Origin of the sequence: Bdellovibrio bacteriovorus (assembly GCF_025558485.1) — a bacterium.
Taxonomy (GTDB): Bacteria; Bdellovibrionota; Bdellovibrionia; order Bdellovibrionales; family Bdellovibrionaceae; genus Bdellovibrio; species Bdellovibrio bacteriovorus_G.
In genome coordinates this window covers 3,267,464-3,323,974 of the sequence record NZ_CP102930.1, presented here as the reverse complement: position 1 = coordinate 3,323,974, position 56,511 = coordinate 3,267,464, and the positions used below count along the sequence as shown (strand labels likewise).

Genomic DNA, 56,511 nt, shown 5'->3' with positions numbered 1-56,511 from the left:
GTTGAATGACCTCACCACCGCACAAATCACATTTGCCCTCTACTTTGGAGGGCTTACTGACTACATGATAGACAGCGCCGCAATTTTTACATACGCGTCTTCCAGTCAGCCTATCCATAAGGATTTTCATGGGAACTTCCAGGAAAATCGCCTTATCAATGGATAGATTCATTTTTACAAGTAATTCATCTAGAGCCTGAGCCTGGGCTACAGTTCTAGGGAAACCATCTAAAATAAAGTTCGTTACGCCTTTTTGGAGAACTTCTTCAACCATGCCGATGACAATGCTATCTGGCACAAGCTGCCCTTTATCCATGAACTCTTGAGCTTTTTTGCCCAGATCAGTCTGCCCTTTGATGGCAGCTCTGAATAAGTCGCCAGTGCTGATCTGTGTCATACCCTGACGCTTAATCAAAAGTTCGGATTGAGTACCTTTACCGGCCCCTGGGGCTCCAAAGAGGATCAAGTTCATTAGAACTGAACCCTTCTGCTGCGAATCTTAGCCCCCTTAAGGAAGCCCTCATACTTCTGAGTGATCATATGAGACTGGATCTGCTGAGCAGTATCCAAAGCAACACCCACCAAGATCAACAAGCTCGTACCACCGAAGTGGAATGGAACGTTGAATTGGTTAACCATGATGCCTGGAAGAATACAAATTGTGCACAGGTAGATACAGCCAAGAACGTTTACACGCTCCAGAACTCTCTGGATATAGTCAGCAGTGGATTTACCCGCGCGAACGCCCGGAACGAAACCACCGTACTTTTTCAGATTGTCAGCCACGTCGTTCGGATTGAAAACGATCTCTGTATAGAAGAAAGAGAAGAAGACAATCAAAGCCACGAACATGATGTTGAAGATAGTGCCTGAAGGATTCAGAGAATCCTGCAAAGCTTTCAACCAAGGCGTATTAACAAACTGAGCCATCGTCGCCGGGAACATCAACAAGGAGCTGGCGAAGATCGGTGGGATAACCCCGGAGATATTGATTTTAATAGGAAGATGAGATGTTGGAGTTTGCATAGACTGCATACCGCCACCACCTTGTCTTTGAGAATACTGAACTGTGATTCTACGCTGAGCAACTTCCACATAGATAACAGCTGCGATAATCGCAACCATGAAAGCCACCAACAATAAAGCCAATGCAAAACGCATTTCGCCTGTGCGAACAAGCTCCCAAAGCTGTTGAGCACCACCAGGGATCGCAGCAGCGATACCAGTGAAGATGATCAGGGATGTACCGTTACCGATACCACGTTCTGTGATCTGTTCACCCAACCACATGATAAAGCACGTACCTGCTGTCAATGTGATGATAGTCATGATCTGGAACGGAAGGAACGCCACAGTTGGAGCAATCACCAAAGGATGTCCATCCGGGCTTGTGGAATTCATCAACCATGTGCTGATACCATAACCTTGGATAACGGCCAAAGCGACAGTCGCATAACGAGTGTATTGGTTGATTTTACGACGGCCTTGCTCCCCTTCTTTCTTAAGAGCTTCAAGGTATGGAACCGCAGAAGTCAAAAGTTGGAAGATGATGGAAGAGGAGATGTAAGGCATGATACCCAGTGCAAAGATGCTGAACTGAGACAGGGCACCACCCGTGAAGGTATTAAAGAGCCCAAAAATCCCACGACTTTGCGCCTGGAAAAATGAGAGCACCGCAGATCCGTCCACTCCTGGAGTCGGAACGTGTACACCAATTCTGTAAATGGCCAAAAGAGCCAATGTGAACAAGATGCGTTTACGAAGATCAGAATTCTTTGCGATGCTCTCAATTGCAGACACTACTTAATTACCTCGACTTTGCCGCCAGCAGCTTCAATAGCTTTCTTAGCGCTTTCTGAGAATTTATGAGCTTTTACAGTCAAAGCTGTCTTAAGCTCGCCATTTCCCAAAATCTTAACAGCGCCTTTGGAAATAAGTCCAGCAGCGTGTAGAGATTCAGGAGTGACTTCTCCAGAAAATTTAGCAAGTTGGCCAACGTTTACAATCTCAAAGTTATTTGCGAATGCTACGTTACTGAAACCAAACTTAGGAAGACGACGGTGCATAGGTGTTTGACCACCTTCGAAACCACGACGCACTGTTCCGCCAGTACGTGCAAGTTGTCCCTTATGACCTTTAGTAGAAGTACCGCCCATACCAGAACCGATACCGCGACCGATTCTTTTTGGAGCGTGCTTGGATCCTGCTTTAGGTGCCAATGTTTTAAGCAAGCTCATGGTTGCTCCTTACTTAACTACAACATCAATAAGATGTTGTACTTTCATGATATTACCGCGTGCAGCAGCAGAATCTTTCACCTCAACAGTTTGGTGAAGCTTCTTAAGACCAAGAACGCGAACCGCGTCCTTTTGATCTTGAGTGCACTTGATAGTTGATTTTTTCAAAGTTACTACGAATGTTTTAGCCATTTTTGCCACCAGTCCGCGAATTAAAGCTGTTGTTTCAACTGCTTCAAGCCGTCGATTGTTGCTCTTACAGCGTTGTGAGGGTTACGAGTACCAACACACTTAGTAAGAATGTCTTTTACACCTACAGATTCAAGAACGGCACGAACCGCACCACCCGCGATAACACCAGTACCAGGAGCAGCTGGCTTCATGATCACCTTTGCTGCGCCAAATTTACCGATAACTTCGTGAGGGATTGTACGACCTTCCTTCAAAGCTACAGATTTAGCAGATTTCTTTGCAGATCTGCTTGCCTTCCCGATTGCTTCTGGAACTTCACCAGCTTTGCCGGAACCGAATCCAACATCACCAGCTTTGTTACCAACAACTACTAGAGCTGCGAAAGAGAAGCGACGACCACCCTTAACAACTTTCGTTACACGGTTGATCGCTACTACACGCTCTTCTAATTCAGCTGCTTGAGCTTGAACTTTCTCCACACATCACTCCTTAGAAATTGAGGCCGCCCTCACGAGCGCCATCTGCAAGAGATTTAACACGACCATGATAGAGGTAACCGTTTCTGTCGAAAACTACGTCTTTGATGTTTTTCGCAGTAGCTGCTTTAGCTGCTTCGATACCAACAAGTTTCGCCATTTCGATACCAGATTTATCCTCTTTACCCAAAGAAGACACAGCTACCAAAGTGTTACCATCAACGTCGTTGATGATCTGAGCGTAGACGTGCTTACCGCTTCTGAATACGCAAAGACGTGGTCTTTCCGCAGTTCCTTGTACAGTTTTGCGGATTCTGATCTTCTTCTTGAGGCGATTTACTTTTCTATCGCTTGTATGTTTGCTAATTTTAAGTTTCATACGTTACCTCAATTATTTACCAGCTGACTTACCGGCTTTACGTCTGATTTGCTCACCAGTGTAGCGAACACCTTTACCCAGGTAAGGCTCTGGTGGACGGAAGGAACGGATTTTCGCCGCAACTTGTCCAACAAGCTCTTTACTTGGACCAGTGATGCTCAAGCTGGTCTGCTTATCGACTTTAATTTCAATACCTTCTGGAATGTCGAAGATAACTGGGTGAGAGAAGCCCAAAGAAAGCTCCAACTTTTTACCAGCTACGTTCGCACGATATCCAACCCCTTGAAGCTCCAAACCTTTAGTGAAGCCCTTAGTAACGCCAGTTACTGCGTTCTGGATAAGAGCTCTGTAAAGACCATGCATTGCACGGCTTTCTTTAGAGTCATCATTCGGAGTCAAAACCACTTTGTTGCCGTCGATTTTCGCGGAAACATTTGGTTTCATACCGATTTTAAGTGAGCTTTTCGCACCTTTAACGACAACTTCGTTAGCAGGTGTTAAGCTTACTTGTACTGTGTTATCAAAAACAACGGGTGCTTTTCCAATACGAGACATAATTCACCTACCAAAGTGTCGCAAGCAGTTCGCCACCAAGCTTTTGCTCTGTAGCTTGCTTACCGCTCATGATTCCTTTGCTTGTGCTGATGATGGACATGCCCATACCAGAACGAACAGTTGGAATCTTGTCAGATTTAACATAAACGCGACGGCCTGGACGGCTTACACGGTCAATATTATTGATCGCGTGACCACCAGCTTCGTCATACTTCAAATAAACACGCATGATGCCTTGTTTGCTGTCTTTAGCAACTTTAAAGCTTCTGATGAAACCTTCGTTTACCAAGATCTGAGCAATACCAGCTCTCACTTTGGAAGCAGGCATATCCACTTTTTCGTGTTTTGCCGCTCCAGCGTTTCTGATCATTGTAAGGAACTGAGAAATTGTATCCATTCTGAACCTCTTACCAGCTGGCTTTCGTTACGCCAGGCAATTTACCGTCAAGGGCCAATTGTCTGAACGCAATACGAGACAAACCGAATTTTCTGTAGTTACCACGAGGGCGACCAGAAATTTCACAACGTGTGATTGTGCGGTTTGGGTTTGTGTCACGAGGAAGAGCTTGCAACTTTTTACGTGCAGTTGCTCTTTCTTCGTCAGAAAGCTTCATATCAACAGCTTTAGCTCTCAGTTCTGCTCTGTATTGACCATACTTAGCAGCAAGAGCTTTTCTTTTATTGTTTTTTTCAATGCTTGCTTTACGAGCCAAGTGACACCTCTTATTTTCTGAAAGGCATACCAAGCGCTTCAAGCAACGCTCTGCCTTCAGTATCGTTCTTCGCAGTTGTACAGATAGTGATATTCATACCACGAGTCTTATCTACTTTATCGTAGTTGATCTCAGGGAACACGATCTGCTCTTTCAAGCCCATATTGTAGTTACCACGACCGTCGAAGCCTTTATTAGGCAAGCCACGGAAGTCACGTACGCGAGGTAGTGCCAACGTGTTCAGACGATCCATGAATGACCACATTTTCTCTCTTCTCAAAGTCACACGAACACCCAATGGGATGCCAGCGCGCAATTTGAAGTTAGAAATTGCTTTCTTTGCTTTAGTGATAACAGCTTTTTGTCCAGTGATCGCTGTGATCTCATCAACCACAGTGTTCAAGATTTTTGGATTCTGAACAGCTTCGCTCAAGCACACGCTAAGAGTGATTTTCTCCAAGCGAGGAACTTGCATCACGTTTTTAACTCCCAATTGGTTCTTCAGAGCGGGAGCAATCTCTTTTTTATATCTTGTATGTAAGCGATTCATCTCGTCACCCCTTATAGAACTTCCGGAGCCAAAGAAACAATCTTAACGAAAGACTTTGCTCTCAATTCTCTGGCTACTGGGCCAAAGATACGTGTTCCGATTGGTTCTTTAGAAGCGTTGATCAAAACTGCAGAGTTGTCATCGAAACGGATATAAGATCCGTCTGGACGACGAAGTTTAGCTACAGTTCTAACAACAACAGCTTTAGCTACGTCACCTTTTTTTACTTTTGCATTTGGCAGAGCTTCTTTGATGGAAACAACGATAACATCACCAATGGATGCTACACGACGCTTAGAACCACCAAGAACCTTAACGCACATAACTTCTTTTGCGCCAGAGTTGTCTGCTACATTCAGTCTAGTTTGCATTTGAATCATAACAGTCTCCTATGCCTTCGCCGTTTCTACGACTTCAGACAAAGCCCAACGTTTAGTTTTGCTCAGAGGACGAGTTTCACGGATCTTAACGATGTCACCAACTTTTGCCTGGTTCTTTTCGTCATGAGCCTTGAATACAGATGTCTTCTTAACATACTTTCCGTATTTAGCGTGCTTAACCATGCGGTAGATCAGAACAGAAATGGTTTTATCCATCTTGTCGCTGATAACTTCACCTACGACTTCAATTTTACGGCCTCTAGAATTAGTTTCAGTCATTTCCTACCCCTATCTCGCCACTTTTTTTACAATCGCTGTATTGATTTTAGCGATGTCGCGGCGAAGACCACGGATTTGCACTGGGTTAGAAAGCTGCCCAATGGAATTCTTGATACGTGCCTGGAACAGCTCTTCGGAAAGAGCCGCTCTTTTCTTTTTCAATTCAGCAACAGAAAGATCTTTAATCTCTACGAACTTCATACAACTACTCCCTTACCAAGAAACGAGTTTTGAAAGGAAGTTTGTGAGCTGCACGTTCGAAAGCTTCTTTAGCTTGCTCACGTGTCACACCGTTCATTTCGAAAAGAACTTTTCCAGGAAGAACACGAGCAACCCATAGTTCAGGGTTACCTTTACCGCTACCCATACGAGTTTCAGCAGGCTTTTTAGTTACCGGAGTGTTTGGGAACACACGGCACCAGATTTTACCACCACGCTTAACAGAACGGGAGATAGCGATACGACCAGCTTCCAACTGACGAGCAGTCAGACGACCTTCCTCGATTGCCTGAAGACCGTAGTCTCCGAAATCAAGGTTAGCGCCTCTTACTGCAAAACCAGTAGCGCGGCCTACAAATTGTTTACGCCATTTTACTCTTTTAGGACTTAACACGACCTGCCTCCTCAACTTCGCGAGCAGATAAGATATCGCCTTTATAGATCCATACTTTCAGGCCGATGATACCGTATGCTGTTAGAGCTTCTGCTGTACCGTAGTCGATATCAGCGCGCAATGTATGAAGAGGAACGCTCTTCTCATTGTACCACTCAGAACGGGCAATCTCTGCACCATCAAGACGACCGGAAACACGGATCTTGATACCTCTCACGCCGCCTTTGATCGCAGCTGCAATAGATTTTTTAAGAGCTCTTCTCCAAGAGATACGTTTCTCAAGTTGTTGAGCAATGCTCTCAGCAACGAGCTGAGCATCGAGGTCTGGTTTGCGCACTTCTTGGATGCTCAGGAAAACTTCGTTGGGTGTAAGTTTTTGAACTTCCGCTTTCAGAGCGTCAATGCCAGTACCTTTTTTACCAATAACAACACCTGGGCGAGCTGTGGAGATGATGATTTTAATCTTCTTCGCAGCACGTTCCATTTCAATTTTCGCAACACCCGCGTGTTTAAGCTTGTCCTTAAGGAACTTTCTCAAACGGATGTCTTCGTGGAGATTTTCATAATATTGTTGACCCTTCGCATACCAGCGAGAATCCCAAGTTCTGATAACACCAACTCTTAGACCAATTGGATTAACCTTTTGTCCCACGACTATTTCTCCTCGAGTACTACGTTAATGTGGCTGGTCTTCTTACGAACACCGAACGCGCGACCTTGTGCACGAGGACGGAATCTTTTAAGAACGGGACCTTGATCAACCCAGATAGCTTTAACATAAAGGCTATCTACATCCATAACCTTTTTGTATTCAGCATTGGCAACAGCTGATTCGATTAGCTTTTTTACCATACCTGCAGTTTTTTTGTTCAGGAAAGTAAGGGTTTTAACCGCTTCGTTCACGTCTTTACCGCGAACAAGGTCAACAACCAATCTTGCTTTCTGAGCACCAACTCTTGCATATTTCAAGCTTGCTTTAACTTCCATTATCAACCTCTATTACTTCTTCGCGCCAGGAGCTGCGGCCTTCTTCTCGGCATGACCATGGAAAGTTCTGGTTGGAGCAAACTCACCGAGTTTGTGACCAATCATGTTCTCTGTGATGTACACAGGAACGAACTTTCTTCCATTGTGAACTGCGAAAGTAAGTCCGATAGTCTCAGGAAGAATTGTTGAGCGGCGAGACCAAGTTTTAATAACTTTTTTATCATTTTTCTCAAGTGCATTGTCGATTTTCTTCTGAACATGAGTATCGACGAATGGACCTTTTTTAATTGAGCGTGCCACCTTTTACTCCTACTTACGTCTCTTGATGATTGAAGAGTTGGTTCTCTTATTGTTTCTAGTTTTGTAACCCTTACATGGTTGACCCCATGGAGTTACTGGGTGATGACCCTTACCAACGCCCTCACCACCACCGAGTGGGTGATCCACTGGATTCATGTGCATACCGCGAACGGATGGACGAATACCTCTCCAACGAGAGCGACCAGCTTTACCTAGGTTGATGTTTTCGTTGTCAGTGTTACCAACTTGACCGATAGAAGCACGGCAAACTGTCAATACCTGCTTCAACTCACCGGATGGCATACGTACTTGGCAGTACTTTTCGCCTTTACCAGCAAGAGTCGCACTTGCACCAGCACCACGGCAGATTTGACCGCCTTTGCCTGGACGCAATTCGATGTTGTGAATAACAGTACCAACTGGGATAGCACCCAAAGTCAGGGAATTACCTGGCTTGATGTCGGCTTTATCAGAAGAAATAACAGTATCACCAACATTCAAACCAACTGGAGCAAGGATATAAGCCTTAGCACCGTCGATGTAAGAAATAAGAGCAATACGGCAAGTTCTGTTTGGATCGTACTCGATCGCAACAACTTTTGCTGCTACGTCAAGTTTAGTGCGCTTGAAATCAACCAAACGGTATTTTCTCTTATGACCGCCACCTTGGTGACGAATCGTGATTTGACCGTGATTGTTACGAGCAGCTTGTTTTTTCAGAGGAGCAAGCAAAGACTTCTCTGGAGTTGTCTTTGTGATTTCTTTGAAATCGAAACCAGTCATTCCTCTGCGACCATGAGAGCGTGGGGCAAATGTTTTAATACCCATCTTTATACTCCCTCAAATAGAGCGATCTTCTCACCTTCAACAAGCTTAACGTAAGCTTTTTTCCAGTAAGGGATCTTGGTTAGACCAAATTTAGTTTGCTTAGAGTGACCGCGGCAGACGCTTGTTCTTACGCTGTCAACTTTAACTTTAAAGTTCTTTTCAACAGAAGCTTTGATTTCTGTTTTCGTGGATTTCATATCCACTTCGAAAACATAAACGCCAGCTGCGTTGTGGTATGTATTTTTCTCTGTAACCAGAGGGGCTTTAATTACTTGTTTCATTACGCCTTCTCCAATGAACAACGATCAACGATTTTTGCTACAGATTCTTTAGTGATGATTGCAGCATCGTATTTCAACAAGTCGAATACGTTCAAACCTTCAACTGGGAAGTATTTGAATGTCGGCAAGTTTTTAGATGCGCGGCTGAATTTTTCATCAACAGCAGAATCAACCAATACGGCTTTCTTCAAACCGAAAGCTTTCAAACGCTTGTTAAGCTCAGCAGTTTTACCTTCGGAAGCCATGCTGTCCACTACGAACAACTTGCCTTCTTTTTGAAGGTGAGAAAGAGCCATGCTCAGACCCAAACGACGAACTTTTTTAGGCAACATGAAAGCGTAGCTGCGAGGTTGAGGACCGAAAGCGGTACCACCACCAGGCATCAAGATAGAACGGCTAGAACCTTGACGAGCTCCGCCAGTACCTTTTTGTTTGAACGGCTTTTTACCACCACCAGACACAAGACCTTTAGTCTTAGTCATGTGAGTGCCTTGACGACGAGCCGCCAATTGCCATTGAACAACAGTGTGAAGAACTTCCTTTTTAACAGGAGTTTCGAACACGTCAGCTGCCAACTCAACGGAACCAACTTTTTCTTTTTTCCAGTTTAATACATTTACTGTAGCCATACTATTCTCTCACCAACTTCACCAAAGTGTTTCTAGCACCTGGAACTGGCCCTTTTACCATCAGAACGTTTTCTTCAGCGATGATCTGAACAACTTCTACGTTCTTAACAGTGACAGTTTCAGCACCCAAATGACCTGGGAATTTCTTACCCGGCATTACACGACCTGGCCATGTTCTGTTACCAGAAGAACCCGGACGACGGTGGAATTTAGAACCGTGGGATGCAGGACCACCTGCAAAGCCCCAACGCTTCACGGAACCCGCAAAACCTTTACCTTTAGACTTGGAAGTGATTTTTACGAAATCACCTTTAACCAAACTGTCAATAGAGATTTGTGCACCAACAGCAGCACCCTCAGGAAGAGCTTGACGAAGTTCTTTTACGAACTGAGCGCCATTCTCGAAGCCAGCTTTTTCAAGGTGACCTTTTTCAGCTTTGTTGGAGTTTTTAGCTTTTTTAGGATGACAAGCTACTTGAAGAGCTTCGTAACCATCTGTTTCGTTAGTTTTGATTTGAGAAACAAACCAAGGCTCATAACGAAGAACTGTAACAGGAACAGCTTCGCCGTTCTCGTTATAGATAGTAGCCATACCTTCTTTGAACGCGAACAGGCCGTTCAATTTAAGACCTGCAGTATTTTGAGTTTCTGTAGTTTCGCTCACGTCTTACCTCTAAACCGCAGAAAGTTTGATTTCGACATCAACGCCAGCAGAAAGATCCAACTTCATAAGTTGATCTACTGTTTGTTGAGTGGGTTCTAAAATATCGAGCATACGCTTATGAGTTCTCACTTCGAACTGTTCACGAGATTTTTTATCTACGTGCGGAGAACGCAATACAGTGTAGCGATTGATGCGAGTAGGCAAGGGAATTGGACCCGCAACTTTAGCGCCTGTACGACGAGCAGTCTCAACGATTTCTTTCGTCGACTGATCAAGCAATTTATGATCGAATGCCTTCAATCTGATTCTAATCTTCTGACTTTGCATATGGACACTCTTCTCTTTTATAAAGTATCGTTTTTACTAGCAAATTGTTAACAACTCACGTCCCTATCCCATCGAAAACTTGCCCCGAATTAGCCCTTGCGGCCTGAATCGCCTTCAACGCGGGGGGTTTTTTGTAGATTTAGACGCTATGAGTGCGCGAGTATGCGCACTCTGAAATCTAATGTCAAAGGGAAATATTACTTTTTTTAGTATCTTCCCATTTTGTGTAGAATTTCCGTTCGTACCTTCGTAGGCACCACGGCGTACTCTAAGAATTCCATGCTAAAACTAGCACGACCCTGACTCAAGCTGCGGACATCCGTAGCATAGCCAAACAGACTCGCCAGAGGGGCTTCTGCAGAAACAATCTGCCCACCACCCTGCTTGACGTTCATCGCGAGGATTTTTCCGCGACGAGCATTAAGGTCACCCACAATGTTACCCACGAATTCATCCGGGCAGGTTACCTCAAGCTTAAAGATAGGCTCCATAAGCTCCACTGATGCCGCCTTAACAGCATCACGGAATGCCAGGGAAGCGGCCGCTTTAAATGCCATTTCACTGGAAGCCTCAGGACGCACCTCAACAGAATTCAAAGTGCCTTTAATACCCAACATTGAACAGCTCGCCAAAGGACCGACCTCAGCTGCTTCACGGAAGCCCGCCTCAACCGCCTTCAACATAGGGGCTGTAAATTCTTTAGACACCACCACTTTGCTGACGAACTGAACACCTTCAGCCTGAGCTATTGGCTCCAAAGACAAAGAAACCTTCGCAAAATGCGCTTCGCCGGCAATTTCACGTTCATACACATGTTCGGCCTTAGCCGCTGCCGTGATCGTCTCACGATAGGAAACCTGCGGCTTACCCACGTTTGCCTGGATTTTGTGTTCACGAAGCAAGCGATCCACCAGGATTTCCAGGTGAAGCTCACCCATGCCCGACAACAGGATTTGCCCCGTTTCCGGATCGGTACGCAAACGACAAGAAGGATCTTCTTTTTCAAGTTTTGCCAGACCCGCCAGCATCTTTTCCTGGTCCGCAGAAGACTTCGCCTCCACAGCCACAGAAATGACCGGCTCTGGGAATGTGATCGCTTCAAGCACCACAGGATGAGAACTCTCACAAAGAGTGTCCCCTGTACCGGTAAACTTTAGACCGATCACAGCACCAATATCCCCTGCTTTCAGACCAGTGATCTCTTCGCGGGAATTGGCGTGCATTTTAACAAGCTTTTGGATGCGCTCTTTCTTTTGAGTGCGAGGATTCAAAAGCTGTTCACCGACTTTTACTTCTCCGGAATAGACACGGATATAAGTCAAAGTGCCGGCAAAGGGATCATTGGCGATCTTAAACGCCAAAGCAGCCGTATTGCCTTCGAAGTCAGTTTTACAGATAATTTCTTTTTCAGGACGATCAGGGTCATGACCCACAATCGCAGGAACTTCCAAAGGTGACGGAAGATAATCAATCACGCCATCAAGAAGTGGCTGAACACCTTTGTTTTTGAAAGCAGCCCCACAGAACACCGGGAAGGCTTTCAAATCAAGAGTCCCTTTGCGCAAAGCACGTTTAAGCTCTGGCACAGTGATCTCTTCCCCATTGAGATACTTCTCAAGGAGTTCGTCTTCAAATTCAACGATCTTCTCAATGACCTCAGTACGGAAGCGGTTCACTTCTTCCTTCATATCATTGGGAACATCGATAACTTCGAAATGGTCACCCATTCCGGACTGATCCCATACGTAAGCGCGGTTTTCCAAAAGATCTACGACACCACGGAAAGTGTCTTCCATTCCAATGGGAACCTGTACGGGGATTGGGTTCGCATTGAGCTTTTCCCTGATCGTCCCATAGGACATCACAAAGTCAGCACCAACACGGTCCATCTTATTTACGAAACAAATGCGGGGAACTTTATATTTATCAGCTTGCTTCCAGACGGTTTCGGACTGAGGTTCAACCCCATTCACGCCGTCGAAAACTGCGATCGCGCCATCCAATACGCGCAGCGAACGTTCAACTTCAATAGTGAAGTCCACGTGGCCCGGAGTATCGATGATGTTGATTCTGTGATCTTTCCAGAACGCCATGGTCGCAGCAGAGGAAATGGTGATACCACGCTCTTGCTCTTGAACCATCCAGTCCATGGTAGCATCGCCATCATGGACCTCGCCGATTTTATGACTTTTACCTGTATAGTAAAGAATGCGTTCGGTGGTGGTCGTCTTACCGGCATCGATGTGAGCCATGATGCCGATATTACGAGTGTACTTGAGATCAGCTACAACTTTAGGATCTTTAGCTGACATCTGAACAGATTACCAATTGTAGTGAGAGAATGCCTTGTTAGACTCAGCCATTCTGTGAACGTCGTCTTTCTTCTTAATAGAGTTACCTCTATTATTGTACGCGTCCAAGAATTCACCAGCCAAACGCTTCGCCATGTCTTTTTCACCACGCTCGCGAGAGTATTCTACCAACCAACGCATAGCCAAAGCCAAACGACGAGATGGACGAACATCTACTGGAACTTGGTAAGTCGCACCACCAACACGGCGGGAACGAACTTCGATAGACGGCTTAACGTTTTCAAGAGCTTTCTTGAAGATTGCCAATGGCTCTTCACCTTGAACTTTACCTTCAAGCTCTTTCAAAGCACCGTAGAACAACTTTTGAGAAGTTGCTTTTCTACCTTGAATCATCATTTTATTGACGAACTTAGCGATAACTAGATCCTTGAAAACCGGATCTGGAATGATTTCTCTTTTAAAGGTCTTTTTACGACGTGACATCTCTCAATCCTTATTTCTTAGGTCTCTTAGTACCGTATTTAGAACGGGCGCGAAGACGACCGTTTACACCTTGAAGGTCCAATACCCCACGAACGATGTGGTAACGAACACCCGGCAAATCCTTCACACGACCACCGCGGATTAGAACGACGGAGTGCTCTTGAAGGTTATGGCCGATACCAGGGATGTAGGAGATAACTTCGAAGCCATTGGACAGACGAACTTTTGCTACTTTACGAAGAGCGGAGTTCGGCTTCTTTGGAGTCGTTGTATAAACACGTGTACAAACACCGCGACGCTGAGGACAAGAATCCAAAGCTGGTGATTTTGTTTGGTTTTTTTGAACTGTACGCTCACTTTTGATGAGCTGATTAATTGTTGGCACTTTATATACCCCTTAAAAACAATTATGCGGTTCTGGACGCTGGAACTTACATTTCTGTGACGCCCAGGTCAAGACTTTGTTGTTAAAATTACATTTATCCACAGAAATAGGCGTGAGGTCCTTATTCTATGGGCTTTTTACCCTATTGCCGGCCTGTGAAGCCGGCAAATCAGGCTTTTCTTACTGCTTAGCCTTGAGGCTGAACAGAAGACGTCATACCCGGCAATGCAACAAAGCCGATATCGTCGTCTTCATGTACAGACACTTTCCAGCGTTTGTAAGAAGTCAAACCAGTTCCTGCAGGGATCAGACGACCCATGATGATATTCTCTTTCAGGCCACGCAAATGGTCTGTACGAGAATTGATCGCTGCTTCCGTAAGAACTTTTGTAGTTTCTTGGAAGGACGCCGCTGAAATCCAGCTGTCAGTGCTCAAAGAAACCTTAGTGATACCAAGAAGAAGTGGGCTGCAAGTCGCAGGTTGACCACCCTCTTTATTGATACGTTCGTTTTCTTCCATGTAAGCGTATCTTTCAACTTGCTCACCAGCCAAGAAGCGGCTGTCGCCGGCATCACGGATTTCTACTTTACGTAGCATCTGACGAACAATGACTTCGATATGCTTGTCATTGATACCAACCCCTTGAAGTCTGTAAACTTCTTGGATTTCATCTACAAGGTATGCAGACAAGGCTTTAGCACCCAGAACCGCCAGAATGTCATGAGGATTTGTTGGACCATCCATCAAAGCCTCACCGGCTCTTACGTACTCACCTTCTCTTACAGCAACGTGCTTACCTTTAGGGATGAGGTATTCTTTTTGCTCACCCACTTCAGGAGTTACGATCACACGTTGTTTACCTTTAACGTCTTTACCGAATGTCACATAACCATCGATCTCAGAGATGATAGCTGCTTCTTTCGGTTTACGAGCTTCAAACAACTCGGCAACGCGCGGAAGACCCCCGGTGATATCCTTCGTTTTCGAAGCTTCACGGTGCATCTTCGCGATTACGTCACCCGCATGAACTTCCTGTTGATCCGCAACAAGCAACTGAGCCCCAACCGGGATCAGGTAACGTGCTGGGATGTCACGACCAGGAAGATTCAATGTCTTACCAGCACCGTCCACTAGGAACACTGTTGGCTTAACATCAGAAGACTTGGATTCCATGATAACTTTGGTCGCGAAACCAGTTACCGCATCCACTTGTTCCTGCATTGTGGAACCTTCTTCGATATCCTGATATTGGATCTTCGCAGAAACCTCTGCGATGATTGGATTCGAATATGGATCCCATTCCGCTACTGTCTGACCTTTGGCAACTTTGTCGCCTTCTTTGAAGTTCAAAACAGCACCGTAAACAAGCTTGAAGTCTTCTCTTTCACGGCCTGCTTCGTCGATAACTTTTGCAGAACCGTTACGATTCATCACAGTCAACTTACCGTTACGGTTTGTTACTGCATGAACGTTTTCAAGTTTAATTGTACCGTCGTAACGAGATGTGTGAACAGATTGTTCAACCGCACGAGATGCCGCACCACCCAAGTGGAACGTTCTCATCGTCAACTGTGTACCCGGCTCACCGATAGATTGAGCAGCAATGATACCCACTGTTTCACCCAAGTTTACAGTCGCACCACGGGACAAATCACGTCCGTAGCACTTCACGCAAACACCGCGCTTAGACTGACAGATCAAAGCAGAACGGATGTCGACTCTGTCGATACCACGGCCTTCGATAACCTTAACGTCAGTTTCAGTGATCTCTTGATTTGCACGAACAACAACTTCGTTCGTTGCAGTATCAACAACATCTTTCAATGCTGTACGACCCAAGATACGGTCACCGATGTTTTGAACGATTTCACCCGCTTCGTAAATCGGAGTGATTTCCAAACCATCTTCAACACCGCAATCCACTTCAGAAACGACCACGTCCTGAGCAACGTCAACCAAACGACGAGTCAAGTAACCGGAGTTCGCTGTTTTCAATGCGGTATCGGCCAAACCTTTACGCGCACCGTGCGTGGAGATGAAGTACTGGATAACTGTCAAACCTTCACGGAAGTTCGCAGTGATCGGCGTTTCGATGATCTCACCAGAAGGTTTCGCCATCAAACCACGCATACCACCCAACTGACGGATCTGAGCTGCGGAACCACGGGCTCCGGAGTCAGCCATGATGTAAATAGGGTTGAAGGATGGACCAACAACTTCTTTACCACCAACGTTGAACGTTTGTTTTTCAATCGCGTTCATACCTTCTTTAGCGATCTTATCCGCAGTCTGAGCCCAGATATCCACCACTTTATTGTAGCGCTCACCATCTGTGATCAAACCTTCGTCGTACTGCTGCTGGATCTCAGTCACTTGCTTCTCGGCATCCGCGATCATCGGAGCTTTCGCTGCCGGGATCACCATGTCATCGATACCGATGGACATACCTGCTGCTGTTGAATACTTGAAGCCGAACTCCATGATTTTATCAGCAAGGATGCAAGTCGCTTTAGCGCCCGCAAGACGGAACGTCTTGTCGATCAACGCAGCGATTTGTTTCTTATTCATAGTCACGTTCACTTCGTTGAACGGAACTTCTTTAGGAACGATGTCAGAAAGGATTGCACGACCTACAGTCGTTTCCTGCAATGTGCCTTTGATACGAACCTTACAAGACGCCTGAAGGTCCACAAGACCTGTCTCAAACGCGTATTGAGCTTCCTGAACGCTGGAGAAGGCTTTGCCTGAACCCTTGGCGCCCGGACGCATACGAGTCAACCAGTAAAGACCCAACACGATATCCTGAGAAGGATTGATGATTGGCTTACCGGAAGCTGGAGAAAGGATGTTGTTTGTGGACATCATCAAAACGCGCGCTTCAACCTGGGATTCCACGGAAAGTGGAACGTGAACTGCCATCTGGTCACCGTCGAAGTCGGCATTGAACGCCGTACATACTAGCGGGTGCAACTGGATAGCTTTACCTTCGTGAAGAACAGGTTCGAATGCCTGGATACCCAATCTGTGAAGAGTTGGCGCACGATTCAGAAGCACTGGGTGCTCTTTCACCACGTCAGCCAGGATATCCCAAACTTCCACTGTTTCTTGATCAACAAGGCGTTTTGCTTGCTTGATCGTTGCTGCCAAACCTTTTTCTTCAAGTTTGTTGTAAACGAATGGCTTGAACAGCTCCAAAGCCATCTTCTTAGGAAGACCGCACTGGTGAAGCTTCAAAGTTGGACCTACTGTGATGACGGAACGACCAGAGTAGTCAACACGTTTACCCAAAAGGTTTTGACGGAAACGACCCTGCTTACCTTTCAACATGTCAGAAAGGGAGCGAAGAGGACGTTTATTCGGACCAGTGAAGGTCTTACCGCGACGACCGTTGTCCAACAACGCATCAACCGCTTCCTGCAACATACGTTTTTCGTTGCGGATGATGATGTCTGGAGCGTTCAGCTCCTGAAGGCGTTTCAAACGGTTGTTACGATTGATCACACGGCGGTACAGGTCATTCAGGTCAGACGTCGCGAAACGGCCGCCATCCAGAGGTACCAATGGACGAAGATCAGGAGGAAGAACCGGAAGTGCTTCCAACATCATCCACTCTGGCTTGTTGATGGAACCTTTGAAGGCTTCAACAACGCGCAGGCGTTTAGTCAATTTTTTGATACCAGCTTCAGACTTGGTATCTTTCACTTCCAAACGAAGTTTACGGGACAGGTATTCAGGGTCGATCTTTTTCAAAAGATCACGAACCGCTTCACCACCCATGCCGTATTTGAAGGAAGGACCGAATTCGTTAAGCGCTGCTTGCAACGCCTCTTCAGTCAGAACCTGACCTTCTTCCAATGTTGTTTCCATTGGATCGATAACAACGTGTGCTTCACAGTAAAGAACCTTTTCAACGTCTTTCAAAGAAAGATTCAAAAGGTTACCAATACGAGAAGGCAAAGAACGCAGGAACCAGATATGGGCTACTGGAGTTGCCAATTCGATGTGACCAAGGCGCTCACGGCGAACCTTGGTCTGAGTCACTTCAACGCCGCACTTTTCACAGACGACGCCACGGTACTTCATACGTTTGTACTTACCGCACAAGCACTCGTAGTCCTTGATAGGACCGAAGATTTTCGCACAGAACAAGCCGTCACGTTCAGGCTTGAAAGTACGATAGTTGATAGTTTCTGGCTTCTTAACTTCACCAAATGACCATTCACGAATCATTTCAGGTGACGCCAACGATACTCGTACGGCGTCAAACGAAAGTGGATCTTTTGGTTTATCGAAAAAATTCAACAAGTCTCTCAAAGAACACCCCTGTTGTTAAATTATTAAACTTAGTGCTGCTCTGGTTCGTCTTTAGACGCAACCGGCGCAACTGGTTCTACCTCGATCACTTCTTCGTCACCAAAATCTTCATCCTGGTCACGTAGAATGTCAGACTCCATCAGCTCCACGTTCAGTGCCAGAGATTGAAGCTCTTTCACCAATACGTTGAAGGATTCAGGCAAGCCTGGCTCAAGGATGTTTTCACCCTTCACGATGCTTTCGTACATACGAGTTCTACCCGCAACGTCATCTGACTTAACAGTCAGGAACTCTTGCAGAGAATAAGCCGCACCGTACGCCTCGATCGCCCAAACTTCCATCTCCCCTAGACGCTGACCACCGAATTGAGCTTTACCGCCCAAAGGCTGCTGAGAAACTAGAGAATAAGGTCCGATAGAACGAGCGTGGATCTTCTCTTCAACCAAGTGGTGAAGCTTAAGCATGTACATGATACCCACAGTAACTGGGTTCGTGAACGGCTCCCCTGTACGACCGTCGAATAGAACGGACTTACCGGATGTTGGAACCTGTGCTTTTTCAAGAAGACCTTTCACATCAGCCTCACGAGCACCGTCGAAGACCGGAGTACCCACGTGGATACCGTTCTTCATGCGGTTGACCATGGACTTCAATGAAGCATCATCAGCTTTATCAAGTTTTGTAGAGATATCGCTGTCGTTGAAGATATCTTTCATCTCGGAACGTGCGTTTTCCGCATTCCATTTCTCAAGATGAGCACCCAGTTGTTTACCCAAGTTGTGCGCTGCCCAACCCAAGTGAACCTCAAGGATCTGACCGATATTCATACGAGAAGGAACCCCTAGTGGATTCAGAACCATGTCCACTGGTGTACCGTCAGCTAGATAAGGCATGTCTTCCGCAGGCAATACTTTGGAGACAACACCCTTATTTCCGTGACGACCGGCGAATTTATCCCCGACTTGCATTTTACGTTTGATAGCAACGTAAACTTTAACCATTTTGATCACGCCCGGAGGCAATTCGTCACCTTTACGAAGACGATCGATCTTTTCATTGAACACAAGTTTAACTGCATCCAACTGGTTACGAGCATTGTCGATGATTTTGTTCACCTGGAACTCAAGGTCTTGCTCAAGAGGGATGTAGTTCAACAATTCGAATGGAACTGTCTCTAGATCCGCTTCAGTGATGTCCTGACCTTTGTTCAACAACTTCTGAGAACCGTCTTCATTCAGAAGAACGCCTGTAGTTGTTTTACCAACCAGGATGTCACGAAGTTTGGAGATAGCGTTATTTTTGATAACGTTCTGCTCAACCGCCAAGTCTTTTTCAAGCTTGCGTTTTTTCTCTTCGATGATCAGGGACAAACGCTCATCGCGGTCTGCACCTTCACGAGAGTAAACTTGAGCATCGATAACAGTTCCGTACACGCCGGATGGCGCACGCAGAGATGTATCACGAACGTCGCCGGCTTTTTCACCGAAGATCGCTCTCAAAAGTTTTTCCTCTGGGGAAAGCTGAGTTTCACCTTTTGGAGTCACTTTACCAACCAGGATGAAGCCAGGGCGAACTTCCGCACCGATGCGGATGATACCAGAGCTATCCAGGTCTTTCAGAGCTTCTTCACCAACGTTAGCGATATCGCGAGTGATCTCTTCCTTACCAAGTTTTGTGTCACGAGCCACGCACTCGAATTCTTCGATGTGGATGGAAGTGTAAACGTCGTCTTTCAACAGACGCTCAGAAATAAGGATGGAGTCCTCGAAGTTGTAACCCTGCCAAGGAGTGAACGCCACAAGGATGTTCTGACCCAATGCCAGCTCGCCCAGTTCAGTGGAAGGACCGTCAGCGATGATGTCGCCTTTGGAAATCTTGTCACCAACAGTAACGATTGGTTTTTGATTGAAGCACGTATTTTGATTCGTACGCTGATACTTCGTCAGGTTGTAGATGTCCACGTTCGCACCCAGCTCGCCACCTTTGGCGAAACGACGGATAACGATACGGGAAGCATCAACTTCCTCAACGATACCATCGTTTTGAGCAACGATGGAAGTACCGGAGTCACGAGCAACCAAACGCTCTACGCCCGTACCAACAAGTGGAGCGCGAGAACGCAGCAGTGGAACCGCTTGACGTTGCATGTTCGATCCCATCAAGGCACGGTTGGCGTCATCGTGCTCAAGGAATGGAATCAGGGAAGCTGCGATGGAAACCAACTGAGATGGGGAAACGTCCATCAAAGCAACTTTATCTTTATCAACAATCTCGTACTCACCGTCACGACGAGTGATGGTGGTTGCAGTCTGGATGGCTTTGTTGCCAGCTTCGTCACGTGCCGCCGGAGCGATGTGGTGACCAGCTTCTTCCAGTGCAGAAAGATAGTTGATGTCCTTGGAAACCTGACCCGCTTCAACTTTACGGTATGGAGTCTCGATGAAACCATAGTTGTTGATACGAGCGTAAGTCGCCAAAGAGGCGATCAAACCGATGTTTGGACCCTCTGGAGTTTCGATAGGACAGATACGTCCGTAGTGCGTAGGATGTACGTCACGTACTTCGAAACCAGCGCGGTCACGAGTCAAACCACCAGGTCCAAGAGCGGACAAACGACGTTTGTGCGTGATCTCGGAAAGTGGGTTCGTCTGATCCATGAACTGAGACAACTGGGAAGAACCGAAGAATTCTTTTACTACGGCATTCACAGGTTTCGCGTTCACAAGATCGTGAGGCATCATAGTTTCAACGTCCTGAAGGGACATACGCTCACGGATAGCGCGTTCCATACGAACCAAACCAATGCGGTATTGGTTTTCCAGAAGCTCACCCACGGAACGAACACGACGGTTACCCAAGTGATCGATATCGTCGATAACACCACGACCATTTTTCAGATCGATCAAAGTTTTGATGGTGCTCAGGATATCCTTGTGAGTCAGTGTTCTGTGAGACGGTGGACATTCGTCCATAGAGATACCGAATCTGTGATTGATCTTGATACGACCAACTTCAGAAAGGTCATAAGTCTCTGGATCGAAGAACAAACGGCCGAAGAATGTCGTAGCAGCTTCCAAAGTTGGAGGCTCACCAGGACGAAGGCGTTTGTAGATCTCAACCAAAGATTCTTCTTTGTTGGAGACTTTATCAACCAACAGGGTGTTGCGCAGGTAAGGCCCCACAGTCAAACCGTCGAAGAAGATCATGAAGAAGCTGTCGATACCAGCTTCGATGGAACGCTTGATGATTGCAGAGTTCAATTCCGCATTGGCATCAGCGATGATTTCACCAGTGGATTCATCAATCAGCGGTTTCGCCAAAACTTTACCATCAAGATCTTCCGGCTGAACTTCAAGCTCTGTGATATCAAGATCTTTGATCTTTTTAACGATAGCACGAGTGATACGACGACCCGCTTTTACCAGCGCTTCGCCGGATTTTGGATCAACGATATCAGTCAAGGCTCTTTGACCGGACATACGCTCGATGTCCAACTTACGGAAGAGCTTGCCGCCCTTAACGTAAACTTCATCAAGATCGTAGAAGTATTCCAGAAGCTGTTCGGAGTTGTAACCCAAAGCTTTCAACAGGATTGTAACTGGGAACTTACGACGACGGTCGATACGTACGTGGATAAGATCTTTCTGGTCAAACTCAGCATCCAACCATGAACCACGATAAGGGATCACACGTGCAGAGTAGATCAATTTACCAGAAGCATTGTTTTTACCACCGTCGTGATCGAAGAACACGCCCGGAGATCTGTGCAACTGGGAAACAACAACGCGCTCAGTACCGTTGATGATGAAGGAACCGTTGGCAGTCATCAGAGGGATTTCACCCAGATAAACTTCCTGTTCTTTCACGTCACGGATGCTGCGTGCTTCAGTTTCTTCATCAACATCGAAAACGATCAGACGAAGAGTCACCTTGATCGGAGCAGCGAAAGTCATACCACGCTGACGGCACTCGTCCACGTCGTACTTAGCTGGCTCTAGAGTGTATGATACGAACTCAAGGCTTGCTGTATTGTTGAAATCTGTGATTGGGAAAACAGATTTGAAAACGCCATTGAGACCAGCTTCGCCACGGCGATCTGGATCCATATCTTTTTGAATGAAAGCTTCGTAAGAAGATTTCTGCAGTTCAATCAGATTTGGGATATCAATGACTTGCTTATTTTTCGCGAATGACTTTCTAACTCGAATGTTAGAAGCCGTAACTGGAGTTTTTTCCAATGTACTCTCCGTGATAAGAAAATCGGATGTTCGCTTCGGGGGGAACATTCCAAGGCCCACATTAAATAAAAACGCAAGTATCTCAAACTACCCTAAGTTTTCAATAAATCAAGTGATTATAGGAACTTTTGATGCCTTTCCAAAAACTTCAGACGCCCCCAAAACAGCCCAATATTGCAGTGTATCAATTCGAGGGTTGCAGCTATTCAGTAGCCCACATCGAGGCCGCATCATAGGCTTAAAAAAAGAAAGAAAAAGGAACCTTATGTTTAGAGCGTTGTTCGCCTTAAGTTTGCTCAGTTTGTCAGCATGCTCTCACTCTATCAGCCTGCGAGCCTCCCATTTCAACATGCCGGTCGTGGTCAACGAACAATGGCAGGGACACGCCGCCATCGTGATGGCTTCAGAAACCCGCGTAACGCTGGTAAACGATATTAACGCCAACCCACCCCTGCGCGACAAAGTCCTGATCAACAACGACGTGGACGCAAGTGACTTCGTAGCTGGCGCGAATAATGTGGGTTTTGATGCAAGCTTAAGTGTTTTCAAAGGCTTAGAGCTATACGTGGAAAACTTCCTGTGGGGAGCAAGATTCCAGTTCCTGAACCACGGAACCCAAAACCGAGTGTGGGTAGGATCTATCATGGGCGCATACGGAACAAAAAGCGAAACCACCACCGACGAATTTTCCGTGGGCAGCAACACCACAGACGCTAAAGCCAAGTCCGACATCACAACTTCCCAAGCCGGAATCAGCTTAGGGTACAAATACGAATATGTGGTCCCCTACTTTTCTTACATATACGAGGCCCATAACGTAAAAACCAACATCACCAGTACAAATGGCACCTTCGGCCCCTACAAAGACGACGGAATCCACGGCTATTATTCCCTGGGCCTAAGCACCCACCAAAAAGGATTCCGAGCCGCCATCGAATACAGCCACATCGACATCAAATGGGATAGATCCGACCGAGAAACCCAAGAAGCCTTCGGCCTAAAACTAGGCTACGCCTGGTAACTCACACGCCAAAATGAGGGACTTTTTGCATTTTGGCCCACAGCGAGCCCCCAGCCCAACCCCAACGAAGGGTAAAAGCGAAGGCCCAAAATGCAAAAAGCCCCGAGTTTCCTCGAGGCTTTCGGCATTAGCATAAACTAAGTGGCAGAAATTACTTAACAGTAACTTTCGCGCCCGCAGCTTCAAGAGCTTTCTTGATTTTTTCTGCGTCTTCTTTAGAAGCGCCTTCTTTAACAGCTTTGTTACCAGCTTCAACAAGGGCTTTAGCTTCAGCAAGACCCAAACCAGTCAAGCCACGAACTTCTTTAATAACGTTGATTTTGTTGGCGCCAGCGTCAACAAGGATAACGTCGAAAGCAGTTTTTTCTTCAACAGCAGCAGCAGCAGGACCTGCAGCAGCTACTGGAGCAGCAGCAGTAACGCCCCATTTTTCTTCCAAAGTTTTTACAAGTTCCGCAATTTCAAGAACTGTCTTTGCAGACAATGCTTCAACGATTTGATCGTTAGTTAGAGACATTTTAATCCTCCAGGGATAAAAAAATTATTTAAAAATTCAAATATTCCGCACCATTAACCCCGAATCGTCGGGGTACAAGCATTATGCTTGTGGAGCTTCTTCAGTACTAGCAGCAGCGCCGCCACCAAGTTTCTCAGCGTAAGCATTCAAGCATCTTGCAAGTGCAGAGCCAGAAGCCAATAGCGTACTAAGGAACATAGCGCGTAGCTGGTCTTTGCCTGGAAGTGTCGCCAAGAATTTAATCTTAGCATCATCCAAAGCTGCACCATCCATAACACCGGACTTAATTTGCAGAACTTCTACGTCCTTAGCAAAATCAGCCAATGTTTTTGCAGTCGCGTTCACCTCACCGTAAGAGAATACGATGGCGTTAGTACCTTTCATTGAATTAGCAAATGCTGTTTCAATAGCTGGGTGATCTTTGAACGCTCTTTTTGCAAGAGTGTTGCGGACAACTTTCATCTCAGAATCAGCAGCATTCAATTTTTTACGCAAGTTAGTTACTTGCTCAACCTTGATGCCTTTGAAGTCGACGATGAAAGCTCCTTTAGCTTTACCGAACTTTTCAGTGATAAGCTTAATCTCTTGCTCTTTATCTGCGCGAGTGATCATAAGTGAGCCTCCTTTCATTAGACTTTTTGCCCTTCTTGCGAAGGGGCCTGTGCGAATCAGGTCGGTTTGGAGGTCGCATTGGTGAATCCAGAAAATCTGAATCCATTTTAGAAAACCTTTTTGCCTTATCTCGGTAGGCCCCTCGCAAATGAGGGATTAAATCCACTAAAAGAAACCTACTGTCTCTGATCGCAATAAAACTTAAAAACTAATACAGAATAACCAACAAAAAAACAAGGCCCTGATCGAAATCAGAGCCTAATTATTTACTAGTTAGCACCAGTTGCAGCTGCCGCCGCATTTGGTTCGATCTTAATGCCAGGACCCATAGTGGATGCCACAGCGATAGATCTTAGGTAGATCCCTTTGGAAGATGCTGGTTTTGCCTTAACGATAGCTCCCAACAAAGTCATGAAGTTATCTTTAAGTTTAGCATCGCCCATGGATTTCTTACCGATACCAGCATGTACGATACCTGCTTTATCAACGCGGAAATCCAACTTACCTTTTTTCTCGGCAGTAACGGCTTCACCAACGTTCATAGTTACAGTACCGATTTTTGGATTCGGCATCAAACCACGAGGCCCCAGGATCTTAGCAACTTTAGAAACAGTCGCCATCATGTCTGGAGTCGCGATACATTTATCAAAGTCCAACCAACCTTCTTGGATTTTAGCCACAAGGTCGTCTGCACCAACGAAGTCAGCGCCAGCCGCTTTCGCTTCAGCTTCTTTCGGGCCTTTTGCGAAAACAACAACTTTAACTTCTTTGCCCAGACCGTGAGGAAGAGCAATCGCTCCGCGCACTTGTTGGTCAGATTGCTTAGGGTCGATACCCAAGCGCAAAGCTACGTCGATAGATTCATCAAATTTCGCTGGAGCTGCCTCAACAACGAGTTTGAATGCTTCATCAACAGTGTATTTTTTTGCAGAATCAACTTTTTTAGCGACTGCTGCGAATTTCTTACCTGCCATTTTTACCACCCTTACGCGATGTCGATGCCCATGCTCTTAGCTGTACCAGCAACTTGTGACATTGCAGATTCAACTTTCAAGCAGTTCAAGTCAGGCAATTTCGTTGTAGCGATTTGCTTGATTTGATCGTTATTGATTTTGCCAACTTTGTCTTTCTGAGGCTGTTTGGAACCGGATTCCAGTTTCAACGCCTTTTTGATCAAAGAAGACACCGGTGGTGTTTTTGTGATGAAAGTAAACGATCTGTCTTGGTAAACAGTGATGATGATAGGGATGATGCTATCACCCAACGCTTGTGTACGAGCGTTGAACTGCTTACAGAATTCCATGATGTTTACCCCGTGCTGTCCAAGTGCCGGTCCAACGGGAGGAGCTGGATTAGCTTTCCCTGCCGGTATTTGCAGCTTGATCATTCCTGTAACTTTTTTTGCCATGACCCACTCCTGCAAGAGGTTGTGTTAATTTAATTCCAAAGACCGCCCCATGCGGCTTCGGATTATGGTTTTTCTACTTGAATGTAGTCCAACTCTACTGGAGTCGGACGACCGAAGATGCTCACAAGAACTTTAAGCTTCGCTTTGTCCTCGTTGATCTCTTCTACAGTTCCCTGGAAGTTAGAGAATGGACCGTCAATAACAGTCACGTTCTCACCAACAGCGAACTTCACTTTCGGTCTTGGTTTTTCAGCAACGCCAGCCATCTGCTGGGTCACGCGAAGAACCTCTGCCTCCGGAACTTCCGGAGGACGAGTTTTAGTACCGCCCACGAAGCCAGTGACTTTAGACGAATTACGTACCAAATGCCAAGTCTCATCATTCAAAAACATCTGAACGAAGATATAACCCGGGAAAAATTTACGTGATTTGGTCTGTTTTTGACCTTTTACCAGCTCCACTACGCTTTCCGCAGGGATCAGGATGTCACCAAAGAACTCTTCCATTTTGGAAGACTTGATTTTCTCTTCAATGGCTTTTTTTGCTGTATTTTCACAGCTCGTCTGAACGTTAACAATGTACCATTTTTTTTCCATGGTTCCGTCCTTACTTCATGAGGTAGTTAATAAAGAAGCCAGAGATCAAGTCGAAAGAACTGATGATAACACTGGAAATAACAACCATCACCACGCACGCAATAGTCATTGCAGTTGTGTCTTTACGGGTTGGCCATACAATCTTACGAATCTCAGAAACCACTTCTTCGCCCCAAGCGTGAACGCGTGGGTTGAATTGCAAGGCAGCGAAGAGAGCAAAGCCCGTCAACACTGGCAAACCATGGCGAACCATATCAGAATCAGCAGCACGAGCCACAATACCGAATGCGCCAGCGAATGCTTTAATAAGAAGAGACACAGTCAAACCGACCAAGATACCTGCAAGTGCAAAGCTGATAGTCAAAATCTTAGAGTTCGCCTTTTCCATTGTTCCTCATCCTAAAGTTATGGAGTCAAAATTGGCAGGGGCGGAGGGATTCGAACCCACGACCTAACGATTTGGAGTCGTTCGCTCTACCGCTGGAGCTACACCCCTGCACTTTTTCCTAATGACAATCGACCCGACCACCGGATCGCTTCTCATTAGGAAAAACCTTGTCCAGAATTGCAAAAAATAAACTTCTTTTAGAAGCTCTATTTGCATTGCCAAGAAACACCGAGGGGGACTCTTTTGTCAAGAAGTCCCCCGGGTGATTAATACTTAGCTTACGCCGCGTTATTACTCAAGGATTTCAGTAACAACACCAGCTCCAACTGTACGACCGCCTTCACGGATCGCGAAGCGAAGCTCTTTTTCCATAGCGATAGGAGCGATAAGTTCAACAGAAACTTCGATCTTATCACCAGGCATAACCATCTCAGTACCAGCTTTCAAAGTACAAACGCCAGTAACGTCTGTAGTACGGAAGTAGAACTGTGGACGGTAACCGTTGAAGAATGGAGTGTGACGTCCGCCTTCTTCTTTAGTCAGGATGTACGCTTCAGCTTTGAACTTTTTGTGTGGTTTAACTGTACCTGGCTTAACAAGTACTTGGCCACGTTCAACGTCTTCTTTTTTAGTACCACGAAGAAGAACACCGCAGTTGTCCCCTGCTTGACCTTCATCAAGAAGTTTACGGAACATTTCGATACCAGTAACAGTAGTTTTTTGAGTTGGACGGATACCAACGATTTCTACCTCGTCACCAACTTTAACGATACCACGCTCTACACGGCCAGTAACAACTGTACCACGACCAGAGATAGAGAATACGTCCTCTACTGGCATCAAGAAAGTTTTATCAACGGCGCGAACTGGTTCTGGGATGTAAGCATCACAAGCAGCCATAAGAGCCATGATAGCTGGACGACCGATTTCAGAAGTATCGCCTTCCAAAGCTTTCAAAGCAGAACCTTTTACTACTGGGATATCATCGCCAGGGAATTCGTACTTGGAAAGAAGCTCACGAACTTCAAGCTCAACAAGCTCAAGAAGTTCTTTATCGTCAACCATGTCAACTTTATTCATGAACACAACTAGAGCAGGAACACCTACTTGACGTGCAAGAAGGATGTGCTCACGAGTTTGTGGCATAGGACCGTCAGCAGAAGAAACTACCAAGATAGCTCCGTCCATTTGAGCGGCACCAGTGATCATGTTTTTTACGTAGTCGGCGTGACCCGGGCAATCAACGTGAGCGTAGTGACGGTTGTCAGTTTCGTACTCAACGTGAGTTGTAGAGATCGTGATACCACGAGCTTTTTCTTCTGGAGACTTATCGATTTGATCGTAAGCCATAGCTTGCGCTTTACCAGCTGCTGCAAGAGTAGTAGTGATAGCAGCAGTCAAAGTTGTTTTACCATGGTCGACGTGACCGATTGTGCCGATATTTACGTGCGGCTTCGTGCGTGTAAATTTCTCTTTAGACATTATTCCTCCTGCAGAGATTTTTTTATTTTATCTAAAACCAAAAAATAAAATTAAAAGCCAATTAAGTGGAGCCCATGATCGGAGCCGAACCGACGACCTCACCCTTACCAAGGGTGTGCTCTACCACTGAGCTACATGGGCATGTGTTCTGAAGTTTGGAGCGGGAAACGGGTCTCGAACCCGCAACCCTCTGCTTGGAAGGCAGATACTCTAGCCAATTGAGCTATTCCCGCCCTATCAGAACGCCCGAAGAGGACTTCTCCCCTTCTTTCAAACTTTTCCGGGAAAACATTCATAAATGGTGGGCAGGGAAGGATTCGAACCTTCGTAGACATAAGCCAACGGATTTACAGTCCGTCCCCTTTAGCCACTCGGGCACCTACCCACTTGTGAATGCTTACCCAGAAAAATTTGGAGCTGGTTATGGGACTCGAACCCGCAACCTGCTGATTACAAATCAGCTGCTCTACCAATTGAGCTAAACCAGCCTTACTGAGATAACCGACATGTTTTACGGAGAAAAACAGTGTCCGTCAAAGATAATTATTCGCCAGATTACGATTTTTTTCGATTTCCGTGCGCCGCGTGCTGCCTTAAGGTCTCCGTTAACGCCATTGCCGTTGCGACCGATGCGTTATAACTCGCCGAAGAGCTAGCTTGCGGGATGACGACCAATTCATCACAAAGTCTTTCGGTTGTCACTCTCATTCCTTTATCTTCGGAACCAATTGCCCAAACAACTTTGTCCGGCAGGTCCAAATCAAAGATCGAGCGCTTTCCACGTGGACTTAAACCGTAAATCCAATAGCCTTGTTTCTTAAGTTCTTCTGCATAGTTAGCAAAATTCGTAGTCTCTTCAACAGGAACGTGCTCTACCCCACCGCAAGCCACTTTATGCACCGTGGGAGTCAAGCCCACTGCGCGATCTTCCGGAATCAAAACACCTTGCGCACCCACCAACCAGGAGGTTCTGAGAATCGCTCCTAAATTGTGAGGATCTTCGATGCCATCCAAAATCAGCATGATGGATTTATCCAGATTTTCTAGACCAGCCAGATCCAATTCCGGGGCGCCATCAACAAAAATAGCAGCACCTTGCTGAGACGGTCCGAACTTTTCCAAAACCTGTTCAGACTTCACATCGACTTTGATGCGTAACTTTTGAGCACGATCGTTCATTTCGCGCAGATCGCCGGAATTTTCCCAGCCCTGACGAAGCCAGAAGCCTTTCACCTGCGACGGACGCACGCTCAAAACTTCATTGATCGCATGTGTGCCAATCACCACACGCCAGTCACGAGGAATATAATCCGCGCGCGGCTGGGAATTCTGCTGTTGTTGAGAATGAGGACGGCCGCCCCCACCACGTCCGTGCTGTGGACGTTGAGAGGATGAGTTTCTGCCAGAGGGACGAGAGTTATTTTTCTTCATATACAGCCATCACAAAATCAGTTGCTGCTTCCTTCACATTGGAAGCTTCCAGAATAGGGCGACCCACAACCAAAGCGGAAGCTCCTTTACGAAGCGCCTCTTTCGGTCCCATGATACGTTTTTGATCGCCGGAATCCTGCATACTAAAGCGAATTCCCGGAGTGACAAGGTAAAGATCACGGTTTTGTAAAAGGTCTAATTCATGCGGGGAACAAACCACGCTGGAAAGTCCCGCGGCCTTCACCAAAGAAGCCAGATCCGTCACGTGCCGGGCGATCGGCTGATCTTTCATATTTCCCGGCACAGAGTTCTGATCCCAGGACGTCAGAATCGTCACAGCCAAAACCTTAAACGGCCGCTGCTGATTCAGTTCTTTTTCCACTGCGGCCATGCGCTGCAAAGCCTCCCCGCCGCTCAGCGCATGCACCGTCACCAGCGATGCCCCGGCCTCAAAACTGGCGCGAACCGCAGCCTCCATCGTGGAGGGAATATCAAAGTGCTTGTTATCCAGAAAAATCGGCCCGCGCTGGGCCAGTTCTTTCACAAACTCCATTCCATAACGCAGACACAAACGTGGCCCCAGCTTGAAGCCCCCCACAATTTCCGACAAATCATCGGCAATTTTCAGGGCCTGATCACGGGTGTCCACGTCCAAGGCCAAAATAATAGGGTTTTTCATCGGATGCGCGCGTAAGTTTTTTTTCATGGAGTCTCCTGGAATGCCTTCAGGGGTCCTTCGGATTCTATGTAAAAATTATGCCGAGGGCATCAAAGATTGTCTTTCACAGCCCGCGTTAGTAGGTTGCGCCCGTTAACACGATTTAAAAACCTCAAAAGGAGAATACATGAAAGCTCTTCTTATCGCTTTGGCATTCGTTTGTGCTGCTTCTTCCGCTCACGCTTCTTTGTCCTGTGGTCAGCTTGTTTCTTACAAAACAAAATTGGCTAACGAAATGAACTGGATCAGAGAAAAAATGAGACAAACAAGAAACTCTGACAAACTTGAGCTTTACATGGATCAGTACGAAGAGCTTTATGCTCGTTACCAGAACGTGGATAAAGCAATCAAAAGCGATTGCCAATAGTCTCGGAAGAAAAAGGCCGCCATACACAGCGGCCTTTTTTTTATTTTGTCCTCTGACATGACATCAAAGCCCCTGGTTTGAACTTCCCCCCGAACCGTCTTCTAATAGGCAGATGGAAAACACCATCCGTCACTTTCATTCCTTTGATGCCGCCACCGACCACCTGCTTTCGCACCTGGGCAGCGAAATTCGTGTGGCCACGCCGCTGGGCCTGGGAAAACCCAATCAGCTGATCAACTCCCTTTATGCCCGCATCAAAGATTCCCCGGAAAGACATCTGCATCTATACACGGCTTTGTCATTAGATCCGCCTTCCGGCTCCAGTGACCTGGAAAAGCGCTTTTTAACGCCCTTTACGGAACGACACTTCGGTCTGAATTATCCGCGCTTTTCGTACTTGCATGACATCCACAATAATCAACTGCCCGAGAACGTGCGCATCCACGAATTCTATTTCCAGGCCGGACAAGCCCTAAAAAGCACCCTGTCCCAGCAGGATTACGTCAGCCTGAACTATACTCATGTAGCGCCCTATATTCTAAGTCAAAAGATTGATGTCATCCTGCAAATGGTGGCAAAAAAAACCGATGCCAGCGGAAATACCCGTTATAGTCTTAGCTGCAATCCTGATCTGACCCTGGACGTTGCCGATCTTTACAAAAAGCACGGACTGGCTTTGCATATCGTGGCCGTGGTGCACCCGGGCCTACCCTTTGTCGGCGAGGATGCCGAGGTTGGGGAGGATTTTTTCTCCGTAATCGTCGAGGACAGTTCCATTTACAAAAAACTTTTTGCCCTGCCGCGAACGCCTGTGGATGCGACTGATTTTATGATCGGATTTTTAGCCAGTCACTTGCTGGAGGATGACGGCACTTTACAAATCGGTATTGGCGCCCTGTCTGATGCACTGGTGTATTCAACCTGTCTGCGCCACCAGCAGAACTCTGTCTTTTTGAAGCTCTCCGAACAAATCCTGGCTCAGCGTCGCCCCGCCACTGAACTGGAACTTTTTAAAGGCCCTTTTCAAGCCGGACTGTACGGCACCAGTGAAATGGTCATGGACGGCTTTATGCACCTGCGCCGCGCCGGTATTTTAAAACGCGAAGTGCAGGAGCCTCTGAGTAAAAAGAAACGCTATCTGCATGGCGCCTTCTTTCTGGGGTCAGAGGAGCTTTATAAATGGCTTCGCGAATTGTCTGACGAGGACTACACCGGACTGAACATGACCCGGGTTTCCATCGTCAATGATCTTTATGACTACAACGAGTTTGCCCTGCGACGCCAGCGGCGCAAGGCCCGTTTCTTTAACACCTGCATGAACATCACCCTTTTAGGTGGCGCCGCTTCGGACACTTTGGAAAATGGCTCTGTCGTCAGTGGTGTCGGCGGACAGTATAATTTCGTCGCCATGGCCCACGAACTTGACGGGGCAGCCTCTGTCTTGATGTTGCGAAGCACGCGCTGGCACAAAGGACAACGCAGTTCCAATATCGTCTGGGGCCATGATCAACTGACCATTCCCCGACACCTGCGCGATATTGTGATCACAGAATACGGGATTGCCTACTTGCGCGGCAAAACGGACGAGGATGTGATTCGCGAACTTTTGAATATCACGGACTCGGAATTTCAAGAGGATTTAAAACAACAGGCCCAGAAGGCCGGAAAACTTCACAAAGACTATCAGATCCCGCCGTGGGCCCGTCACAATAATCCTGAAATATTGGCTCAGCAATGCCAGCAGGCCGGGTTTGACCGGCATTTCCCCGCTTTCCCCTTTGGCAGTGATTTTACTTTGTCAGAAGAAAAGCTGGCATTGGCTTTGGGTCACCTGAACACCGAAATGAACATCTCGGCATGGCGCCTTTTGCCGCTGCTGCGACAAGGGCTAAGTGGCCGGCAAAATTTCACTGAGTGCCTGGAAAGAATGGAGCTTTTACGCCCCGGAAATCCCAAAGAGTGGCTGTACCGCACTTTGCTTACCGGAGCCTTGCACAGAACTTCCAAGCGGCTTACTTCGTCTTTTTCTGAAGAACAACGTTAATGTCCTGAGCCAGATCCTGAAAGTAATCGTTTTCACGCAGATGGATTTCGACTGAATCCAGATTTTCATCCGCCATGCGTTTCACTGTGCGTTTGATATTAAACAGCGGCCCGACAATTCTGCGGGTCATGCGGTTGAAATACCAGAAACCCACCACCAGACCGATTAAAACCGGAATCAGCTGATACACCAGAAATACCGTTTTATAGCGTGCGATAAATTCTGAAACTGACATCAGGGAAAACGCCCCTGTGCCTGCCAGTTCCTGAATTTTTCCAATGAAAAGATACGCGGCGATGATCTGCCCCAGAAAAAGGACGGCCACAAACAGACTGACGTGCATGACCACATCAAACTGCACTTCGCGATTTACTATCAGCTTGCGACGAGGGCGGAATGTTTTCATATCTTACCATTATATCTGATGAAACCGGGCTTTCCGAAGCTATTCCCTGTCTGACAACCCGGAACGTTTCTCTTTGAGAAACGTCCAAAAGTTCATCACCGCAGGTCTTATTGATTCCAGATAAAGCGCGCCACAGCGTCACGGTCAAAGACACAGTGTCCGCCCTGCACCGGCAGCCAGCTTGCAATCACCCCTTGGGTTTTGGCGGCCTTCACGAACTCTGCCGATCCCTCCTGAAAACCAAATTCATCCCTTGTCCCGGTGGAGACCAGATAAACCTGCTTGATGGAAGGATCAAACTTTTTGATTAACTGCAACGGATCATGGTTTTGCCAGTCTTCCGGCGTCTTAAAGAATTCACGGGAAATATCCAGCATCATATTCACACGGGACCGCAGGGCCTTGGTGCGCGCAATATAGCGTTCAATTGCCTCGGGCGGATCAAAAGGCCCCACCGTCGTGATCGCCGGACACATTAAAACCACCTTCAGGAAAATCCCCGGCATCTGTAAAGAAGCCTGGATGGAGTTAAAGCCTCCCATAGATTGCCCCAGCAGCAGACGACGTCCCTTGCCGATGCCACCGATTTGGCTTTCCAGAAAAGGCATCATTTCATCGCGAAACGCCGTGATCAGCGGAAATTCTTCATTGTTCACCAGCAGCCAGATTTCGCCAAAAGAGATGGTGACGATGGTGGGTTTATACCCTTGCGAACTCCATTTCTTTTCAATCCACTGTGTGCCTTGAGTTTGCGTAAACCAGGTTTGGGCATTGCCACCCAAACCATGGAAGAAATAGACAACGTCCTGAGTCTTCGTGCGGTCTGCTGTTTGGATACAGTAATCATAGGAATAACCCGCAGAGATTTCTTTAGTCCCACACGTCTGAGCTGCCTGCCCTTGGGCTGAAACCAATGCGAACGATAGCATTAGGAACCAGATGGCCTTTCTCATGTCTCACCTCCACTTCACTAAGCGTTGCTGAAATGGACGCAAAAGGCAATCTTCTGACGTGTGTTTCGCCAGCTTCCGTGGGCTCTAACACCGGACTTTGGAAATGAACGCCTGCGAAGGACATAAAAAAAGACCGCCTTTAGGGCGGTCTTTTCCATCAACGTCCAGATTCTAAAGAACTTAGAACAAGTTGATATTTGCAGATAGAGCCACGTTGGTTCTGTCGGCTCTGATGTCTTTCGGAGTGAACTGGATATTTGGATACAGGTAGATATCGCGAGTGATGGAGATACCAGTGCCTACAGATTGATACGGTTCGATCTGTACGTTGTCGTTTTCACCCTGATAGCGAGTGAACTGGAAGTAACCAAACACAGTACGGAATGAATAACGATCATTGAAGGAATACTGAAGGAACGGATACAAGCCAAAGCCCAGCTCAGAGCGTTTGTACAGGCCCAAATCCATCATCTTCATCAACTTCGTGTCAGTCACGCTGCTGCCGTAGATAGTCTTACTGATGGTCAGGCTTGTACCACCATTCCATCCGGACTTACCGAAGTTTGCCAGAAAGGTCTGACTGAAGCTGGTCGCACCGAAGATTTTTTCGATGTTTACAGAGTCACTGTCCGTTGCGTGAGAATATTGAAGACTGGAAATCATTTGTGTATCGAAAGCACGGTAGCCACGGCTCCAGCTAACATACGGAGTGGACACCTGATAACGAGCCAGCGAACCATCACGGCCTTTACGCTCATCCTGTGCGGGTTTTGTGACATCGCCATGAAGAGGATCGATGATCGTGATACCTGTACCGAAGCTGATATTGTCACGTTCGCCCGCGCGGTAGTTGATACCCACATCACCGGACAAGGATGTCATGGCTTCCATTGTCGCAGAGGCGCGGTAGTTGGGACGAACACTGTGCAGAGGCTCCTGAATAGAACCACCGGAATAAGCCAGGCTGGATTTAAAAGACCATTTGGATTTGGAACCCAGTTGCGCTCTCATACGGGCATCGGTGATTTCACTGTCGATGTCTTTGTTTTTCTCATCCGCTTTTTTCAGGTCTTCCATTTTAACAGTGCTGGAATTGGTATTCACACTTGTTGTGGAAGAGTTCTGCGCGAACGCTGCAGGGGCCATCAACAACCCTGTTGCCGCCAGTACCAGATATGCATTCTTATTCATCATTATAAACTCCATTGTTAATGAATAGGCCAAAGCTATAGCCCACCCCTTGAATGTGAGTCCATCATTAAATCCCACCCAGAAAAAATGGCCCCTCTGACCAAGATTTAGACACTGTGAAGCTGACCATTTCCCCTCTGAACAACGCCTAAAATCCAATGTTTTTCATTCTGAGTCTCAAGCCACCTGCGAATCTTTGCTGCCTCACTATTTTTGACCAGCAGCACCAGCCCGACCCCCAAATTGAAAGTGCGATACAATTCCTCACGAGGAAGCTCCAGACGTGGCAGTATCTTCTGGAAAATCGGTGCCATTTCGCTCACCCCAGGCCAGCCGGAAATGTCGTAATCAAAGTCTTCGCTGATACGGGGAATATTATGAACCCCGCCCCCGGTTATGTGTGAAGCGCCTTTTAAAGCCTGCGGGAATTCCTTGCGCAGAGCCGTCACCAATTGCACATAAATTCGGGTCGGAGTCAGAAGCTCCTGCATCAGTTCCGTTTCATCCTCTTGCACCAGCTTTCTTAGCAGGGAATATCCGTTAGAGTGAAAGCCTGAAGAAGGAAGACCGATCAGCACATCCCCATCCTCGATCTGTTTTGCGCTGTACATGTCTTCAGGACACATGTCGCCTACACTGAATCCGGCCAGATCATATTCATTTCCGTGATACACGCCCGGCATTTCTGCGGTTTCCCCCCCGATCAGGGCCATTCCCGACTGACGACATCCATCGACCATGCCTGCAATCAGTTCCTCGCTGACTTTGGTGTCGAGCTTTCCAAAAGCCATGTAATCCAGAAAAAACAGAGGTTTTGCGCCGACACAAAGCAGGTCATTCACACACATCGCCACCAGATCAATGCCGATTCCATGATGACGGTTCAGCTTTTGTGCCAGTTTCAATTTTGTTCCCACCCCGTCCGTGCAGGAAGCCAGATATTTTTCTTCATTCAGTTTGTAAACGGCCGCAAAGCCCCCGATCCCCTGTACGACTTGATCATTAAAGGTCGTCGGAACCAAATTCTTAATACGCTCGACAAAGGCATCCGCCTTCGTGATATCAACTCCAGAATCTTTATAATCAACCATAACAATCCCCTTTTTTAGAACTCTGTAACGTGGGTTTTATCCAGGCGGAAGGCGCAGAGAAAACCCACGGTACAGAGTTCTAATGAAGAAAGTGACGGCGTCCTGTAAACATCATCGCCACACCCAACTTGTCGGCCTCGGCAATCACTTCCGCATCTTTCACTGAGCCTCCGGGCTGAATAATATGACGGACTCCCAAACGGGCTGCGACCTGCACTGAATCCGGGAATGGGAAGAATGCATCCGACGCCAACACAACCTCAGAAAGATCCCTGATGCCTTTGTCTTTAAGCCGTGAAGCAATCAGTTTTTCAATGCAGTCCACACGGTTGGTTTGCCCTGAACCCATTGTCAAAAGCTCGAACTCCGGTCCGTCCTGACGGCAAAGTGCAATGGCATTGCTTTTCAGATTTTTCACTGCCAGCATCGCAAAAGCCGCCAGTTTTTCTTTTTCAGCGGACATCGGGGTTGTCGTCACAGTTTTCGCATTTGCAAGATTCCAGGTGTCTGCATCCTGCACCAAAAGACCGCCTTCAATTGCACGCACTTGGGGTTGCCATTGGGGATTTAAAGAGATCTCCATCACACGACAGTTTTTTTTGAGCTTTTCACGGGCGCTTTCATCAAAGCCCGGCGCCAGAATCACTTCCACAAATTTTTCAGCAAAGAAGTTGGCAATTTCGTCTGTGACCCTGGTGTTCAAGGCGATAATACCCCCGAAAGAACTTTTTTCGTCGCCTTTCCAGGCCTTTTCCAACGCGCGCAGAGGAGTTTCAGCAATCGCCAGTCCGCAAGGCGTGTTATGTTTCACAACCACTGCCGCAGGCAATGCCTTATTTCCCTGCCAGGTTTGCACATCCTGCAAAGTCTTTAGGGCGAAGTCCGCATCCAGATAGTTATTGTAGGACATTTCTTTGCCTTGCAGCGATTTGGCGTGGGCAAGGCCTGACTGGAACGGATCTTTTAGAACAAAGGCCTTTTGGTGTGGATTTTCCCCATAGCGCAAAGCCTCCCCGGCCTGCTCGGTCATAAAGCCCGCAATCGCCAGGTCGTAAAAAGCCGTCATGGTGTAAACACTGGCGGCACACTTTTGACGGAATTTCAAAGTGGTCCCACCGTTGTGAGCGCTGAGCTCGTCAATAAATTCCAGATACTGCGAAGGCTGACAAAGAACTGTGACGGAACGGAAGTTTTTGGCTCCGGCACGCAGCAGAGTTGGGCCGCCAATGTCGATGTGTTCAATACATTCAGAAAACGCAGATTGTTTTTTTAAAGTTTCGTGGAAGGGATAAAGATTTACCACCACCAAATCAATGGCTTCAATGCCCAGCTCTTGCGCCTGCTGAACGTCGCTGCTGTCGTCGCGGCGGAAAAGTAATGACGAAGCAATTTCAAAGCTGATGGTCTTCATGCGGCCCTGAAAGGCTTCGCCTTTGCCACTTAGCTTTTCAACCGGTGTCACATTGTGGCCGGCTTCCATCAACATTTTGGCAGTCCCGCCACTGGCGATCAGTTCGACGTTATGTTGGGTCAGGGTTTTGGCAAGCTCCAACAAACCTGTTTTATCGGATACACTGAGCAAAGCTCTACGAATGGATTTCATGATTGGCTCCTTAGATATTCAACAGCACTTTTAAAAAATTCCAAACCGTGTGCCGCCCCCGGCATCGGCAAATGCCAGTCATGCAAGGCCGCCTCCGGATGCGGCATCAAAGCAAACACCAGCCCCGAAGGGTCACAGATCCCGGCAATCCGGGCCTGGGCTCCGTTGACATCTTCGCTGTATTGCAAAGTCACCTGATTATTTGCCAGCAAGCGCCCCAACAATGCCTCGTCCTGACAGACGAAGCGTCCTTCCCCGTGACGAATAGGCAGCGCAAATTGTTTGGGAAGATTTTTAGTCCAGATACATGGGGACTTTTCGTTGTGCTGAACCTCAATCCAGCGATCCACAAAATGCCCCTGTTCATTTTTCACCAAAGCACAGCTTCGTTGAAAATCCGCATCCGGCAAAAGCCCCAGTTTCACCAACGTCTGAAAGCCGTTACAGATCCCCAGCACGGGTTTGGTTTTTACAAATTTTTGCAGTTTGCTTTTCAGATGCAATTCCAGCTTCAACGCCAGCACCTGCCCGCTTCCCAGATGATCCCCGAAAGAAAATCCACCGGGAATCACCAGTGCATGCACCTGCTCCAGTTGTGCCGGGTCCTCCAGCAGATTATTGACGTGAACCTTCAGGGCCTCGGCCCCGGCCAGCTCAATAGCGCGGGCTGTTTCATTTTCGCAGTTGATGCCATCGCCCCATAAAACCAGAAACTTAGGCTTCATAGACATTCAGAACTCCTTTGCTCCAGATTTCGTGCAGTTGATGCAAACTGATGTCGTGTTTTTCCTGCTGGAAGGACCAGGTCATTCGGGGCTCAGGTGTCACCGTCCCCAAATAGCGAGCTTCGGGGAAGTGCGTTTGGAAACTGTCTTTGTTTTTCGCCTGAACACTGACCACGAATACAGAACCCGTTTCGGACCACAGTTCGTTCCACTGCAAGGAATCCAGCTGTAAATCCATTCCCAGATCATTGCCAAATCCAGCTTCGCCCAAAGCCGACATCAGTCCGCCTTCAGAAATATCATGGCAGGATTCCAAGAGCTTTTTCTGATGGGCCTGATAGATTCTTTGATACAAATTCAGATTGCGCGACAGATCCGGATATTCCGGCGTATCTGGTAAAACCGTGAATTCCTGCGCCAACACCGAACCATAAAGACTGGAGGTCAAATTCCCCAGCACATAAATCTGATCACCGGCATTTTGGAAATAGCCCGGCGCGGTCTTATCGGCGTCAGGCACCTGCCCTATGGCAGTGACCAACAAAGTTGGTGGCACAGAAATCTTCACCGTCTCGCCCCCTCGGGTTTTGCCGATGAAATCATTTTTCATGCTGTCTTTACCGCTGACAAAAGGGGCTCTGAAAGTCACAGCGGCTTGATACAGGCCTTCACAGGCTCGCACCAACTGCGCCATTTTATGATGCGCATCACGATTACTGACTTTTTCCAAGGGATCCGGCCAGCAGAAGTTATCGACCAGGGCCATCCTGGCAGGATCGGCTCCTGTTGCGACCAGATTACGAACAGCCTCATCCACGGCTTTTTGCGCCATCAAGTAAGTGTCGTAATAGGAGTATTGCGGGCACAGACCGTTGGAAACTGCGACGGCATTTCCCTGATCCCCGCCATGCACTGACAAATCCAGAACTCCGGCATGATTATACTTACAGCAGGTCTGCTGCTGCCCTTAAGGTTACTTACAAAGAAGGTGTTTCACAATTTTCCAGTCCTTCTTACTTCAAAGTCGCCAATTTGCAGCCGGCCCATCTGAAGGATATCAAAATTGCTTTCATGGAACGCGGCAAATGGCAGCTTGAAGCCACCGTGGATAACGAGGACCCGCAAGCCCGCTACGAATTTCAGGTCAGTAAAAATGACACCTTCACCGAACCCTATGACGCTTTCGTTGGCCCAACACCTTTCCATTCACTGATTGACCAAAGCGGTCAGTTCTTTGTGCGGGTCCGCCGCCTGTACAACAACGATCTGGTGTCTGAATGGTCAGAGATCAAAAATGTGCAGATTCGTCCTCCTCTGACTGCACCGACTTTGAAACTGACTTCCAATGAAGAACAAAGTCAGGGCGTGGTGGCTGCTGAAGTTGCCTGGCTGGCGGATGCCAATTCAGAAAATTTCCTGCTGCGCACATCCCCGGATGCCGACTTCAAAACCTCCAAAATCATCCGTCTTCCCAAAACCAAGCTGAACTATCGCATCAGCGAAAACCTGACTAAAAATCTGCACGTCGCAGTTCAGGCGGAATCTCTGGAGGGCGAAGTCTCCCCTCTTTCAAATGTGATTACGCTAAAACCTTCGGCAGCGACATTAAAAGCTTTGGCGGCTGCCAGTGCCGCCGCCAAGGAAGAAAAGGCCGACAGCTCTGCCCCAACCAGCGCGACAGACTTAAACCTGCTTAGCCCGAACAACAACGCTGTTGCCTATGCCGGAAAACCAATTCGCTTTGAATGGCAGGGCTCTGCACCGGCCTTGGAAATTTCCCCTGTGGCTCAGTTTTCCCAGAACGTTGAAAAGTTCAATACCGCAGGCCTGACAAGTTTTGAAATCACACGAAAAACCACCGGGGCCCTTTACTGGAGACTGATCAGCGCCAATGGCAAGCGCTCTGAAATCCGTCACCTGTCGATTGTGCAGCTTTCTGATATCAATCTTGAAGAAGCACAATTGCGTTTTATTGAACGCGGTCGCTGGGAAGTGTTTGCTAAAATTCGCGGCGCCAAAGCCAATGAAACCTTCAATCTGGAAATCAGTCGCAGTGAAAACTTCAAGTCTGTGACAGGTTCACACAAAGGAACCTTGGCTTCAGGCATTCCCGTATCAGAGCCCGGCCGCTACTTCCTGCGAGCACAAAAAACCTTCTCGGACAAACCGGCCTCCGGCTGGTCCAACACCGTCTCAGCAGAAGTTCGCCCCCCACTGACCGCTCCGGAACTGCTGAAAGAAAAAGAAGAACTGATCAGTCCGATTTTGGTTCGTGTGACCGTTCAATGGAAACCTGTGGCAAATGCCAAGGACTATATGATCGAAGTAAGCGATTCGGCGAAATTCCTGTCTGCAAAAATGAAAATTGCCGTGAACGAATCTCAGTACGCCATAGAACATACCACCAGAGAGCCCAGTTTCGTGCGCGTTCTGGCCCGATCTGCAGAGGGGGAAATGTCCCCGGCCTCTGAAATCTTTAAAATCAAAGGCGTCCTACCCGGCCCGACAGTGGACCGCTTTGAAATCACATTTGCCAACCTTGATGACAAAAAGGATTCAGACAAACTGCATATTCTTTGGAATCACCGCAAGAATGCAAAAAAATATTTCCTGGAAGTTGGCCGTCGCGAAGACCTGAAAGACGCCAAACGACTGGAAACCAAAAATATCGAATTCTTTATGCCGGTCACAGAGGAAGGTTGGTACTACTTCCGCCTGATTCCAAGCTCGGAAAGTCCGGAATTCTTCGATACTCCTTCACAGGTCTATGCCGTTGATTACCGCAAACAGGGCGACTTGCAACCAGCATCTCTTGAGGCTCCGGTTAAGGGTAACAAGTTCAAACGCGGCGATGCCATCCGCTTTGCATGGGGGCAAATTCTTGGCGCCGCCTGGTACGAGCTTGAAGTGGCCAAGAACGCCGACTTCTCTGGCAGCGTGGTCTATAAAGTGGAGGCCCGTGACTACTATCTAAGACAGGGACTTGAACCCGGACGCTGGTATTTCCGCATTCGGGGACGCAGCAGTTCACAAATGTCACCCTGGTCTGAATCCAGCTTCCTTGAAGTGCAATAAAAAAAGAGAGCTCCCAAAAGGAGCTCTCTTTTTTTTGTCTTCATTTTCTATAGCACGATTAAACGACCAATTCGATGATCGCGCGGAAGCCATAACTACCCGCCATCGCACCGATAATATTACGCAAAGACGTTATGTTCTTTCCCTGCGCTCCGATCAACTTACCACGATGTTCCTGCGGTACTGTGATACGATAAATCGTTGTGCGATCGCCCGTGGTGAAACCCACCTCGACCCCCGAAGCCCCGGCAGTCATCTCCCGCACAACTTCACACAACACTCTTGCCATACGAGCCCGAACTTCATCCATCTGATTCTCTGCCACTGCCACCAGCACATCTCCTCCGTCACAGATCTTCATGCTCAATGAAAACTCAAGAAAGAGCAATGCCCTCTCTTGAAGGCACGACTTCAAAGTGTTCACACACACATTTGGCAGAAACACGTTAAAAAAACTTTACCGCTTTTATAAATTTCTTCGTCTTTTGCAAACAAAAAAGCCCTCCGAAGAGGGCTTTTGGTCTTAATAAGATTTTGCGAACAGAACCCATTTTGTGGCGGGCTTGCCAGAGAAGATGCAGTTGCCTTCAACCGGCTCCTGATCCAGCGGCATACAACGCGGGGTCACCTTGAGTTGCGCCAGCAGTTCATGCCCCATCCCAGCTTCACACCATGGCACCTTGGCAAAGCCCGGAGCTGTCGTCTCTCCCCCGGCAAAGTACTTTTCAAATTCCTGAAGGTTGGTGATCTTCTTGATGCTTTCATCGCGCATTTTCTTTGCACGCTCAAACATACCGTCCTGAATCTCCTGCAACAGCGTTCCGATATTTTCCACGAAGGCATCTCTGCCCTGAGAAGCCTTTTCTTTCGGACCACGATCACGACGGCCTACAAAAACCTCACCTTTGGCCATATCGCGAGGACCGACTTCCACACGCACAGGCACACCCTGCTTGATATACTGCCATGCTTTTTCACCACCACGCATATCGCGATCGTCAATTTTCACACGAATTGAAGAACCCACATAATTCTGAGCCTTCAGGTCTTTTTCCAAAGTCTTTACGTATTCCAGAACCTGAGTGCGCTCTTCATCATTGCGATAGATCGGAATGATCACAACATGCAACGGTGCCAGTCTTGGCGGAACCACGAAGCCATTGTCATCACTGTGGGTCATGATCAAGCCACCGATCAGGCGAGTGGAAACACCCCAGGATGTTGTCCAGGCGAACTCTTCCTTGCCTTCAGCACTCAGATACTTGATCTCAGAAGCCTTGGCAAAATTCTGTCCAAGGAAGTGGGATGTTCCCGCTTGTAGGGCTTTACGATCCTGCATCAAGGCTTCAATTGTATATGTATCCACAGCGCCCGGGAATCTTTCGTCCGGTGTTTTCATCCCCTTGATCACAGGCATTGCCATGTAGTTTTCCGCAAAGTCCGCGTAAACATCCAGCATCTGCAAAGTCTCAGCTTGTGCTTCGTTGGCTGTGGCGTGAACAGTATGACCTTCCTGCCACAGGAACTCTGCGGTTCTTAGGAACATGCGCGTACGCATTTCCCATCTCATCACGTTACACCACTGATTCACCAGAATCGGCAGGTCACGGTAAGATTTCACCCATTTTGCAAACTGATGACCGATGATCGTTTCGCTGGTAGGGCGAATGATCAGCGGTTCTTCCAGCTCACCGTCAGGAATAAGCTTACCATTACCGTCGCCTTTCAGACGGTGATGCGTGACCACCGCACATTCTTTGGCGAAACCTTCGACGTGAGCCGCCTCTTTTTCCAGGAAGCTCAAAGGAATCAACAGCGGGAAGTAAGCATTCACGTGGCCGGTGTCCTTGAACATACGGTCCAGCACACCTTGCATGTTTTCCCAAACAGCGTAACCCCAGGGCTTGATCACCATACAACCGCGCACCGGAGAATTTTCCGCCATGTCAGCGGCGATGATCACCTGTTGATACCACTCTGGGTAATTTTGGGAACGTGTCGGGGTAATTGCTGTATCTGCCATTCTTAGTCTCTTTCTTAGTTTTCTTTAGAATCAATTCCGTATGCTTTGATCTTTCTGTGAAGATAACTTCTTTCCAGACCGATCACTTCCGCCGTGCGGGAGATATTGCCGTTGTTTTCGCCGATCTTGCGCAACAGATAGTCTTTTTCAAACTGCGCGCGCGCTTCCCTGAAAGTGGAAAGATCCTGCATCTCAACAGCCTTTTCATCGTCCTTGTCGATCAGACCGGCAAAGCGCAGGTCATGCACATCGACAAAATCACCCGGAGTCAAAATGTAAACACGTTCAATGAAGTTCTTCAACTCACGAACGTTTCCTGGCCATTGGTAGGCCAGCATCTTTTCAATGCCTTTTTCTGAAAACACTTTTTTCGGATAACCGCTTTCGCGGGAAACATTGTCAGAGAAATAAGAGACCAGCACCGGGACATCCTCGGTGTGCTCTCTTAAAGCGGGAACGCGGAAAGGAATCACGTTCAAACGATAGTACAGGTCTTCTCTGAAACGACCCTCCTTAACCTCTTTTTCCAGATCTTTGGAGGACGCCGCGATCACACGCACATCATTTTCAATCATTTCCGTACCGCCAACGCGGCTGTATTTACGGCTGTCCAGATATTGTAACAACTTGCTTTGGGCAGCCTGATTCAGTTCACCAATTTCAGCGATATACAAAGTTCCGCCAAATGCCAGATCCAACTTGCCTTTTTTCGGACGGTCCACGCCGGGCATGGCCCCTTTTTCAATACCGAAGATTTCCGCTTCCTGAAGATCTTCCGGAATGCCTCCGCAGTTGATTTCAACAAATGGACGGCTGGCACGCGTGCTCATGTAGTGAATATTCTGCGCCACCAGTTCTTTGCCGGTGCCCGCTTCACCCTGAATCAAAACCCAGGAATTCGTCGGTGCCACACGCGCAATAATCTGTTTAGTTGCCACGATAGACGGAGCTTCACCGATCAAAGCGATCGATTTACGAAGCTTGTTCAACAGCAATGCTTTTTCTTCCTTTTGCTGTTGGTAGCTTAGGATATTGGAAATCACGATCAGGATTTTATCCATGGACAGCGGCTTTTCAATAAAGTCCCACGCGCCCAGCTTTGTCGCCTTCACGGCTGTTTCAATCGTCCCGTGACCGGAAATCATCACGAATTCCACATGCGGGAATTCCTTACGGGCCAAATTCAAAACTTCAATGCCGTCGTACTTGCCCGGCATCCAGATATCCAAAAACACAATATCCGGCTGCACATCGCGAATCGCCTGGATTCCAGACTCTCCATCATGGGCCAAAGAAATCTGATAGCCCTCATCACGCAAGGATGCAGAAAGCACATCCCGGATCGGAGCTTCATCATCAATAATCAAAATTTTAGTACTTAGTGCCGTCATAACGACCTCTCTTCTTGCTAGGATTCAGATGGCTTCCACGCGCCGACTTCATTCACTGGCATTTCAATGACCATCTTAATGCCTTTAGGCTCATTGGCTGTCGCACGAATGAAACCGTTGTGGTCCTCGATGATCCTTTTCACAATGGCCAATCCTAGCCCAGTTCCGCCCTCTTTTGTAGAGTAGTATGGCTCAAAAATACGACTTCGATCCGCCGCAGGGATGCCCTCCCCGTTGTCGGCCACAGTCATACGGACCGTTTTGATGTCCTTGTCATAGCGAGTGACAATTTTCACGCTGGGCTGTGGCTCTTTTGCAACAGCCGAAACTGAGTTATCGACCAAATTGACCAAAACCCGCTTGATCTGATCAGGATCGAACTTGAAGTCCGGCAAATCCCCGTCCTTCGTGAACTCAAAAGCAATCTGCGGATGAGCCTGACGGTAAAGCCCCAAGGACTCCTCTACAACATTGTTTAGATTAGCCACCACCGGACGGGCCTGTGGCAAACGGGCAAAATTGCTGAATTCATTCACCAGATTTTTAAGCCCATCCACCTGCTTTACAATCATCGTCGTGCATTCGCTAAAAGCCGGATCGGTGATCGACCCACCAAACTTACGCTGCAATCGTTCCGCAGAAAGTTTGATCGGAGTCAGGGGATTTTTAATTTCATGTGCAATACGACGAGCCACTTCGGTCCAGGCCGCCGCCCTTTGTGCATTCACAATCGGAGTCATATCGTCAAAGACCAGAATCTTACCAATGTCCTCGCCTTTTTCATCCTTCAGCATGGACAGCGTTACTTGCAGCGGCACGGCTTCACCCTGAACATTCAGGCGCAGCTCTTTCTGCAAGCTTTCGATCTTGTGATCGTGCATGGTCTTTTGCAGTTCCGCGAAGGTTCTAAAGTATTCCAGGGTCAAAAGATCGCGCACCGAATGCCCGATGAATCTTTCCGGGTCCACTCGCAAAAGCTGAGCCGCATGACGATTGATGGTCGTCACAATACCGGCCTTATCCACCGAAATCACCCCGGCACTGACGTTCTTCAAAACCGTGTCCGTGTAACGCGCGTGCTGATCCAGCTCTTCAAGCGTTCTTTCCAGGGTGACCGTCATGGAATTGAAACTGGTGATCAGGTCGTTGATTTCCTCAGAGCCGGACTTCACTTCCAGCGGAGTATAATCGCCCCCGGCCACCCGACGGGTCGCTCGTCCCAACTGCACAATCGGCACCGACAGCTGTTTGGCCAGATAGAATCCAAACCAGGTTGCCGCCAACAAAATCACGAAAGTCATCAGAACCAGGATGTACAGATAGATCGACTTCAGCGGGTATTCCAATGGATTGATATCGCGGAACTCATCATAGGCGGTCGAGATGTCGTTCATCTTGGAAATCAACGACAGCGGCAGGAAGCTGGATACAACAACAGCACCCTTCTCTGCCCCCTCTTGCACCGGGACAATCACACGCACCAGATTGCCGTCACCGAACTGGTGAATGATACTGGCTTCGGCCTGAAGTTTGATCCCTTTTTGCAGGAACTCCAGCGACACCGCAGGCACGGTGGGAACGTTGTCATCTTCCGCCGACACCACCACGCGTTTTCCGAACAGAGACGGATAGTATTCGACCGCATCCAGACTGAAATCCTTGCGCAGTTGTTCGACTTTTTTCTGGATGTCCTTCTGATTTTTCAGAGGACGGATGGAATCAGAGATTTGATGGGCAAAATGATAGTTCTTTTTCTTCGCATTGAAGTAATAGGCGTTCGTGACTTCGATGGAGCTTTTCAGAACCCCCGCCATCTTCGCACTGAACCACTTGTCGAAGCTGGAATTGATATAAAACACCGAGATGATAAACATCAGCACGGTCGGGATAAAGCTGAATGCCACGAAGGCGGCAATCAGTTTCGCTTTTAGACTGCTGCCGAAAACCTTCCCCTGTCTTTCCACGAAAACCTTCACGACATTGCGGAAGATCATGAACAGCAGAAGCAATAGCAAGATGATATTGAAGTTCACCAGACCAAAGAAGAAGATACTGTGAACAAAGGGAAGCTGCTGACTGGTTGCGAACAGGCGGATCTCAAACCACGTCAGAAGACCAAATAAAAACGACACCACAAGAACCAAAATGATCTCACGGCGTCGCTTTTTAAACTCCTGCGGACCAGGAGGCAGAAACTCATCCTTAAGGGGCGTATTTTCCATAGGCCCCATGCTAGATTACTTTCTTACTTTTTTCTTCTTTTTTTGTGTTTTTGCCGCAGCTTTTGCGGGCTTCTTGGCTGCCTTCGCAGGGGCTTTCTTGGCCAACATCACGGCCGTTTTCATGGCCGCAGGGATTTCCTGCGTCAGACCGATCATTTCCATCACAACCTGAGCCGCTTCCTCCCCTTTATTGCCGTGTTCACCACCGGCACGGGCAAAGGCCTGCTCTTCGTTTTCCGTCGTCAGGACGCCAAAACCAATTGGTTTCTTGTAATCAAGCATAAGACGAGTCACACCATCCGTCACAGAGTTGCAGACATAGTCATAGTGGGACGTGTCGCCACGGATCACCACACCCAAAGCCACCACACCGTCACAACCTGCATCCAGGAATGCCTGACAAGCCAATGGGATTTCAACTGCGCCCGGAACCAGGGCCGCAAAGATCTCGACGTCTTCACAGGACTCCAGATAGCTGATCGCGCCTTCTTCAAGTCTGGAAGTAATTTCCTGATTCCAACGAGCTGTAACAACACCAACTTTGATTTTTCCCATTATTTTGGCCCCTTCAGATTTTCCATTGCGACAATTTCAACGATTTCAATATCAAATGCCTTCAAGCCGACTTTTTTCTCGGGCTTGTTCGTAAGCAGACGGATCTTGTTGGCACCAAGCTCGCGCAAAATCTGCGCCCCGATACCATAATCACGTTCATCCATCAGCGGAGTGGACGGACGCACGTCCTCCATCCCGATCAGCACATTCAGTTCCTGCACCAGACCTGCCGTGCGGTTGTTCCCGCGCAACAACACAAAGGCCCCAGATTCTTCCGCCTGCAGCGCTTTCACGCTTTCCAGAACAGAGGAAGCTCCTCTTTGCACCACTGCCAGGAAGTCGCGAGTGAAGTTATCAACATGCACACGCACCAGCGTTGGATGGTCTTTTTTGATTTCACCTTTTTGAATCACCAGGTGTTCCAGCCCGTCCACTGTGCTGCGGAAAACACGCGCCTGCATGTTTTCACCGAAAGACGCCGGCAACGGAATGCTGGCCAGTTCTTCCACCAAAGTTTCATTCGCCAGACGGTAAGCAATCAGATCCACGATAGTGCCGATTTTAACACCATGCTTTTTCGCGAAGGCACGCAAGTCACCCACACGCGCCATCGTTCCGTCATCGTTCATCACCTCACAGATCACAGCGGCTGGGTTGAGTCCCGCCAAGCGAGCCAGATCCACACTGGCTTCCGTGTGACCGGCACGTTTCAAAACACCACCTTGCTGCGCACGGATCGGGAAGATGTGACCCGGCATGTGAATGTCAGCAGGTTTGGCGTGAGGGTTCGCCGCCACCCGACAGGTCAACGCACGGTCCGCCGCAGAAATCCCGGTAGAGATCCCCTCGGACGCTTCGATGCTGACCATGAACGCTGTTTTGTTGGGCGCAAAGTTCAAGTCATCGCGAACCATCAGCGGCAATTGCAGGCGATCGACCTGTTGGGCCGTCAGGCAAAGACACACCAAACCACGCGCCTCTTTCACCATGAAGTTGATATTCTGAGGCGTGGCGAATTCCGCCGCCAAAATCAGATCGCCTTCGTTTTCACGATCTTCATCATCCACCAGGATGACCATTTTTCCGTTACGAACGTCTTCGATAATTTCAGGGATGGTATTGAATTCCATGCTAGCCCTTTCTTACTTCCAAAGAGCGCTGAATAGCTCGCGCCATATAGTCAGGTTCTACATTGATACGACTGCCCGGCTGTAAAACACCCAAATTTGTACGCTTCAAAGTTTCCGGGATCAGGCACACTGAAACCACGTTTCCTTCCAGTTCATTCACTGTCAGGCTGACTCCGTTTAAGGTCACGCTGCCCTTTTTCCACACATACGGCAGGATAGTATCGGCGACTTTGACATCGAGGAAGAAGGACTCCCCCTGAAGTTCCGCACGATTCACCGTCCCCAGGCTGTCCACATGACCCGTCACCAGATGACCGTGGATGCGATCGCCAAAACGCAAAGATCTCTCAAGATTGACCTGTTTGCCGATCCAGCTTTGCGGGTTCCATTCCAGAACCTTGATCGTTTCCGCCGCCAGCGCAAAAGTCATATGGGAGTCATCAAAAGCCTCGACCGTCAAACAGACACCATCGCAGGCAATGCTGTCGCCAAGCTTTATATCATTGAATTCACTAGGTTTTTTTATTTTAATTCGATAGGCGTTAGACAGCTCTTCGGAGCTTTCAATCGGCATGACGGATTCGACGATTCCAGAAAACATAAGGGCCTCTGCTTGTGGCCGAGACCCTACACGTTTCACCCTGCTCTGGCAAGGAAAGTGGCACTTTTACACTCTGAGAAAGCCCTTAAGTGCGGCCGGGTTTGCTGGGTTTTTGTGGGGTGCTGCCTGTATTGCCTGTTGAGCCTGAGTTTCCAGAGCTGGAATCCACTGGCTGCACGCCTGGGTCCTGCGGTTTATAATCCGCCGCATGGAACTTAAAGAGCTTCACTTTTGCGCCGATCACGGCGTTGTTGTCGTTCTGCTCGATCACGCGACCGCGGGAAATTTCATCGCCCACCCAGTCGATCTCGATTTTTGCCACGGCGGAACCTGCTGCCGCACCACCACCCAGGTACTTCGAGTCACAGGGTTCACCTTCCCAGTAATAATCTTCATTATAGATCAACAACTGATCCCCGGCTTCCAAGCCCACGTCAGTTCCACCGACCACGATCAGATGGGTGTCATGATTGGCCATCACACGGCTGTACCACTCTTCTGATTTCAAACCCGTGTTCAGCTCACCCACGGCTTTCACCAGAGCGTTCTTGGTAACTTGCGCTAACGGAGTTTGATAGTAAGCGCTAGGCCCAATCGTGAAAGCTCCGAAGTTCAAACCGAAGTTCACTTTGGTTTTGGTCTGCTTGGTCGTCACATTCGTGGCCGTCATCACCTTGGAAGTCAGCGGGCGAAGTGCCATCATCGACAAATCCAATTGTGCCCATTCCACATTGAAACCCGCAGAGGTCAGCCCATTCGTGGGATAAGCCCCGGCCGGATTAAAGCCCACCGTCAGACCACCGCCGCCGATCAACTCAAAAGAGTTCACCGAACCCGAGATCTTCGCCTGTGGGATGTTCACCATACACCACGCCGTCTTGGCGTACTGAACGTTGTAATCATCCTTGCCCGCAGCTTCCGCGAAGGCTTTCATCATCTGACCGTCCGCTTTGGTCAGATTGAAGAAACTTTGATCCCCACTGCGTACCTGCTCGGGGGGAACCGCGATGGGAGGCGCATATCTTAGCGCAAACTCTTTGCTCTCCATGAGCACTCCGTACACCTGCTGATTCGCTACAAATTGAAAATCAAAGGAACCGTTAGGCAGCACCAACGGACTGGAGCGGATAGAGCCCATCTCGACAATTTTTTTCAACGTGCGCTCAGGAACAACAGCCTGTTGTTGCTCGCACTTCTGATTGCCCATGGTCATCGCAGCACCGGCGATCATAATGCCGGCCTTCATCATCTTCTTTGACCAGTTTGCTGTGCCCGATTGTGATTTCATGTTTGTCCTTTCCAATCCTTCACTGAGGCGGTTCATGCACAGTATACGGAATGAAAGAGCTAGACCTTAAACCGGGTGTAAGTTTGCGGACTCATTTGCAAAAACAAAACCGGTTTCACTCTGAGACAGGTTAAGTGTTTGAAATAACTTGGGACAATTCAAATAAGCATTTTTCAAAAAAATTTGTGTTGTCGAAAGATTAGACTGTTTAAGAAAAGTTGAACGACACCTTCACTAGTGCGAATACTCTGAACGTCAAAAGCTTGATCACTAATTAAAAACTTCCACCACCCGACAGGGTGATGAAATACTGGGTTTCATCTTTGTTTAAGGTGTTGTCGTTCTTGTCTTTGCGATCTTCAAAGTAATGGAACTGCTGAACACCCGCACCAATACGCAAGCCCCCCAATCCGAAAGTCACACCGGCCTTGCCGAAAGCAGCGTTGGAATTTTCCGAGGCAAAACGCAAACCCGGCCCGGCAAAGAACTCAATCCCCAAAGTACGGTTGCTATTGTAAAGCTCATAATTAAAGAGCCCTGCGGTATCCAAACCATAAACAGTATTAATGTCCGTACCAAACTGAGTGAAAACAGAGTTGCGCCAGTTCAACCAGTCCGTCACAAAATAGTTCAAGCCCAGATGAATCTCGGTGAAAGATTCTCCATCCCGGGAACCCGACGCGCCACTTAAGTCATAACTAAAACGCGACTGCGCCTGAACTGAAACGGCAAAAAAGATCACCACAACTGCCAACCACTTTTTCATGGAAAACCTCTTTTCTATTTTTTTAAGAATTCAAAATCCCGATCCATCACAGTCTTGCGTCCGTCGGCTCTGGCATTTTCAATGGCGCGATCACAGATAATACGCACGTGATCAGACAACACATCCATCACAGAGGCCGAGGTGTTGTATTCAGAGCGGGCGTGAATATATTCCTTCAAACGTGAAGCAATGATCAACACCTCTTGAGGCGCCGAACTCTTGACCACCGCAGAAGAAGCCGTGGAAGTCGAAGTCGGTTTTACGATAATGCGTGCCGGAGCCCGGTGCATCTCTTCCCCGGCGGTCTTTGGCGCGATCTTTTCAATCGCCCCGGCATCTCGGTGACGAGCCCCTGGCAGGTGGGTTTCAAAACAAGGGACGCTACAAAAGACATATCCCGTGCGTTCGTTATTGCAGGTCGAAACGCTGCACACGAAATATTTTGCGCCAAAAGAAATTGGCTTTTTACAAGAACTGCACTTGCGCCAGAACTGAGATGTGGTTTCTTCCATAAAGCTCTCCCGAGTCTTTATTGAAACACAAGAGTCTTAGCCGGGGAAAGTGTTATCAGAGATGGCAGCCCGGGAATTTTTGGTCGGGCTCAAAGCGGTTCTGCGTACCGAAATGCTTTGCGGACTCTTTAAGCGCTTCTTTACTGCCACGACTGCTGATCGGATAGACGGTGTAGCCATCGCGATAGGTCGGAGTATAATAAGCCGTCACAAGCTGTGTACGTCCTGCGGCATCTTTTTTCAGACGCAGGTAAACCACGGCTCCCGTCTTCTTTTCTGTGCCCGACTGGAAGGCCAGGAAGTTACCCAAAGAATAAACAATCATGGTCTGACGACCATCGGCAGTTCTGTAAGTTTCCCAAGGCTGCAAAACATGGGGATGCGAACCCACCACGGCCGCAGCACCGGCCTCTAAAAAACGACGAGCATAACTGATTTGTGACTTATCAGGCTTAGAGCTGTACTCCACACCCCAATGCGGAAGAACAATCACCGCATCAATATCCGAACGTCCACGCAGTTGCCTGATCAAGCCTTCCACCTGCTGGGACTTTCCGTAACAAGACAGCACCTGATTCCTGGTATCCGCGATTCCATTGGTGGCCTCAGTGCAGGCAATAAAGGCCAGGCGATAGCCCCGCACGTCCGCCAGGTGATAGTACTGTTCATTCGGAGCATAAGAAGGGCGAGTCCCTGTTGTCGCGATACCGACTTGTTTGGCAGATTCCAAAGTGCGATCAATCCCGCGCCACTGGCGATCCAAAGAATGATTGTTCGCCGTACTGATCAGATCAATGCCCGAAGACTTCAGATCACGCAAAATTTGTGGGTGAAAGTTAAAAGAAAACTTGGTGCCGGAATAGACATTCAGATCATAAGAAAATCCCTGATCGCCGACATCGCGCCCGGACTTTTCAATCCCCAGTGCCGCAGGACCTTCCAGATTCGCGACCATGTAGTCTGCTTTATTGAAAAGCGGAATGGCTTTTTCCCACAAAGCCGTGAATCGCTGCTTGGGAAGAATGGATTTGTAAAGCGCATCGTGAACCAGAATATCCCCGACAAAACCCAACACCACGGAATCATCCTGACAATAAGCCCCTTTGGTGGGAGCCGCTGACACCGCTAAAGAGCCAAGACAAAGACCTGATATCAGAAGAGATTTAAAGTTGCGCATGGGCCCTAAGATGAAGCCTGGCCGGGATTTTCGCAACTGACAGGAAGGTGGTGGAAAAATATGCCCGCGCTGTCTAAACTCCAGACAGCCGGCCTTTCAGAAATTATCCTGGAAGGCCCTTAATAAGCAATTCAGCCGTGGCAGGATTCGTCGCCAATGGCACGTTATGAACGTCACAGATTCGCATCAACATCGAGATGTCCGGATCATGCGGGTGCATACCCAGTGGATCACGGAAAAAGATCACCCCTTGGCACTTTCCCGTCGCCACTTCCGCCGCAATCTGGGCGTCGCCACCCAAGGGGCCGGAAAGCTTACGGGTCACCTTCAGCCCGGCCGCCTGAATCAGACGGCCGGTGTTGCCGGTTCCAATCAAAGTAAAATTTTTGAAGTCATCCAGATGATCCCGAACGAAAGAAACCAGTGCGGCCTTCTTTCCATCGTGAGCAATCAGGGCGATGTTTTTTTTCTTCTTGCTGCTTTTCTTCATATCATCCTTAGAAGGCCAACGAGTTGCCGTTGGCCTTGACGTGAACTGTGTCGCCCGCTTTGACCTTGCCTGCGATGATCTCTTTGGAAAGTGGATTCAACAGTTCTGTCTGAATCACACGTTTCAAAGGTCGGGCACCGTAAACCGGGTCGTAGCCTTTCTTCGCCAGGAAGTCGACGGCCTCCTGATTGAAGTCGATCGCGATCTTTTTCGCTCGCAAACGTTGCGCCACCAGATCCAACTGCACCTTCACGATGCCGGAAATCTGAGATTCGCCCAAAGACTTGAACATCACGATTTCATCAATACGGTTCAGGAACTCCGGACGGAATCTTTCGCGCAAAGCCTCGTTCACCGCTTCACGTTTGGATTCTTCGGACATGCTAGGGTCCAGAATCGACTGAGAGCCCACGTTCGAGGTCATGATCAACACCGTATTTTTGAAATCCACCGTGCGCCCCTGCCCGTCAGTCAGACGACCGTCATCCAAAACCTGCAACAGAATATTGAACACATCCGGATGAGCTTTTTCCACTTCATCCAGCAAAACCACGCTGTAAGGGCGACGACGAACGGCTTCGGTCAACTGACCACCTTCTTCGTAACCCACATAGCCCGGAGGCGCCCCGATCAAGCGAGCGACAGAATGCTTTTCCATGTACTCACTCATATCAATGCGCACCACGGCTTGTTCGTCATCAAACAGGAACTCTGCCAAGGCCTTTACGGTTTCGGTTTTACCGACACCCGTTGGTCCCAGGAACATAAACGTTCCAATAGGACGATTCGGGTCCGAGATTTCTGCACGTGCACGGCGAATGGCATCCGCCACGATGGTCAAGGCATGATCCTGGCCCACCACACGTTTTTTCAGTTCATCTTCCATGTGCAGAAGTTTTTGGGATTCACTTTCCAGCATTTTACTGACTGGAATTCCCGTCCACTTCGCCACCACTTCGGCCACGTCTTCCGGACCGACTTCCTCTTTCAGCATGCGATTTTCAGAAGCCGATTTCGCGCCTTCTTTACTGCGTTCTTCCAGGGCTTTGAGTTTTTTCTCGGTTTCTGGCAGACGACCGTATTTTAGTTCCGCGGCTTTACCCAGATCACCTTCGCGCTCGGCTTTGGCCACGGCCACTTTCAGGTCTTCGATGTCGGCTTTCAGCTTTTTGATCTGCTCAATGCCGCCCTTTTCAAATTCCCACTGTTCACGCAAAAGCTGATTCTTCGCATTCAGCTCGGTGATTTCTTTATCAATCACCGCCAGACGCTCTTTGGCACCTTCGTCTTTTTCTTTTTTCAAAGCTTCTTTTTCAATACGAAGCTGCATCAACTCGCGTTCGATCTTATCGACTTCCTCCGGTACAGAGCGGGTTTCAATCCCCAGCTTGCTGGCCGCTTCGTCGATCAAGTCGATGGCCTTATCCGGCAGGAAACGGTTGGTGATATAACGGTGAGACAATTTCACCGCCGACACCAAAGCCGCATCGGTGATACGGATACCGTGATGGACTTCATACTTTTCTTTCAAACCACGCAAGATCGTGATAGCATCTTCCACGCTCGGCTCTTCCACCATGACGGTCTGGAAACGACGCTCGAGTGCTGCATCTTTTTCGATGTACTTGCGGTATTCATCCAAAGTGGTGGCACCAATACAGCGCAATTCACCACGCGCCAAGGCAGGTTTTAACAATTGCCCGGCATCCATGGCACCCTCTGATTTACCGGCTCCAACCAAAGTGTGAAGCTCGTCGATGAACAGAACAATCTGCCCATCACTGGAGGTAACTTCTTTAATGACCGCCTTCAAGCGATCTTCGAACTCACCACGGTATTTGGCGCCAGCAATCAAAGCCCCCATATCCAGAGACATCAATTTTTTGCCAATCAAATTGTCCGGCACGTCTTGCTTGATAATACGCAACGCCAGACCTTCAGCGATCGCCGTCTTACCCACGCCTGGTTCACCGATCAGAACAGGATTGTTCTTCGTTCGGCGCGACAGAACCTGCACCACGCGACGGATTTCCTCGTCACGTCCAACGACCGGGTCCAACTTGCCTTCAGCGGCCAGAGCCGTCAGATCACGGGCATATTTTTTTAGAACTTCGTATTTGTTTTCAGGATCATCGTCCGTCACTTTTTGTTTGCCACGAATCTCTGTCAAAGCTGTGCGCGCGGAATCTGCATTGATCTTGTTTTTGCGGAACAAGGCCTGCAGCTCGGAATCCGCTCCTTTCAGCATCGCCATAAAGAAGTGCTCAGTGGAGATATAGGAATCCCCCCACTCTTGCGCTTCGGTTTCTGCGGTTTGAAAAATCTTTTCCAAACGCGGACTGGCGTACATTTTCTGACTGCCGCCAGTGACTTGGGGGAATTTATCAATACGGGTTCTCAGGTCCGCCAAGAACTGGGCCTGAGGCACATTAACTTTATCCAAGATACGAGGAACAATACCTTCTGACTGCTGCACCAGCTCCATCAAAAGGTGTTCAGGTTCCACGGAGGGGCTACCTTTACGCTCTGCCAGTTTAGCGGCGGCCTGCATGGCCTCCTGGCTTTTTCGCGTCATTTTTTCAATATCATTGCTCATAGAGCCTCC

Annotated in this window: 60 protein-coding genes and 5 tRNA genes (1 of these 65 running past the window's edge); 4 read left to right on the top strand and 61 right to left on the bottom strand. The window is 48.0% G+C overall.

Annotated features, from left to right (window positions below; all coding sequences use genetic code 11):
- The 27 genes from EZJ49_RS16265 to rpoB form a co-directional block, all read right to left on the bottom strand.
- A protein-coding gene (locus EZJ49_RS16265) for an adenylate kinase (protein ID WP_262553312.1) crosses the window boundary here: on the bottom strand, nucleotides 1-472 show its 5' portion. The gene continues 164 nt to the left of window position 1, outside the view; only the first 472 of its 636 coding nucleotides appear in the window; its start codon is at nucleotides 470-472; its stop codon lies beyond the left edge, outside the window.
- Nucleotides 472-1,800, bottom strand: coding sequence for a preprotein translocase subunit SecY (gene secY, locus EZJ49_RS16260; protein WP_262553311.1), 1,329 nt, complete (start codon nucleotides 1,798-1,800; stop codon nucleotides 472-474). The genes EZJ49_RS16265 and secY overlap by 1 nt, the downstream gene beginning before the upstream one ends.
- A complete protein-coding gene (gene rplO / locus EZJ49_RS16255; RefSeq protein ID WP_088564474.1) occupies nucleotides 1,800-2,237 on the bottom strand; it encodes a 50S ribosomal protein L15 in 438 nt (145 codons plus the stop codon). Before rplO ends, secY begins: the two co-directional genes overlap by 1 nt.
- A 9-nt stretch (nucleotides 2,238-2,246) precedes the next feature.
- A complete protein-coding gene (gene rpmD, locus EZJ49_RS16250) occupies nucleotides 2,247-2,429 on the bottom strand; it encodes a 50S ribosomal protein L30 (protein ID WP_262555966.1) in 183 nt (60 codons plus the stop codon).
- Between the two features lie 20 nt (nucleotides 2,430-2,449).
- Nucleotides 2,450-2,908 carry a 30S ribosomal protein S5 gene (rpsE, locus tag EZJ49_RS16245; protein WP_011165337.1) on the bottom strand — a complete coding sequence of 153 codons (459 nt, stop codon included), beginning with the start codon at nucleotides 2,906-2,908 and terminating at the stop codon, nucleotides 2,450-2,452.
- Nucleotides 2,909-2,918: 10 nt separating this feature from the next.
- The gene (gene rplR / locus EZJ49_RS16240) at nucleotides 2,919-3,284 is read right to left on the bottom strand and encodes a 50S ribosomal protein L18 (RefSeq protein ID WP_262553310.1); all 366 of its coding nucleotides are present in this window, start codon (nucleotides 3,282-3,284) and stop codon (nucleotides 2,919-2,921) included.
- A gap of 12 nt (nucleotides 3,285-3,296) precedes the next feature.
- Nucleotides 3,297-3,839 (bottom strand): 50S ribosomal protein L6, encoded by a 543-nt coding sequence (gene rplF / locus EZJ49_RS16235; protein WP_262553309.1) that lies wholly within the window; start codon nucleotides 3,837-3,839, stop codon nucleotides 3,297-3,299.
- A 7-nt stretch (nucleotides 3,840-3,846) separates the two neighbouring features.
- Nucleotides 3,847-4,236: a 30S ribosomal protein S8 gene (gene rpsH, locus EZJ49_RS16230; RefSeq protein ID WP_011165340.1), complete on the bottom strand. Its 390-nt coding sequence runs from the start codon at nucleotides 4,234-4,236 to the stop codon at nucleotides 3,847-3,849.
- 10 nt (nucleotides 4,237-4,246) lie between these two features.
- A complete protein-coding gene (rpsN, locus tag EZJ49_RS16225) occupies nucleotides 4,247-4,552 on the bottom strand; it encodes a 30S ribosomal protein S14 (RefSeq protein WP_262553308.1) in 306 nt (101 codons plus the stop codon).
- Between the two features lie 10 nt (nucleotides 4,553-4,562).
- Entirely contained in the window at nucleotides 4,563-5,102 is a 540-nt protein-coding gene (gene rplE / locus EZJ49_RS16220; RefSeq protein ID WP_262553307.1) for a 50S ribosomal protein L5, read from the bottom strand.
- 11 nt (nucleotides 5,103-5,113) lie between these two features.
- Nucleotides 5,114-5,482 (bottom strand): 50S ribosomal protein L14, encoded by a 369-nt coding sequence (gene rplN, locus EZJ49_RS16215; RefSeq protein WP_011165342.1) that lies wholly within the window; start codon nucleotides 5,480-5,482, stop codon nucleotides 5,114-5,116.
- A 9-nt stretch (nucleotides 5,483-5,491) separates the two neighbouring features.
- Nucleotides 5,492-5,761: a 30S ribosomal protein S17 gene (gene rpsQ / locus EZJ49_RS16210; protein WP_262553306.1), complete on the bottom strand. Its 270-nt coding sequence runs from the start codon at nucleotides 5,759-5,761 to the stop codon at nucleotides 5,492-5,494.
- 9 nt (nucleotides 5,762-5,770) lie between these two features.
- The gene (gene rpmC / locus EZJ49_RS16205) at nucleotides 5,771-5,962 is read right to left on the bottom strand and encodes a 50S ribosomal protein L29 (RefSeq protein WP_011165344.1); all 192 of its coding nucleotides are present in this window, start codon (nucleotides 5,960-5,962) and stop codon (nucleotides 5,771-5,773) included.
- 4 nt (nucleotides 5,963-5,966) lie between these two features.
- The gene (gene rplP, locus EZJ49_RS16200; protein ID WP_262553305.1) at nucleotides 5,967-6,374 is read right to left on the bottom strand and encodes a 50S ribosomal protein L16; all 408 of its coding nucleotides are present in this window, start codon (nucleotides 6,372-6,374) and stop codon (nucleotides 5,967-5,969) included.
- Nucleotides 6,361-7,026 carry a 30S ribosomal protein S3 gene (rpsC, locus tag EZJ49_RS16195; RefSeq protein WP_262553304.1) on the bottom strand — a complete coding sequence of 222 codons (666 nt, stop codon included), beginning with the start codon at nucleotides 7,024-7,026 and terminating at the stop codon, nucleotides 6,361-6,363. The genes rplP and rpsC overlap by 14 nt, the downstream gene beginning before the upstream one ends.
- Before the next feature lie 2 nt (nucleotides 7,027-7,028).
- Entirely contained in the window at nucleotides 7,029-7,361 is a 333-nt protein-coding gene (rplV, locus tag EZJ49_RS16190; protein ID WP_015092004.1) for a 50S ribosomal protein L22, read from the bottom strand.
- Between the two features lie 12 nt (nucleotides 7,362-7,373).
- Complete coding sequence (gene rpsS / locus EZJ49_RS16185; protein WP_262553303.1) at nucleotides 7,374-7,661, bottom strand: 30S ribosomal protein S19; 288 nt, start codon at nucleotides 7,659-7,661, stop codon at nucleotides 7,374-7,376.
- A gap of 9 nt (nucleotides 7,662-7,670) precedes the next feature.
- A complete protein-coding gene (gene rplB, locus EZJ49_RS16180) occupies nucleotides 7,671-8,489 on the bottom strand; it encodes a 50S ribosomal protein L2 (protein WP_262553302.1) in 819 nt (272 codons plus the stop codon).
- A 2-nt stretch (nucleotides 8,490-8,491) separates the two neighbouring features.
- Complete coding sequence (gene rplW / locus EZJ49_RS16175; protein WP_262553301.1) at nucleotides 8,492-8,770, bottom strand: 50S ribosomal protein L23; 279 nt, start codon at nucleotides 8,768-8,770, stop codon at nucleotides 8,492-8,494.
- Nucleotides 8,770-9,399, bottom strand: coding sequence for a 50S ribosomal protein L4 (rplD, locus tag EZJ49_RS16170; RefSeq protein WP_262553300.1), 630 nt, complete (start codon nucleotides 9,397-9,399; stop codon nucleotides 8,770-8,772). The genes rplW and rplD overlap by 1 nt, the downstream gene beginning before the upstream one ends.
- A gap of 1 nt (nucleotide 9,400) precedes the next feature.
- Nucleotides 9,401-10,063, bottom strand: a complete 663-nt coding sequence (gene rplC, locus EZJ49_RS16165; RefSeq protein ID WP_262553299.1) for a 50S ribosomal protein L3 — start codon at nucleotides 10,061-10,063, stop codon at nucleotides 9,401-9,403.
- A 9-nt stretch (nucleotides 10,064-10,072) separates the two neighbouring features.
- Nucleotides 10,073-10,390, bottom strand: a complete 318-nt coding sequence (rpsJ, locus tag EZJ49_RS16160; protein ID WP_011165353.1) for a 30S ribosomal protein S10 — start codon at nucleotides 10,388-10,390, stop codon at nucleotides 10,073-10,075.
- Nucleotides 10,391-10,596: 206 nt separating this feature from the next.
- Entirely contained in the window at nucleotides 10,597-12,702 is a 2,106-nt protein-coding gene (gene fusA / locus EZJ49_RS16155) for an elongation factor G (protein WP_262553298.1), read from the bottom strand.
- Between the two features lie 9 nt (nucleotides 12,703-12,711).
- Complete coding sequence (gene rpsG / locus EZJ49_RS16150; RefSeq protein WP_262553297.1) at nucleotides 12,712-13,185, bottom strand: 30S ribosomal protein S7; 474 nt, start codon at nucleotides 13,183-13,185, stop codon at nucleotides 12,712-12,714.
- Nucleotides 13,186-13,195: 10 nt separating this feature from the next.
- Complete coding sequence (gene rpsL / locus EZJ49_RS16145) at nucleotides 13,196-13,570, bottom strand: 30S ribosomal protein S12 (protein ID WP_011165356.1); 375 nt, start codon at nucleotides 13,568-13,570, stop codon at nucleotides 13,196-13,198.
- Between the two features lie 187 nt (nucleotides 13,571-13,757).
- Nucleotides 13,758-17,885 carry a DNA-directed RNA polymerase subunit beta' gene (gene rpoC, locus EZJ49_RS16140; RefSeq protein WP_410468741.1) on the bottom strand — a complete coding sequence of 1,376 codons (4,128 nt, stop codon included), beginning with the start codon at nucleotides 17,883-17,885 and terminating at the stop codon, nucleotides 13,758-13,760.
- Nucleotides 17,886-17,914: 29 nt separating this feature from the next.
- Nucleotides 17,915-22,171 (bottom strand): DNA-directed RNA polymerase subunit beta, encoded by a 4,257-nt coding sequence (gene rpoB / locus EZJ49_RS16135; RefSeq protein ID WP_410468740.1) that lies wholly within the window; start codon nucleotides 22,169-22,171, stop codon nucleotides 17,915-17,917.
- 217 nt (nucleotides 22,172-22,388) lie between these two features.
- On the opposite strand from rpoB, the gene EZJ49_RS16130 reads away from it, so the two are divergent.
- The gene (locus EZJ49_RS16130; RefSeq protein WP_262553294.1) at nucleotides 22,389-23,144 is read left to right on the top strand and encodes a hypothetical protein; all 756 of its coding nucleotides are present in this window, start codon (nucleotides 22,389-22,391) and stop codon (nucleotides 23,142-23,144) included.
- Between the two features lie 151 nt (nucleotides 23,145-23,295).
- Here the strand turns inward: EZJ49_RS16130 and rplL are convergent, their stop codons facing one another.
- From rplL to pyrF, 14 genes are all read right to left on the bottom strand, one after another.
- A complete protein-coding gene (rplL, locus tag EZJ49_RS16125) occupies nucleotides 23,296-23,661 on the bottom strand; it encodes a 50S ribosomal protein L7/L12 (RefSeq protein ID WP_262553293.1) in 366 nt (121 codons plus the stop codon).
- Between the two features lie 81 nt (nucleotides 23,662-23,742).
- Nucleotides 23,743-24,273 (bottom strand): 50S ribosomal protein L10, encoded by a 531-nt coding sequence (gene rplJ, locus EZJ49_RS16120; RefSeq protein ID WP_262553292.1) that lies wholly within the window; start codon nucleotides 24,271-24,273, stop codon nucleotides 23,743-23,745.
- A 269-nt stretch (nucleotides 24,274-24,542) separates the two neighbouring features.
- The gene (rplA, locus tag EZJ49_RS16115; RefSeq protein WP_262553291.1) at nucleotides 24,543-25,247 is read right to left on the bottom strand and encodes a 50S ribosomal protein L1; all 705 of its coding nucleotides are present in this window, start codon (nucleotides 25,245-25,247) and stop codon (nucleotides 24,543-24,545) included.
- 11 nt (nucleotides 25,248-25,258) lie between these two features.
- A complete protein-coding gene (gene rplK / locus EZJ49_RS16110; protein ID WP_038448239.1) occupies nucleotides 25,259-25,681 on the bottom strand; it encodes a 50S ribosomal protein L11 in 423 nt (140 codons plus the stop codon).
- Between the two features lie 62 nt (nucleotides 25,682-25,743).
- Complete coding sequence (gene nusG / locus EZJ49_RS16105; protein ID WP_262553290.1) at nucleotides 25,744-26,277, bottom strand: transcription termination/antitermination protein NusG; 534 nt, start codon at nucleotides 26,275-26,277, stop codon at nucleotides 25,744-25,746.
- Between the two features lie 10 nt (nucleotides 26,278-26,287).
- On the bottom strand, nucleotides 26,288-26,665 hold the full coding sequence (secE, locus tag EZJ49_RS16100; RefSeq protein WP_262553289.1) for a preprotein translocase subunit SecE: 378 nt from the start codon (nucleotides 26,663-26,665) through the stop codon (nucleotides 26,288-26,290).
- A gap of 32 nt (nucleotides 26,666-26,697) precedes the next feature.
- Nucleotides 26,698-26,773, bottom strand: a tRNA-Trp gene (locus tag EZJ49_RS16095).
- 183 nt (nucleotides 26,774-26,956) lie between these two features.
- Entirely contained in the window at nucleotides 26,957-28,147 is a 1,191-nt protein-coding gene (gene tuf, locus EZJ49_RS16090) for an elongation factor Tu (RefSeq protein ID WP_262553288.1), read from the bottom strand.
- A 66-nt stretch (nucleotides 28,148-28,213) separates the two neighbouring features.
- Nucleotides 28,214-28,288 (bottom strand) — tRNA-Thr (locus tag EZJ49_RS16085).
- A 15-nt stretch (nucleotides 28,289-28,303) separates the two neighbouring features.
- A tRNA-Gly gene (locus EZJ49_RS16080) sits at nucleotides 28,304-28,380 on the bottom strand.
- Between the two features lie 66 nt (nucleotides 28,381-28,446).
- Nucleotides 28,447-28,532 (bottom strand) — tRNA-Tyr (locus EZJ49_RS16075).
- A gap of 27 nt (nucleotides 28,533-28,559) precedes the next feature.
- A tRNA-Thr gene (locus tag EZJ49_RS16070) sits at nucleotides 28,560-28,635 on the bottom strand.
- A 67-nt stretch (nucleotides 28,636-28,702) separates the two neighbouring features.
- Nucleotides 28,703-29,578 (bottom strand): TrmH family RNA methyltransferase, encoded by an 876-nt coding sequence (locus EZJ49_RS16065; RefSeq protein ID WP_262553287.1) that lies wholly within the window; start codon nucleotides 29,576-29,578, stop codon nucleotides 28,703-28,705.
- Nucleotides 29,565-30,284 carry an orotidine-5'-phosphate decarboxylase gene (gene pyrF, locus EZJ49_RS16060; protein ID WP_262553286.1) on the bottom strand — a complete coding sequence of 240 codons (720 nt, stop codon included), beginning with the start codon at nucleotides 30,282-30,284 and terminating at the stop codon, nucleotides 29,565-29,567. Before pyrF ends, EZJ49_RS16065 begins: the two co-directional genes overlap by 14 nt.
- Before the next feature lie 139 nt (nucleotides 30,285-30,423).
- On the opposite strand from pyrF, the gene EZJ49_RS16055 reads away from it, so the two are divergent.
- Together EZJ49_RS16055 and EZJ49_RS16050 are read left to right on the top strand one after the other, a co-directional pair.
- Entirely contained in the window at nucleotides 30,424-30,663 is a 240-nt protein-coding gene (locus tag EZJ49_RS16055; RefSeq protein WP_262553285.1) for a hypothetical protein, read from the top strand.
- A gap of 112 nt (nucleotides 30,664-30,775) precedes the next feature.
- On the top strand, nucleotides 30,776-32,707 hold the full coding sequence (locus tag EZJ49_RS16050) for an acetyl-CoA hydrolase/transferase C-terminal domain-containing protein (RefSeq protein ID WP_262553284.1): 1,932 nt from the start codon (nucleotides 30,776-30,778) through the stop codon (nucleotides 32,705-32,707).
- Here EZJ49_RS16050 and EZJ49_RS16045 read toward each other — a convergent pair.
- From EZJ49_RS16045 to EZJ49_RS16015, 7 genes are all read right to left on the bottom strand, one after another.
- The gene (locus EZJ49_RS16045) at nucleotides 32,676-33,113 is read right to left on the bottom strand and encodes a HAMP domain-containing protein (RefSeq protein WP_262553283.1); all 438 of its coding nucleotides are present in this window, start codon (nucleotides 33,111-33,113) and stop codon (nucleotides 32,676-32,678) included. The two genes, EZJ49_RS16050 and EZJ49_RS16045, sit on opposite strands and share 32 nt — an antisense overlap.
- 107 nt (nucleotides 33,114-33,220) lie before the next feature.
- Complete coding sequence (locus EZJ49_RS16040) at nucleotides 33,221-34,066, bottom strand: esterase family protein (RefSeq protein WP_262553282.1); 846 nt, start codon at nucleotides 34,064-34,066, stop codon at nucleotides 33,221-33,223.
- Nucleotides 34,067-34,246: 180 nt separating this feature from the next.
- Entirely contained in the window at nucleotides 34,247-35,260 is a 1,014-nt protein-coding gene (locus EZJ49_RS16035) for a hypothetical protein (protein ID WP_262553281.1), read from the bottom strand.
- A 104-nt stretch (nucleotides 35,261-35,364) separates the two neighbouring features.
- Nucleotides 35,365-36,348: a phosphoribosylformylglycinamidine cyclo-ligase gene (purM, locus tag EZJ49_RS16030; protein ID WP_262553280.1), complete on the bottom strand. Its 984-nt coding sequence runs from the start codon at nucleotides 36,346-36,348 to the stop codon at nucleotides 35,365-35,367.
- 79 nt (nucleotides 36,349-36,427) lie between these two features.
- On the bottom strand, nucleotides 36,428-37,951 hold the full coding sequence (gene purH, locus EZJ49_RS16025; RefSeq protein WP_262553279.1) for a bifunctional phosphoribosylaminoimidazolecarboxamide formyltransferase/IMP cyclohydrolase: 1,524 nt from the start codon (nucleotides 37,949-37,951) through the stop codon (nucleotides 36,428-36,430).
- Nucleotides 37,948-38,682: a phosphoribosylformylglycinamidine synthase subunit PurQ gene (locus EZJ49_RS16020; protein WP_262553278.1), complete on the bottom strand. Its 735-nt coding sequence runs from the start codon at nucleotides 38,680-38,682 to the stop codon at nucleotides 37,948-37,950. Before EZJ49_RS16020 ends, purH begins: the two co-directional genes overlap by 4 nt.
- Nucleotides 38,666-39,601: an AIR synthase-related protein gene (locus EZJ49_RS16015; RefSeq protein WP_410468770.1), complete on the bottom strand. Its 936-nt coding sequence runs from the start codon at nucleotides 39,599-39,601 to the stop codon at nucleotides 38,666-38,668. The genes EZJ49_RS16020 and EZJ49_RS16015 overlap by 17 nt, the downstream gene beginning before the upstream one ends.
- A gap of 146 nt (nucleotides 39,602-39,747) precedes the next feature.
- Here EZJ49_RS16015 and EZJ49_RS16010 point away from each other — a divergent pair, with 146 nt between their 5' ends.
- Nucleotides 39,748-41,751 (top strand): hypothetical protein, encoded by a 2,004-nt coding sequence (locus tag EZJ49_RS16010; RefSeq protein ID WP_262553277.1) that lies wholly within the window; start codon nucleotides 39,748-39,750, stop codon nucleotides 41,749-41,751.
- Nucleotides 41,752-41,809: 58 nt separating this feature from the next.
- Here the strand turns inward: EZJ49_RS16010 and EZJ49_RS16005 are convergent, their stop codons facing one another.
- The 13 genes from EZJ49_RS16005 to clpB form a co-directional block, all read right to left on the bottom strand.
- Complete coding sequence (locus tag EZJ49_RS16005) at nucleotides 41,810-42,112, bottom strand: KH domain-containing protein (RefSeq protein WP_262555963.1); 303 nt, start codon at nucleotides 42,110-42,112, stop codon at nucleotides 41,810-41,812.
- 162 nt (nucleotides 42,113-42,274) lie between these two features.
- Nucleotides 42,275-43,774 (bottom strand): proline--tRNA ligase, encoded by a 1,500-nt coding sequence (gene proS, locus EZJ49_RS16000; RefSeq protein ID WP_262553276.1) that lies wholly within the window; start codon nucleotides 43,772-43,774, stop codon nucleotides 42,275-42,277.
- A 14-nt stretch (nucleotides 43,775-43,788) separates the two neighbouring features.
- The gene (locus EZJ49_RS15995) at nucleotides 43,789-45,165 is read right to left on the bottom strand and encodes a sigma-54-dependent transcriptional regulator (protein ID WP_262553275.1); all 1,377 of its coding nucleotides are present in this window, start codon (nucleotides 45,163-45,165) and stop codon (nucleotides 43,789-43,791) included.
- Nucleotides 45,166-45,182: 17 nt separating this feature from the next.
- The gene (locus EZJ49_RS15990) at nucleotides 45,183-47,387 is read right to left on the bottom strand and encodes a sensor histidine kinase (protein ID WP_262553274.1); all 2,205 of its coding nucleotides are present in this window, start codon (nucleotides 47,385-47,387) and stop codon (nucleotides 45,183-45,185) included.
- A gap of 15 nt (nucleotides 47,388-47,402) precedes the next feature.
- Nucleotides 47,403-47,942, bottom strand: coding sequence for a 6,7-dimethyl-8-ribityllumazine synthase (gene ribH, locus EZJ49_RS15985; RefSeq protein ID WP_262553273.1), 540 nt, complete (start codon nucleotides 47,940-47,942; stop codon nucleotides 47,403-47,405).
- Entirely contained in the window at nucleotides 47,942-49,072 is a 1,131-nt protein-coding gene (ribB, locus tag EZJ49_RS15980; protein ID WP_262553272.1) for a 3,4-dihydroxy-2-butanone-4-phosphate synthase, read from the bottom strand. The genes ribH and ribB overlap by 1 nt, the downstream gene beginning before the upstream one ends.
- Before the next feature lies 1 nt (nucleotide 49,073).
- Nucleotides 49,074-49,673 (bottom strand): riboflavin synthase, encoded by a 600-nt coding sequence (locus tag EZJ49_RS15975; RefSeq protein ID WP_262553271.1) that lies wholly within the window; start codon nucleotides 49,671-49,673, stop codon nucleotides 49,074-49,076.
- 85 nt (nucleotides 49,674-49,758) lie between these two features.
- Entirely contained in the window at nucleotides 49,759-50,961 is a 1,203-nt protein-coding gene (locus EZJ49_RS15970) for a hypothetical protein (RefSeq protein ID WP_262553270.1), read from the bottom strand.
- 274 nt (nucleotides 50,962-51,235) lie between these two features.
- Complete coding sequence (locus EZJ49_RS15965) at nucleotides 51,236-51,727, bottom strand: hypothetical protein (protein WP_262553269.1); 492 nt, start codon at nucleotides 51,725-51,727, stop codon at nucleotides 51,236-51,238.
- Nucleotides 51,728-51,741: 14 nt separating this feature from the next.
- Nucleotides 51,742-52,239, bottom strand: coding sequence for a hypothetical protein (locus tag EZJ49_RS15960; RefSeq protein WP_262553268.1), 498 nt, complete (start codon nucleotides 52,237-52,239; stop codon nucleotides 51,742-51,744).
- 55 nt (nucleotides 52,240-52,294) lie between these two features.
- Nucleotides 52,295-53,416: a CapA family protein gene (locus EZJ49_RS15955; RefSeq protein WP_262553267.1), complete on the bottom strand. Its 1,122-nt coding sequence runs from the start codon at nucleotides 53,414-53,416 to the stop codon at nucleotides 52,295-52,297.
- A gap of 103 nt (nucleotides 53,417-53,519) precedes the next feature.
- The gene (locus EZJ49_RS15950; RefSeq protein ID WP_262553266.1) at nucleotides 53,520-53,906 is read right to left on the bottom strand and encodes a methylglyoxal synthase; all 387 of its coding nucleotides are present in this window, start codon (nucleotides 53,904-53,906) and stop codon (nucleotides 53,520-53,522) included.
- Nucleotides 53,907-53,913: 7 nt separating this feature from the next.
- Nucleotides 53,914-56,502: an ATP-dependent chaperone ClpB gene (gene clpB / locus EZJ49_RS15945; protein ID WP_262553265.1), complete on the bottom strand. Its 2,589-nt coding sequence runs from the start codon at nucleotides 56,500-56,502 to the stop codon at nucleotides 53,914-53,916.
- Nucleotides 56,503-56,511 lie beyond the last annotated feature (9 nt).

Excerpts from the sequence above, each read along its gene's own strand:
- rplO (WP_088564474.1), bottom strand. The coding sequence starts at position 2,237 with ATGAGCTTGCTTAAAACATTGGCACCTAAAGCAGGATCCAAGCACGCT.
- rpmD (WP_262555966.1), bottom strand. The coding sequence starts at position 2,429 with ATGGCTAAAACATTCGTAGTAACTTTGAAAAAATCAACTATCAAGTGC.
- rplR (WP_262553310.1), bottom strand. The coding sequence starts at position 3,284 with ATGAAACTTAAAATTAGCAAACATACAAGCGATAGAAAAGTAAATCGC.
- rplF (WP_262553309.1), bottom strand. The coding sequence starts at position 3,839 with ATGTCTCGTATTGGAAAAGCACCCGTTGTTTTTGATAACACAGTACAA.
- rpsH (WP_011165340.1), bottom strand. The coding sequence starts at position 4,236 with ATGGATACAATTTCTCAGTTCCTTACAATGATCAGAAACGCTGGAGCG.
- rplE (WP_262553307.1), bottom strand. The coding sequence starts at position 5,102 with ATGAATCGCTTACATACAAGATATAAAAAAGAGATTGCTCCCGCTCTG.
- rplN (WP_011165342.1), bottom strand. The coding sequence starts at position 5,482 with ATGATTCAAATGCAAACTAGACTGAATGTAGCAGACAACTCTGGCGCA.
- rpsQ (WP_262553306.1), bottom strand. The coding sequence starts at position 5,761 with ATGACTGAAACTAATTCTAGAGGCCGTAAAATTGAAGTCGTAGGTGAA.
- rpmC (WP_011165344.1), bottom strand. The coding sequence starts at position 5,962 with ATGAAGTTCGTAGAGATTAAAGATCTTTCTGTTGCTGAATTGAAAAAG.
- rplV (WP_015092004.1), bottom strand. The coding sequence starts at position 7,361 with ATGGAAGTTAAAGCAAGCTTGAAATATGCAAGAGTTGGTGCTCAGAAA.
- rplB (WP_262553302.1), bottom strand. The coding sequence starts at position 8,489 with ATGGGTATTAAAACATTTGCCCCACGCTCTCATGGTCGCAGAGGAATG.
- rplW (WP_262553301.1), bottom strand. The coding sequence starts at position 8,770 with ATGAAACAAGTAATTAAAGCCCCTCTGGTTACAGAGAAAAATACATAC.
- rplD (WP_262553300.1), bottom strand. The coding sequence starts at position 9,399 with ATGGCTACAGTAAATGTATTAAACTGGAAAAAAGAAAAAGTTGGTTCC.
- rpsJ (WP_011165353.1), bottom strand. The coding sequence starts at position 10,390 with ATGCAAAGTCAGAAGATTAGAATCAGATTGAAGGCATTCGATCATAAA.
- fusA (WP_262553298.1), bottom strand. The coding sequence starts at position 12,702 with ATGTCAGCTAAAGATCCTAAAGTTGTAGCTGATCTCAAGTACACTCGT.
- rpsG (WP_262553297.1), bottom strand. The coding sequence starts at position 13,185 with ATGTCACGTCGTAAAAAGACCTTTAAAAGAGAAATCATTCCAGATCCG.
- rpoB (WP_410468740.1), bottom strand. The coding sequence starts at position 22,171 with ATGTTCCCCCCGAAGCGAACATCCGATTTTCTTATCACGGAGAGTACA.
- EZJ49_RS16130 (WP_262553294.1), top strand. The coding sequence starts at position 22,389 with ATGTTTAGAGCGTTGTTCGCCTTAAGTTTGCTCAGTTTGTCAGCATGC.
- rplL (WP_262553293.1), bottom strand. The coding sequence starts at position 23,661 with ATGTCTCTAACTAACGATCAAATCGTTGAAGCATTGTCTGCAAAGACA.
- rplJ (WP_262553292.1), bottom strand. The coding sequence starts at position 24,273 with ATGATCACTCGCGCAGATAAAGAGCAAGAGATTAAGCTTATCACTGAA.
- rplA (WP_262553291.1), bottom strand. The coding sequence starts at position 25,247 with ATGGCAGGTAAGAAATTCGCAGCAGTCGCTAAAAAAGTTGATTCTGCA.
- rplK (WP_038448239.1), bottom strand. The coding sequence starts at position 25,681 with ATGGCAAAAAAAGTTACAGGAATGATCAAGCTGCAAATACCGGCAGGG.
- nusG (WP_262553290.1), bottom strand. The coding sequence starts at position 26,277 with ATGGAAAAAAAATGGTACATTGTTAACGTTCAGACGAGCTGTGAAAAT.
- secE (WP_262553289.1), bottom strand. The coding sequence starts at position 26,665 with ATGGAAAAGGCGAACTCTAAGATTTTGACTATCAGCTTTGCACTTGCA.
- tuf (WP_262553288.1), bottom strand. The coding sequence starts at position 28,147 with ATGTCTAAAGAGAAATTTACACGCACGAAGCCGCACGTAAATATCGGC.
- EZJ49_RS16065 (WP_262553287.1), bottom strand. The coding sequence starts at position 29,578 with ATGAAGAAAAATAACTCTCGTCCCTCTGGCAGAAACTCATCCTCTCAA.
- pyrF (WP_262553286.1), bottom strand. The coding sequence starts at position 30,284 with ATGAAAAAAAACTTACGCGCGCATCCGATGAAAAACCCTATTATTTTG.
- EZJ49_RS16055 (WP_262553285.1), top strand. The coding sequence starts at position 30,424 with ATGAAAGCTCTTCTTATCGCTTTGGCATTCGTTTGTGCTGCTTCTTCC.
- EZJ49_RS16050 (WP_262553284.1), top strand. The coding sequence starts at position 30,776 with ATGGAAAACACCATCCGTCACTTTCATTCCTTTGATGCCGCCACCGAC.
- EZJ49_RS16045 (WP_262553283.1), bottom strand. The coding sequence starts at position 33,113 with ATGAAAACATTCCGCCCTCGTCGCAAGCTGATAGTAAATCGCGAAGTG.
- EZJ49_RS16040 (WP_262553282.1), bottom strand. The coding sequence starts at position 34,066 with ATGAGAAAGGCCATCTGGTTCCTAATGCTATCGTTCGCATTGGTTTCA.
- EZJ49_RS16035 (WP_262553281.1), bottom strand. The coding sequence starts at position 35,260 with ATGATGAATAAGAATGCATATCTGGTACTGGCGGCAACAGGGTTGTTG.
- purM (WP_262553280.1), bottom strand. The coding sequence starts at position 36,348 with ATGGTTGATTATAAAGATTCTGGAGTTGATATCACGAAGGCGGATGCC.
- purH (WP_262553279.1), bottom strand. The coding sequence starts at position 37,951 with ATGAAATCCATTCGTAGAGCTTTGCTCAGTGTATCCGATAAAACAGGT.
- EZJ49_RS16020 (WP_262553278.1), bottom strand. The coding sequence starts at position 38,682 with ATGTCTATGAAGCCTAAGTTTCTGGTTTTATGGGGCGATGGCATCAAC.
- EZJ49_RS16010 (WP_262553277.1), top strand. The coding sequence starts at position 39,748 with ATGGAACGCGGCAAATGGCAGCTTGAAGCCACCGTGGATAACGAGGAC.
- EZJ49_RS16005 (WP_262555963.1), bottom strand. The coding sequence starts at position 42,112 with ATGAAGATCTGTGACGGAGGAGATGTGCTGGTGGCAGTGGCAGAGAAT.
- proS (WP_262553276.1), bottom strand. The coding sequence starts at position 43,774 with ATGGCAGATACAGCAATTACCCCGACACGTTCCCAAAATTACCCAGAG.
- EZJ49_RS15995 (WP_262553275.1), bottom strand. The coding sequence starts at position 45,165 with ATGACGGCACTAAGTACTAAAATTTTGATTATTGATGATGAAGCTCCG.
- EZJ49_RS15990 (WP_262553274.1), bottom strand. The coding sequence starts at position 47,387 with ATGGAAAATACGCCCCTTAAGGATGAGTTTCTGCCTCCTGGTCCGCAG.
- ribH (WP_262553273.1), bottom strand. The coding sequence starts at position 47,942 with ATGGGAAAAATCAAAGTTGGTGTTGTTACAGCTCGTTGGAATCAGGAA.
- ribB (WP_262553272.1), bottom strand. The coding sequence starts at position 49,072 with ATGGAATTCAATACCATCCCTGAAATTATCGAAGACGTTCGTAACGGA.
- EZJ49_RS15975 (WP_262553271.1), bottom strand. The coding sequence starts at position 49,673 with ATGTTTTCTGGAATCGTCGAATCCGTCATGCCGATTGAAAGCTCCGAA.
- EZJ49_RS15970 (WP_262553270.1), bottom strand. The coding sequence starts at position 50,961 with ATGAAATCACAATCGGGCACAGCAAACTGGTCAAAGAAGATGATGAAG.
- EZJ49_RS15965 (WP_262553269.1), bottom strand. The coding sequence starts at position 51,727 with ATGAAAAAGTGGTTGGCAGTTGTGGTGATCTTTTTTGCCGTTTCAGTT.
- EZJ49_RS15960 (WP_262553268.1), bottom strand. The coding sequence starts at position 52,239 with ATGGAAGAAACCACATCTCAGTTCTGGCGCAAGTGCAGTTCTTGTAAA.
- EZJ49_RS15955 (WP_262553267.1), bottom strand. The coding sequence starts at position 53,416 with ATGCGCAACTTTAAATCTCTTCTGATATCAGGTCTTTGTCTTGGCTCT.
- EZJ49_RS15950 (WP_262553266.1), bottom strand. The coding sequence starts at position 53,906 with ATGAAGAAAAGCAGCAAGAAGAAAAAAAACATCGCCCTGATTGCTCAC.
- clpB (WP_262553265.1), bottom strand. The coding sequence starts at position 56,502 with ATGAGCAATGATATTGAAAAAATGACGCGAAAAAGCCAGGAGGCCATG.